Here is a 53,232-nt window from a genome sequence, read left to right as displayed (position 1 = left end):
GGGGCAGCTGATGGCGCATGACTGGCCGGGTAATGTGCGCGAGCTGCGCAATGTGGCCGAGCGGTACGCGCTGGGTCTGCCGGCGTTCAAGAGTGGTGGCGAGGTGGCTGCCAGTCCGAGCCTTGCCGAGTGTGTCGAGGCCTATGAAAAGAGCCTGATCGTCGAGGCTTTGCGTCGACATGGCGGCAATCTGAGCCAGGCCAGTCAGGCGTTAGCCATGCCGAAGACGACGCTGTTCGACAAGGTGAAGAAGTACGGCCTGCAGGGCTGAATTTTCACCAGGTGCAGATAAAAAATGCGGCCAAGCTTGGCCGCATTTTTTTCTTGCTTACAGATCGTCTTCGCTGTCGAAGTCGTCGGCAAAGTCGTCATCGTTCAGCGGGTCGCCAAGGCCGGCGGCAACCAGATCCTCGCGCGTCAGCAGGAAGACGAAACCGTCGCCGCTTTGCGTCTCCATCCACATGAATGGCAGGCTGGGGTAGGCGGCCTCCAGTACGTCGCGGTTGTGGCCGATTTCCACCAGCAGCACGCCGCGCGGGTTCAGCAGGCGGGCGGCATTCTGCAGGATCACGTGGGTGGCATCGAGGCCGTCTTCACCAGAGCCCAGCGCCAGTTCCGGTTCGTGCAGGTATTCTTCCGGCAGCGCGGCCACCGATTCGGCATCGACATACGGCGGGTTGGAGATGATCAGGTCGTAGGGCTCTTCGAGGCCTTCCACCAGATCGCTGTGAATCAGCTGGATGCGCTCTTCGAGGCCGTAGTTCTGCACATTGATGCTGGCCACTTCGAGGGCGTCCAGCGAGATGTCGACCGCGTCGACTTCGGCATCCGGATAGTGGTGCGCGAGCTGGATGGCCAGGCAGCCGGAACCGGTGCACAGATCCAGCGCGCGGTTGACCAGCTCGGGATGCTCGATCCACGGTGTCAGTGGCTCGCCCAGCAGTTCGTAGATGAAGCTGCGCGGCACGATCACGCGCTCGTCGACATAGAAGCGGAAGTCGCCCTGCCAGGCTTCGTTGGTCAGGTAGGCAACCGGCACGCGCTCTTCGCTGCGGCGGCGGATGTTTTCCAGCGTGCCGGCGATTTCTTCCGGCAGCAGGCGGGCATCAAGATAGGGCTCGAGCTGCTGGATAGGCAGATTCAGGCTGGAGAGCACCAGATAGGCAGCCTCGTCATAGGCATTGCCGGTGCCGTGGCCGTAGTTGATTTCGGCTTCGTTAAAGCGCGACACGGCAAAGCGCAAGAGGTCGCGCACGGTTTGCAGCGTGTTGGCGGCAGTGTCGTACATGATTGTCCTTTCGGCGGCGGGGCCGCGCGGTAAAAGCGAAAGGTTGGCCGCGGCCAACCTTGTCGGGGGCGGCCTTGCTCAGGCCGCCGAGGTGCGCATTATCGCTCAGAATGGCAGCGCTGCGGCAGTTTCCTTGGCCAGTACCTGGCGGAAATCGGCCTTGATGCGCTCCAGCGCGGCTTCGTTATCTGCCTCGAAACGCAGCACGATCACCGGCGTGGTGTTGGATGCACGCGCGAGGCCGAAACCATCGGCGTATTCCACGCGCAAGCCGTCGATGGTCACGATATTCTCGGCACCGGCAAAGCTGGCGGTTGCCTGCAGACGTTCGATGATGGCGTGGTTTTCGCCTTCGGCGGTCTTCAGGTTGAGCTCCGGGGTGGACAGCGCGTTCGGCAGAGCATTCAGCACGGCAGAAGGGTCCGCTACCTTGGACAGGATTTCCAGCAGGCGCGCGCCGGAATACAGGCCGTCGTCAAAGCCGTACCAGCGCTCCTTGAAGAACACATGGCCCGACATTTCACCGGCCATGCCGGCATCCGGATGTTCTTTCAGCGCGGCTTTCATGAAGCTGTGGCCGGTACGGTTGATCAGCGGCATGCCGCCTGCCTCGCGAATGGCCGGGGCCAAGAGGCGCGTGCATTTCACGTCGTAGATGATTTTGGCGCCAGGCTGGCGGCTGAGCACATCTTGCGCAAACAGGATCAGCTGGCGATCCGGCCAGATGATGTTGCCATCCTTGGTGACCACGCCAAGACGATCGCCATCGCCGTCGAAAGCGAGACCCAGCTCGGCATCGCCTTCACGCAGGGCGCGAATCACATCCTGCAGGTTTTCCGGCTTGGCAGGGTCCGGATGATGGTTGGGGAAGTTGCCGTCTACTTCGCAGAACAGCTCTTCGACTTCGCAGCCCAAATCGCGGAACAGACGCGGCGCGAAATCGCCGGGTACGCCATTGCCGCAATCGACCACAATTTTCATCGGGCGGGCAAGCTTGATGTCACCAACAATGCGCTGGTGATAAGCCTCGGCGATGTCGTGGGTGTGGTATTCACCCTGACCTTCGGCAAAGTCATTATTGATGATGCGCTGATACAGGGTCTGGATCCAGTCACCAGCCAGTGTGTCGCCGTCTAGCATCATCTTGAAGCCGTTGTAGTCAGGCGGGTTGTGGCTGCCGGTCACCATCACGCCGGAGTAGGTTTCCAGCTGGTAGGCGGCGAAATACAGCATCGGCGTGGCTACGCGGCCAACGTCAATCACGTTGACACCGCTGGCGCGGATGCCATCGGACAGGCGGCCAGCCAGTGCCGGGCCGGACAGGCGGCCGTCACGGCCGATGCAGATGGCCTTTACATTGCGCAGGCGCGCTTCGGAGCCGATGGCGCGGCCGATCAGGTAGGCGGCGTCTTCGGTCAGGGTGTTGTCGACGATGCCACGGATGTCGTAAGCCTTGAAAATGGATTGGGCGATTGTCATGTCGTGTTGATGTCTCAGGATTGAATGAAGGTCTGGCTCAGTTTGACGAGTGCATCCAGCTTGGCGCGAGCCTTGCCGCTGTCGATGGCTTCGCGGGCGAGGGTGATGCCTTCGGCGAGGCTGGTGGCCTTGCCGCCGGTGTAGATCGCGGCACCGGCATTCAGTATCACGATGTCACGGGCAGGGCCGGCTTGGCCATTCAGCACGGACAGCAGGATATCGCGCGATTGTTCGGCGGTGTCGGCACGCAGGGCAGCCAGCGGGGCGTAGGCTATGCCGAAGTTGGCCGGGTCGATGCGGTATTCGCAAATCTCGCCGTCTTTCAGTTCGGCCACCAGGGTTTCGCCGGACAGGGTGATTTCGTCGAGGCCATCTTCGCCGTGCACGATCATCACATGGCGACTGCCCAGCATTTTCAGTACCCGCGCCTGAATGCCGACGAGGTCGGGATGGAATACGCCCATTACCTGATTGGGTGCTGCGGCCGGATTGGTCAGCGGGCCAAGAATGTTGAAAATGGTGCGTACCGCCAGTTCGCGGCGAATCGGCGCAACATGCTTCATGGCGCTGTGATGATTGGGCGCAAACATGAAGCCGACACCGATTTCGTCGATACAGCGGCCAACCTGTTCTGCACTCAGGTTCAGGTTGACGCCGAGTGCCTCGAGTACATCGGCGCTGCCGGAGCTGGATGACACCGAGCGGCCGCCGTGCTTGGCGACCTTCACGCCGGCTGCGGCGGAAACAAAGGCTGCAGTGGTCGAGATGTTGAAGGTGTGACTCTTGTCGCCGCCAGTGCCGCAGGTGTCTACCAGGCTGCTGGTGTCACCCGAGACGGGGACGGCGGTGGCAAATTCGCGCATCACGGTGGCGGCGGCGGCGATCTCCGACACGCTTTCGGTTTTGACGCGCAGGCCGACCAAAATGGCCGAGATCAGCGGTGGCGACACTTCGCCACGCATGATCTGGCGCATCAGATCCAGCATTTCGTCGTAAAACAATTCGTTATTGTCGATCAGGCGATTCAGGGCGGCCTGTGGTGTGATCATGCATTTCTCCGTAACGGGGAAGGGCGGTTAATCAGGCAAATTCCTTGAGGAAGTTTTCCAGCATGCGATGGCCGTGTTCGGTCAGGATGGATTCCGGGTGGAACTGTACGCCTTCGATTGGCAGGGTCTTGTGACGCACGCCCATGATTTCACCATCTTCGGTCCACGCGGTGATTTCGAGGCAGTCAGGCAGGGTTTCGCGCTCGATCACCAGCGAGTGGTAGCGGGTGCAAGTGACCGGGTTTGGCAGGTCGCGGAACATGCCGATGTTGTGATGTGATACTGGCGATACCTTGCCATGCATCAGCTGTTTGGCATGGATGATCTTGCCGCCAAACGCCTGTCCGATGCTTTGATGCCCCAAGCAAACACCCATGATGGGTAGCTTGCCGGCGAAGTGATGAATGGCAGGTACCGAGATGCCAGCTTCGTTTGGTGTGCAGGGGCCGGGGGAAAGCACAAGATACTTGGGAGCCAGTGCCTCGATTTCAGCCAGGCTGATTTCGTCATTACGGAATACCTTTACCTCTTGGCCAAGCTCGCCAAAATATTGGACGAGATTGTAGGTAAAAGAGTCGTAATTATCGATCATTAATAGCATTTTTTGCGTAATCCTTTGATTTTAAAGGGTATCTTTTGCAAAATCCTGTATTGATACCCCCTAATATACCCCCTTTTTTCTTTGCTGGAGGTGGGTACTAGGACAATGCGCAGATGACTATAGATAATGAGTGACATAATAACCGATTCATCAGGCTCCAGAGGAGTGCATGTGCATGTGCATCGCAATCGAATTCGCTGGCCAACGCATCTCTTGGTCAAATGATGAAGTTCGCCTGCCGGTACTTCGCAGGGATGGGGGTATCGAGTGGATACCCTGGGGCTTGCCATACCCCCAAAAGCACGAGGCAAAAATTCCGGCTGGTGGATGGGCTCGACTTGAGTCGATCCAGGCGGGTAAGTGGAAGAAGTACGGTGTACATCCCGTCAAAATCCCGGCAGAGCGTTTTGCCGAGAGAGACTCTTCAGGTAACGAGCATTGGTTTCAAATGGGGGAGGGCGTCTTTATTCAAGGCGCGCTGATCAGATTGGCAAACCAGCATCAGATCGCAGAGCGTGGAGCGTGGCGATTCCACGTTTATGTCGTTACCCAGCCACCGACACCTGATATAGCTGTAGTCCACGACAGAATGCCAAGAATAGTTGTGGAAAAAAATATCGGATGAATACGTAATGATGACAGAGGGGTAGGGAGGAATGACCAAGGCTGAACGTTTAAGTGTCGAGTCTGAGGCAAGATCTGCTGTATCAGCAGTATTCCAGTGCTCGCCAACCTCGGAGAGGGTCAGATTCCCTAACATGGGTCCGACTCATGAGTTTGACATTTATGCTCCTGGCCGTCTTATTGGTGGCGTGAGTACCAGTCCCCTTAAGACTTCGGGTGGGAGCAACAACACTGGTGGTTTTGATCGAGCCTGTTCGGAATTATTGTGGTTGTCCCTATGGCCAGGCACTGAGCAGCGGATTCATGTTTTAGCTGATAAGCCAATGGCCGAGAAGCTGGTCTCGCGTTATAAGGGTGCAATCTTTCCTCACCGGATTGACATCTATCATTTCGATACCAATCAAAAGTCCCTGAAACATATTGGGGCTCTTCATAGCGAAGAGCAGTCTACCTAACTCCACCAAGGCCACGGTAGTCCGATCATCTCGACGCCCAGCAAGGTCTCCTCCGGGTCAAACTGAAAAACCAGCAGCAACAACCAGGGCATCAATAAGGCCGCTGCTGGTTTTCTTCCCTTGGGTCGCCATGCCAGGGCAATCGTCACCAAAGGCCACAACATCAAGCCGGCCAGTACCCACCAGGGTGCGACACGATAAGCATCAAACATCACATCTGGCAGCCACAACAGTAACTCACCTGCGTCATTCATATTGCATTACCTGCGCGTTTATCTAATATGAATATATATGACCGTCGCACGCTTTCAAGATCGCCACGCATATATGCATGACAACTACCCCGGAACGCCATTCCACAACAATTTGTTATATTGCCCCCAGTCAGGCGCCGCGCGCGCCAGGCAAAAAGATTCAGCCCCGCACCGGCAACGGTAGCGGGGCTTCTCGACGCTAAAGCACAAATTTATAGGCACAGGTGCAATATGCAGGTAAGCAAGGCTATACCAGTGAACCGCCGGCCACCTTGAACGCGGCCAATAGATGATCGAGGCTATGCTCATTCTGTCCATAACCTGCACCTGGTAACGATGCCCAACGGCTACGGCATTTGTGAATCGCGACAGTGATATCGCCTTGCCGTATATCGCCTAAGGCTCGGCATTCTCGAATGAGTTGCAGGGCGATGCGATCCTGATTTGCGGGACTGAAGCTTGAGAGACCCAGCTCCCGTCGGTAGTGGTCGTAGTATCGTGCGAGAATTTGATAACGACCGGCAGCAGTACTTTTGATACCGAGATTGGGTAGATTGATAACGCGTCGCGGATGATCCGTATAGCAGTCAAACAGAATGGGCTTGAAAGCAGTGCTACCAACAATGACGTTGTAGCCGTTGTCGCTTGAAGACAGCAATGGAGTGCCCAGCTCGGAGATTGCGATCATGTCCAGAAACGCCAGCACGTTTTTGCCGCCAGCTTCTTGTTCGGAAATGCGTGGCATGTTAACTCCCTCCTATGTTTTGCGCCCGGCGCTTGAGCCATGCCTCAATGAACTGCGCACCTAGAATGCCCAATGCACTCCCCATTCCTACCAGTGCGGGCAGGGGGAGGTTAGGGAACTGGGCCAGCGCTACGCCTGCGATCATGCTGGTACCACTTCCCAAGATCGCTCGGCCGATGATCAGTCGCGGTGTCAGGACCTCCGAACTGGTTAGCAGTTTGCCAATACCGATTACCGCACCAATGACCAGCAAATACAGCAAGCCTTTCTCATGCTCTTGCATGTTTCCCTCTCTGAAATGAAATGCCGCTTAGCGGCGTGAAAGATCACCGGCAAATGCTGGCGGTCCGAAGCGGTTTACAGCACAGGTATACAGACGCCACCATCGCCAGCCATCTGCTTGCAGCAATTCGGCAAATATCGCCACGCTGGCGGCTTTGCTGATCGGGATTTCTGCGCGAAACTGACAAAGTGAGTCATGCACGAGGCTCGCTCGACCGGTTTGCGGCCAACCATCTGCCAGCGTCGGTCCATCAGGCGTGCCCAGCCAGGTTCCAATAACAGGTAGGCGTACTGCGGGGCTGCAGCCATCCCAGGCATATCCCGCCTGAATCGTGATCAGCCCGTGCTCAATACGCACCCAGTCGTTATAAAAAGTAATCCCCGCAAGAAGCGGGGATCGGTAGGTAAAGTCGGCAGTGAGCCGATAGCGCCATGGCGGCGTGGCCGCAGCGATCATGCTGGTACCTCCGGCCAACCTTCAGCGGCGTTGATTGTGTGCAGCTGGTCGCTGGTCGCTGCCGAGATCTGATCTTCGAGAGCTTGCCGGCGGCCGATAATTGCACCTGATAATTGCGCATAGGCGTGAGCCTTTTCCAGCACGCGGCCAGCTAGTAGCAACAGCGGTACATCGCGAGCCGAGGCAATGGCTGTCAGTAGTGGCGAAGTAGCGTGGGGGTCACGTTGCAATCGCTCGGCCTCCACGACTTGTGCTGGCCAGCTCTGAATCTCGCCTTGAGGGTACTGTGCCGAAAGTGACTGAAGGAGTGTGGAAGCTCGGGCATTAGTCAGTGTCAGCAACTGATGGCGATATGCGGCACTATCGGGTACCGGTGCAAACCACTCATCGCCGGTACATTGCCAGCCAATACTGACATGAAGTGGCGCAAGAATGAAACCATCTTCAGGGTACGGCTGCTGTTGCACCACAATATTGTTTGCCAGCAGTACCCATTTCTCTTGCTGCAACTCAGTAAAAATCGGATCGCTCATGATAACTTCCTGATGGTGATGTTGGCGTAAACCTCGTTGGTAGAGGGAATTGAGTAGGGCAGCCCACCATTACCATAGCCGCCCCCCGCATAATGCTCGAGACGGATTACGCTGTTAGCTGTGAGAGTGAATACTCCTACCATCGTCGAAATTTGCACATTCATCCAAGGCAGCATTACCCCATTGCATAACACGGCGGCAGCGGTCTGGTTGAAAAGCCGTGTTAGCCACTTCGTACTACCAGATCCACTACTCTCCAAAGCATATGAGGCGGATATTTCGTAAGTCCCTGCCGGTAGCGTAATCAGTCCAGCGGACAATGAGGCACCGGCAATTCTGTTGAGTTTCACTGTGTTGATGGGGCGGGTTTTCCAGGTGTCACTGGTGAACGCCGTGCCGTTTGTACCACTTGCATACTCTTCAGTGAGGTACATAACGGGCACACCCACCAGCAGAATGCTTTGTAATGCAGCCCCGGCGCTATAGATCAGTCGTGTCTCACCGCCATACAGTGACAGGGTTGCCCCGCCATCGATTGTTTCCGTGCTTGCCGGATCCAGCGCGATGGTTCCAGCCCCCGTATTGCGTACATAGCACCACCATCCGGCCCCCAGCGTGGCCACGGCAGAAAAGCTGAGGGTGAATGTACCGGTGGTGATGTCGATCAGGCGGCCACAATCGGCTGCGGCCAAGGTTGCCGCGGCTGATCGAGGTGAATAGACAATACGGCTCGGGATCGCAGCAATCGCTTGAGCAACGCGGTCCGGAGTCATGATGGCATCGACGACCGTCCCGGCTTCTGCCTCTGCTTGTGTCGCTTCGCGCAGTGATGCCGGTGCCAGTGATACTGTCCAAGCAGCAAATGTACCGGTGCCGATCGAGAGGGATACTGATACTGTCAGTGAGCCGTTTGTGGTGTTGTATGCCGTGACTTGACCGACCATGTACGTTGTCGGTGTAGCTGTGACCGCAATGACAACAAACTGGCCGACTACTAGCGCCTTGCCGGTCTGAATGGTCAGTGTTTTGCTACCGGAGCCCATTGCCAGGCTGGTTGCTGAGGTGGCGTTGGTTCCCGGTGCATTAACTGCAGAAAGGGCGCTCGCTGCGGCCGCATCGCGATGAGTTAGAGCTTGAGATACCGCAGTCGCAATTGCAGATTGTCTGGCTCCGATGTCTGTCATTGTGTCGGACAGCATGGGCAGCAGCCAACGAGTGTGGCCATAGTTATCGCTGCCGCAAAGGTCACGCCCGGTTGGCGATCCGGTATCCGAGTATGTATTGCCGTTAAGAACGACACTTGTCATCAGGCAATCCTTTCTATGATGGTGAATTGTTTGCCATACCGATCTGTGCCGGCGTGGTTGATCTCTGTGGTCTGTTCGAGCCTGCCAAGGAAGCTGCGGCGGATACGATGCAAGATGTCATCGGTATCCGTTATGTAGTAGAGGTCACCGGATATGCCGAGCGTGCCATCCAGATCAAAAGCACGGCTCATCGCTTCGTCCGTCGTCAAGTGCGAGAGTCGGAAGCTGGCACGTCTGCGCCGAGCCTTTTGCCCAAAGAACTCCAGTCCGGCTTCCGTTTCTTCTACTGCCGTCTTGTCTTGCCACAGCAGCGAGCCCCCCAGATCGACATTGACAACGGGTTGCCAGGCATCCGCTACGAAGAGCATCCCGATCTCGACATAGCCGGCAGCATTGGCGGCATCATCAATCTCGACGCGCATGTAACGGGTGAGCAATAACGATGGCAGCTGCAAGGTAAAGTCACTGGGGTATTGCTGGCGCTCTTCATCCGTCAATTTGCCGTTCCACCAGTTTTCCGAGCGCCATGATTGCATCTGGATATTCCGGACCGGTGGCCAGGCGTCGAGCCAGCCACTGTTGTAGAGATCAGCGCCTCCGGCCGTGCTGCCCATTGTGATGCGTACGCGAGCAGCGATTGAAAAGGAATGGTTCACCAGTGCGATGAACGACACTGCCCGCAATCGTTGCAAGTCAATATCAAAACGGGTGGCGGCAAGTGACAGACTGGCTGATCTGGCTACTTCGCCCAGCGGCCGCGTCAACAGGCAAGTTACGGGTGTTTGCCAGCTGCCACCGGAAACTACGGCGGTTGCGGCGCGATTCGGGTACGCGATACTGATCGTGCCCATTTTTACCCCCAAAGTCGTAAGGTGATTTCGCTATTGCCGTCGTTGCGGGTGATGCCGATGACGCGTAGTAACTTGCCGGCAGCTAGCCCCCATCGTGGCCAGGTCAATTGCACCGTTTGGTTAAGATCGATTGAGGTTGTTTCCGGCATGGCGTCAAGGCGGACTTCGTACAGCTGGCGGCCGGCATACAGAGCCAAGCGCCTTGCTGCTTCAGCTTCGGCGTCGGCTTTCATCTGCAGTGCAGTTGTCACGACATGCTCGGGCGCATCCGGCCACGCGGTCTTACGGCTAGTGTTTTCGCTTACGACCTGCCGATACTCCTGCGTGGTGAACGTTGCCCGGGTGGCACTGCCGGACGCCAGATCTGATGCTGTCTGAATCGTCCAGCAGCGTGCATAGCCCAGTTGCACGCGCCACACCGGCAACCCGCCGTCCTCGTCCTCCGTCGCCTGCAGTGTCACGGACTTGATCTGCCACGATTGCAGCACCACGTCTGGAACGGCTGCAGGGGCCAACAGCTGGGCAAAGCACAGGGTGCCGGTTGCATTAAAAGCTGCGCTGGCACCGATGCTGCCCAGTAAGTCGGCAATCACCTGCAGTGCGGTTTCCTCATCCGTTACATATACGCCGACCGGTGCTGTAATTGTGGTCACGCTAGACGACACGGTGATCCCCATCGCGCTGGCTACTGCTGCTGCCAGCACCCCGGCTTTTGTTTCGGCAGTAGATGAATCGACTGTCAATTCACGAGCGGGGCTGCTGCCAGTGCGAACATAGGTGCCATCGGCTGCGCTGTACACGCGATATTGGCCTGCGCCAGGGGCGGTCGCTTGCAAATCGGACAGCGTGCTGTAAACCGCACCAGCCGTCAGCGCGGCACCACCGTCGTAAACCGCTGTGACAGCGGCGGCCTGATCGCTTACCTGATAGATGAGCTTTGAGGTATTGACCAGCACGGGCCTTATGTTGAGCACCGCTCCGATGACTCGAGGCTTACGCTGGCCCTTGAGGTCATCCAGACCTTCGAGTCCATTAGGCAAAGCGTTATTGCCTGAGTACTGAGCTGGTAGTAGTGGCTTTTGCAGTGCGGCCAACCTGTCAGCCAGTTGCAGCTGAATGGTCTTGTCGTCTGCGGTGATGCGGGTAACTTGCGCTGCGCCTACTTGCATCCACGCCGATGGGTATGGCGTTCCGGGCTCCCCACTGTACAAGCGAACAGTTCGCGGCGCGTAGCCAAGCAGTTCATCAAGTACACCATCCACATTGCTCAAGGTGATGACGCCTCGCCCTGGTGCGACAATTCCGAAAGTGGTTGCCCGGTCGAATAAATCACGACGAAAAACCTGTAGACCCGCGGCCAAACGGCCATCAACAAAAACATTGCCAGGGTTGTCAGTCGGTTTTGTCGTGAAGGGCAGGCCGGATGTATAACGGCGGGTTACCAGCGGCCCCGTCGGCAGCTGATACAGATCAATTTCCGCGACCAGAACAGGCATAAAAAATCCCCGCCACATTGCTGTGACGGGGCCAGTGGGGTTGATTAAATACGCTCAGCGACCGCGCGATCCAGCGATGTCGACAGCTTGCTGCTCTGCGTCAGCTGTACTCGTGCCACGGCCTCCGCTTGCAAGCGACTGGCTGCCGCATCTGCCGCATTTTCGGTGCGCAAGGCAGCCACCTCCGCACGCAATGCTTTTACTTCGGCCACTAGCGCGGCATTGTCTACTCGGCCAAATGCACGCCAGTCGATGGACTGGATCGTGCGGTTTTGCTCTGCAGTCAGTACGCCTTCACCGTAATGCAGCTCAGCGATGTAACCATCCTTGCCAACCTTTTTCAGGCCATCACGGTGACTACCGTCGATCAGCTGACGTTTCAGCCAGGTTTCCGCTGCGGTCTTGTCCGCGCCCGATGCGCCACCGATGAAGTCCTTGATAAAGCGGTCTGTATCGATGTCACCGACACCATACTTGCCGGACTTGATCTGCTGTTCCCAGTAATCTGCACCGGCAACGTCACCTGCAGTGCTACGGCCCAGAATTTGCTCGAACGCCTGATAAACGAGATTGGCTGGCGCTTCATAACCCAGCTTGCCAAACCCAGCCCCGTTGACGGTGCCTGCACTTGGATCGTACTGCAGTCCACCGGAGGTGCTTCCACCGGTAACGGGTGCACCAGTTCCACCGGCCGAACCGCTCTTGGCTGCGTAGTAGGCCTTGACCGCGTCGGCCAGACTTTCAACCTCATCCTTGAGATCGACAATACCGTCAACCATACGCTGCATGGCCGTCAGGGATTGTTGCTCAAGACTGATCTGTGCACGGGCAGATGACTCCGCAGTCAGCAGTGCTGCCTGTACGGTTGCAAAGTCTTCGGCATACGCCGCCGCACTGGCGTTGTAAGCACGAGAGGCTTCGAGATACTGCTGTGCGATACCACTGAGCTTGTCTTGCGCTGACTGGTCACCGGCAAGTGCCTGACTGCGAGTCTCATCAAACAGGCGTTTAGCCTGCTGATATTTTTGCTCGGGTGACAGCGTCGACAATTCCCCCAGCTGCAGGCTGTGGCGCATATCACGCAGACTGTCTGCATAGCTTGCGAGCCGATCGATCAGCGCCGCTTTTGCCGAGGACTCGCGGTCGTAGGCCTGCTCGACGCGACTGCTGTAGTCAGACAAGCCCCTGGCTTGCTCTGTTACGCTGGCAAATGCACCGGCCACGCCCATGAGTTTTGCGAAAGCTTCTGTGCCGGCCTGACCAGTTGCCTGCAAACTGGTTGCGAGTTGTCTGAATTCATCTCGTGAGGCAGGTAATTGCAGATTCACCTTGGACAACTCGGCAGCAATCTCCGACATCACAGCTGCCCGGCGTTCCTCTTCGGGCACGAATGCCGAATAGTAAGCACCCAAGTTGGACGTGAGGTTGTCGACACCACCTGACAGCTCTGCCATCCGTTCCTTTGCCTCCAGCGTCAGTCCCGAAAGGGTTGGGAAGACTGTTGCTAGTTGGCGGAATGCAGTCTCGATCTTGCCGATTGTCTGGACACGATCAAGCGCAGCCTGCAGGCTTTCTTCGCTGGCAGTGGCGACATCGATACTCGATAGAACCTTGGCCAGTGCGATTGGCAGGTCGGACTGCTGCAACGCGGCGACGAGTAGTCGGGATGCTTCTACCTTGACACCTTCTTGTGCTGACGTAACGCCACGATCAAGGACGCTGTAGATCGAGCGGCCATCGGCACCGTATAGCGCGGACTTGACGCGGTCGCCGGCGCTGCCTTGTGGGTCAGAGTCGAACCCCAAGCCGAACTGCAGCCCCTTGGCGCTGCCGCCCAGCGACACGGCCATGCCGATATACTGAGCCTGCAGCTGGCGCACAGTATCGCGCAGCTGGCGGTCTGACTCACCCGGCGTGTAAAACTCATCGCGCTGGCTACCCGTCCAGCCCTCGCCACCGGTTTTCGGTCCACCCTTGCCGCCGAACATATCGTCAACCATGCCGCCGATCTGGCCCCCGATGGCAGCGCCCATCGGCCCGCCAAACCACGCGCCAATAGCCGTGCCGGCGGCGCTACCCCAGCGGCCTTGCTCGACGGCCTTGATGCCGTTGTAGGCTGCCATCACATAGCCAGCGGCCTGCGCATATTGGCCAACGGTGCTGGCTGCTGATTGGCCAGATTGTAGCTGCCCGGCAATATCATTCATGCCAGCTGAACGGTAGGCCTCGGCAGCTGTTGCAACCTCACTAGCACTTAGACCATAGCCGGCACCATAGGCCGACAAACCAGCGCTCCCTGATAGGTTGCCGAACTGGTTGAGTAGACTGCCGATGCCGCCGGCAACATTGCCGCCGAAGCCACTGCCTGACCAGATGGATTGTCCGCCAGTAACTGACTGACCATTGAATGCCTGGTTGATCGCGTTGCTTACCGGCTTGGTTACAAACTCGACAACCGGACGCAATACCATCGTCTTGAAAGAGGCTTCAAGCATATCGGCAAAGTTATCGGCGAAGTCTTTGCCGTTATCAAAGCCGCGCATCAAGCCATCGGTCAGGGATTGACTGATCTGGTCAGAAGTTTTCTGCCAGTTCTCAGTGGCTTTCTGCACTGCCTCGGCAGCTGCATCACGCATATCCTTGCCGCGCTGCAGGTCAGCCAGCTTGCGGCGCTCAGCAATTTCTCGCTCGATCTGCTCGATGACGCCCTGGCGGGCCTCGCCGGACTTTTCAAGCGCCAGGCGCTCTTCAGCTTTTGCCAGCAGATAGTCTTGCACGCCCGCCGCCGACAGGCCGTAGGTGTCAGCCTCTTGCTGCAGGGCTTTGACTTGGTCTGCGACACGCTGGTACGCCTGGTAAGCAGCATCAGTCGCTTCTTGCTGGCGGCGAGTATCTGCTGCTGCAAGCTCTTTGGCGGAGGCGGCCATGTCCGCAAACAGCTTTTGCTGCACCTTGAATGCATCAACTTCTTTGGCCAAGCCAATGAGGGTGGATTTCTGACCCTCAGACAGCCGCTTGTAGCGCTTGTCGGTCAGATCCATGCGGACCTTCTCGGCAACCGTCAGCTCTTGCTCTGTCATCAGCTGCTTGCGCAGGCTGCGTTCCATGTCGCCATAAGCATCGACAGCTTGTTCTGCCAGGCGGACGCCACGGTTATTTTGTTTTTCAGCAAAACGTTTGCGGATGTCAGTCAGGATTTTATCCTGATTAGCAGCGCTGACTGGATTGCCGGCCGCCGCCGCTGCGGCGAAGTCGCGGCCAGCTTTGGCCAGCGCCTTTTGCATCTTTTCGCTTTTGCTGGCGGCGCTATCCAGTGCTTTTTCTATAGCGATGGCAGCCGCCACACCGTCCTTGCGCACCTGCTCACGCTCGGCTTTACGCGCTTCATCTGTCGCGAGGCGGCGCTGATCGGAAGCGAGCGCTTCGCGTTGCACCTTGAGCGCCTCGATTTGCGAGCGATAGACCACGGCGCGGGATGGCGACTCGCCCAGACTGGCAATCTGGGCATCCAGCTTGGCGATCTGCTGGCCTATCGTCTGCTGGCGGCCAATACTCAGCATCGCGTCCAGCGCTTCCTTGGTCGCGCCGGCGATGGCATTCCAGCCACGCTCGATGGTGCCGAGATTGCCGGCCATTTCGGCAGTGCGCTTGGCCAGCAGGTCTGCATACGACTGCTGGGCCAGCTCTGCCGCTGCCGTCTTGTTGCCTTGCTCTTCCAGCGCGTTGATCTGCTCGTACAGGCCGGCAGTCAAAAAGCGCATTTCTTTATCAAGCCGCACGACGGCATCAGTCGGGTCTTCCGCCAATGCGGCGAAGTTCTTGGCCAGATCTTCGATGGCGACGCCACTGACTTTGCTGTAACCCACTACGGACAGCGCGAACGACTCAAGATTCTGGCCGGCCACAGCACCGGTGCTGGCCAGCGCGGCCAAGGTTTCGGCGGCCTTGGACTGGGTGCCGCTGACCTCGTCCATGCGCGCCGCCATATCGGCCATGGCATCCCCGGTGACGCCGGCCGCGCCATTGGTCGTAATCAGCGCCTCGTTATAGGCGCGCATTTCGCGGGCACCGGCTTCATGCGCCAGCACCAGCGCCCCGACCGCAGCGGCTGTCAGGGTAAACGGATTGATCAGCCCCAGCACATACTGGCCCATGGCGCGGGCAGCGGGGCCGATACCGCCGAACTGGTCTTTCAGCTGGCCACCCTGCTGGATCAGCACAAGCATCGGGTCTTGCCCCGAGGCCAGACTGGTGGCGATGTCAGTAAACTGCGCCGGCAGGGTGCGCATAGCCGCAGCCATTTCACCGGACGTCTGCCCGACTTGCTGCTGCCGGGCACTGACGGACTCGAGCTGGTCGAGATAGGGCTTGATCCGCGCCGGATCAATGCCGCGCTGCTGTGCCAGTGCCTCGTAATAACTGCTGGTTGCCTTGCCGCCAGCCTCCAGCATGGCAATCTGTCGCTGGATCGAGGTGACAATGCTGCGTGTGGCGGCATCAATCTTGCGGCCGGCCCCCTCGGCATCCGAGCCCAGCTTGGGCAGCGTGTTGCCAGTGCCAGCCTGGCGGCCTGCATCGCCCAGATCCTCGACACTACGCTTGGCGCGGCCGGTCGAGGACACGACTCGCGCCGATGCCGACTCGGCACCGGCACCGATCTGGCTGATACCGGCCGACGCTTCGGCACCAGCCTGGCGGCCAGCCGTGCCCAGCTCGGTCAGCGCGCCTTCGACCTTGGCAATCGTGGCATCAACGCCATCGGCGCGAGCATCAATCTCGATGACACCCTTGGCAATTGCACCGCCTGCAGTCGACTCGGACATAGCTCACCTCATGGCAAAAAAATACCCCGCGCAAGGCGGGGCATGTGTAAACGGAATTCGCGACGATCAGGGCTTGACGCCGTGCACCTCTTCGTAACGGCGCTCCATGGCTTCGCACGCCTCAGCGACAAAAGCACCCGTCGCGGCGCTATTGGACTTGCGCGACTGCTCTTGCCAGCACAGATCGATAGCGGCGCGATCTTGCGAGCGCTTTTGCGCGGTAGGATCGCCCGACACTTTGAATGTGAACAACAGGAAGCCACCGGCCAAAGCCAGCGACAACCAAAGCAAGGGCCGCTTTTTCTTGGGCGGCGGGCGACGCCAGCCGCACTTCGGGCAGCAGGCGGCCGAACTGGACACCGGGCCGGCGCACTCGGGGCAGTCAAACAAAGCCATAACGATTTGGTCCCTGGTAATTAAATACGCCAGCATACAGCATGACAAATCACTCGCGCGACTCCGCCATGACCTCAAGCGCTTCGCGCTCCATGATCTGGATATCGCCTTCCAGCTGGTCGTACTCAGCCGGCGACAGCGGCAGGCGGTCCATCATGCGGTACAGTACGTTGTAATCCAGACCGGTGGCACCCCCCATGGCAATGCGCCACTGGGTGGACAGCCGCAAAAAGAGCTGCACGGCCGGCCAAACATCCGGCCAGACTTCGACATACTCGTCATCGTAATCGGCCGCCGTCAGACCGAAGGCGGCCAGCTGCGCGGCATCCGGCGAGCGCTCGTAAAGGGCGCGCGCCGCCGCCATCAGTTTTTTGTGCGATGGCCCGCCAGGCTGGTCAGATAGCACTGCCAGATCGCAATGGCAGCATGATGGTAGTTTTGCGTCAGCGTCTTGATGTGCTTGGTCTCGAACGGCTCGTCCAGATCCCAGCCGATTGCCACGGCCTGCACCAGCGCGACATCATCCATATCCTTGACTTCGTCACGCACCAGCGATTCCTTTTCATCGCGGGTGCGATGCTTGAAGGTCACCTCGATCTGGGCAACCTCACCACCCGGCACCGGAATCTCAACGGTTTCGGTAAATGTCGGGTCTACTGCCAGTTTGAGCTTGGCCATGCTTTATCCTTCCGATGGGAGCAGCCCCGCGCAGGGCGGGGCTTCAGGTTGATCAGTAACGAGTTGGGTCGCCAGCGATGGCTACATCCAGCTTGTTGGCCATCACGTTTCCCTTTTCCACCGTGGGAATGCCGGAGAAGCTCACATAGCCAAAGAAGTAGATTTTTGCGCCACTTTTCAGCACGAGGCGGAACGGTAGCTGGCCACCTTTCAATGCTGCTGCTTTCAGCTGAGCGTAATGCGGCAGACTGTTGTCATCAGCGATGCTGACCGAGGCGGCCAGTGCACTGTAGCCGGATGGCAGCTGGAGTTTGCGTGAGGCATCCAGCAAGTCGACCTCAGTGTTTTCGCTTTCACCGCCGGTAAGCGAGAACGCCAGAACGTTAGGCACGCGCGCCCAAGCGGTTACTGGGGTAGCTGTACCTGCGCCCTGGCCGGCCGGAAACAGTACTGTGTCGGTCGTATTCGTCGCGGCCAGCTTGAAATTGTCAGCGGCGGGGGCGGTGCCGACCTCATAGATGGAACCATCGATCAGATCCCAACCACTAGACATGATGACGGCACTGCCGGCGGTAAAGCCGTGGGCGAGGGCGTTGACTACGCCTTCTGTGGCGTTCGAGATAGCCGTTACCGTTTTGGCCGCCCCCAGCGTGCCCAGCTCAAAGCGTGCGCCATCTGGCAATTTGATAGCCATTGTTTTTTCCTTTCAGAAATGAAGAAAGCCGCTCGAAGGCGGCTTGTCAGGCGATGACCGGCAGGTCATCCAGTAATAAGGTCAGCTTGTGATCGGCAATGCTGCCGGGTGACCAGCCACCATCACTCATCTGAGGTATCAGTGCGGTGAAGTATCTTCGACTGCCATCCGGCTCCTCGAGGCAATAGGCGCGAGCAGGCTGCAGCCAGCCCGTGCGCAACACCGCCTGTCCGGCATCCTGCGTGCGCACCAGCTCGAGCTGGATTTCGCTGGCCTGCATTTCGCCATAGCGCACAATCGGATAACTGCGGCCGGCTACCGGCGCGACGAGTGGCTGGCACTGCCAGGGCATGTCTCCGACAGTGCGAATGCCGGCCACGCGCAGCCAGTCCAATGCAGCAAATGTGGCAGGTGTGCGATCGGATGGCGTCTGGGTGCTGATATAAAGCCGTGTTCTACGTGTCGATTTCACTCGCGTACTCCCAGATAGATATCTTGCTGGCAGCCATAAAGCGGCGTTACCGGCTCATGCATGGCTACCATGCCACCAGCCAATTCGGCACCGAGTGCATCCGTAGCGGCTCTGATCAGTTGCCTGTGTTTGGCATTGGCTTCCAGCCTGCTCGCGGCCCAAGTAATGATCTGTATGCGAGGGCATTCAGTACTGCCGGCGCCTTCAAGCGTGGCAATTGCTCGGCCGCCGACTTGTTGCCATGTGGCATAAGGTAAGCTGGCGTCAGCAGGGGCAGTGTCGGGATAAAGTTGTTCTGCAATCAGCGGAGAGAGTACTGCGACCATGTCTGCTTCACTCATTAGTCCTCCCCCCGTACTCTGGCGGCTATCCGTTTCAAACCAGCCTGTAGTGCGTCATCGATTTTTGCTTCATAGGCAGGGCGAAGATAAGGCTTGGCTGGTACCCAGACTGGCTTGGCAAGTGCACCTGGCTGATCGTAGATAGCCGGGTCAATCACGCCGGGTATTTTGTTCTTTGCATGGGGTTTGGATTTGGCTTTCATGGGACGGCCGTTGACGATTTTGTTGTAACGCCAGTGGCCGAATTCGATGTGATGCCAGTGTTTTGCCGTCTTTTTGTTCACACCAACGTGGTACACCTGACTGCCAACTGAGGACGCACGATCCCAATAGCGGTAGATGGATTGCTTGAGGCGCCCTGACTGCTCGGGTACACGCTGGATGATTTCATCCTGAAGCACTCGGGCCGCGGCCGCGGCTCCAGAGCGTAGATAGTCGCTTTGCAGTTCAGCAGCGAAATCGTGCAACGCCCCACGGAGTGCAGCGGTATCCAGTTGGATTGAAAGATGGTTGGCCATCCTTACTCCTTCGCTTCGGTTACGGCCAGATCGATAAACTCGCCACCGCTGACAGGCAGTATTGCCTTGATGTTGTAGGTCGATCCCTGGAATCGCACACGCATGGCAGTGGTTACTGTTCGCGCACGGATACGGATACTGCCAGTAGCCTCCGACGTTTCCTTGTCTGCCCGCACAAACTCGCGACCGCTGATGAAGCGCACATCTGCCCAGACGGTCGCATGGTCGATCCAGGTCTTAATGGGCTGGCCCATGCCATCACGGCCGTTGGGCGTGTAGGCTTGCAGATTGATCTGTTTGTTCAGTGTCATCGCTATCCCCACGTGCGCAATGGATCAAGCAACCGATCCAGAAATGGCGACACCGTCAGCGCGCGCTCGTTGGCCGCCTCGGGGTGGTTAATCCAGTAGCTGGTCTGGGCGACGATCCACTGTTTCACAGACTTGGGTAGGACTGTGCCGTAGCCAGCGCGATAGATCACCCTTACGCGCGTGCCGGCCTTGGCCGCCAGCGCGGGCGCTGGTTCGTTCGTTCGCGCCAGCACGACCTTACCGTCCATGCTTAACAGCGGTTCGTAAATGTTGGCCGCAGCCGGTACCCAGCCGGCTCCGTCGTGGTATTCGATGCTGGTCAGTTCAATGAACGGCGAGGCTTTCAGAGTGACCTCCCGATCCCAGTCATCGAGCTCGGCACGCCACATCTGTGGCATCAGGCAGCGTTCGGTTTCGTGCTCAGCCTGTTCGCGCGCGGCAGTGATGTACATCGGGATCAGGAGGTCAAAAGCAGTGATGTCCGCATCGATGCGGGCGCTGACCTTCACTTCGGCCAGCGTCACCGGTTCGGCAGTCGGCGCCGTCAGCAGAGTGTCGGTCAGCTTCATGTTCAACCCTCGTATTGCCTGGTCTTACCGCCGTTTTCCCGTGCCAACTCGATAGCCGCGGGGTGCAGATCCAAAGCGCTGGCATGGCTGTTGGCCAACGCTTCCGGAAGCTCGACAATGATGTCGTCCGGCCGGTAACGGGTTTCCCCGATGGTGATAGCTGCCAATACCCGTGCCGTTACCAATGCGAACTGCTCAGTGGAGGTTGTTTCGGATTTGATGGACTGTACTTCCGGATCGCCGGTGCCTGCTGGCCCTTCGGTAGCTGTCGGATTGGTCTCGGCAGGTACAGACTGCGCTTCGTCTGCTGGCGTCTCGTTGATCTTGTTTGTTTTCGGGGGCATGGTGTGCTCCATGAAAATGCCCGGCCAGTGCCGGGCTACGGGGTTGTCACCTTAAGTGGCACTGTTCTGATAGGCCTTTACTGCGCCGCCAACGTCCAGCAGATTGCCACCGGAGCGCATGAAGGCCACAAACCCTACCTGACCTTTGAGGGTGTATTTGGAGTCGGTCATGCGGTACAGAGTGAGGTCCATCACATCGCGGATCAGATACTTGCTGAAGTCACCGAACAGGATCGACTTCTTGCCAGCCCCCATCGGGTCCATGTTCTGGTTGATGTTGATGGTGCGGCCAAGCAAGCGATCCGGTGCGCCACCGGGATTGCCTTGCTCATAACCAGGCACGAAGATCGGGCGGCCTTTGTCGTCCTTGATCTTGCGAACCACTTTCAGGGTATCGTCGTGCATCATCAGGCCGCAGCCAGGACGATAGATCGGGTCGACGCTATGTTCCAGATCGACCAGATCGTCATAGCTAACCGTGGTGGTTTGGCCTGTCGCAGCGGCTTTGCCCACGCCTGCTGCGGTCACCAGACCACGAGGTTGGCTCACACCGGTACCCAGCGTCTGGTGACGGTTCTGAATGCGCCACAGGCGCAGTTTCAGCAGGTTCTGGATGTAGGCTTCGATATCGATCATCGAGTCCTGCAGCAACTGGAACGGCAGGGCAATCGATTTGGACGAATACATGTACACACTCATGTTCGCCTGTCCGAAACTGGTGTCCTGCTCGGATGTTTCAGTGTTCTCGTTGATGATTTCACCTTCTTCCTGCGTCGCATCAGCAGTTGGGAACAACATCTGTGCACCGGTGCCGGTGCGGATGTAACTGGCGACTGCGCGGACACCACCCATCTGGTGCATGGCCTCAAGCAGCGTGCGAGAGAACTCAGTTGCTACGGTAAAGCCACCTTCAGTGCTGGTCGTTGTGGACATGGCTTGGCGCATTTCCGGCGTCTGACGCGCAGCAGACGCTTGCAGCTGCGAGGGTGTCAGTGCCGACATGCCGCCAGTCAGCATGGCGCGCAGTGCTGCCGATTCGTCTGATTGACCGCCGTGGCGAGTGGCTTGGTTCAGCGCATGCTCGTGCTCGGCCTGCTCGTCGCCAGCGATCTGGTTCAGACGGTTTTCACGGGCGATATCGTTGTCGATGGCCTCGATCTCGACAAGGATGGCATCGAGTTTTTCGCCCTCTGCGGCCGGCATGCGCTGATCTGCCGGGTACTTGTTGTTCAGGTCTTGCGCCTCGCGGGCTTTCGCGTCACGGCGCGCGCGCAGTTGAGCCAGTTTGCTCATGGGGTTTCCTTTCGTGGCATAAAAAAAGCCACCCGGGCAGGGTGGCTGTGTACTGGGCGCGAGGCGCGCGTCAGAGTCGGGAGTGCAGGGCGAGGCGTTGCAGTTGCCGCGCCCTGTGTGCTTCTGGCAGATAGATGGTTTGTTCTGTCGGCTCAGCCGGTTCCTGCGGTGCCGGATTGGTGCCGGCAGCTGCTGCTGGGGCATTACGGTAAGCGCTCAGCACCCAGTCGCGGCCAGCCTTGGCTGAAGCCTTCACTGCCGGCAGCACTTCGTCGATAAAACCAGCGGCAAGCGCATCGTCAGCGTTGAACCAGGTCTCCTGATTACACCACTCGATGATCTGATCGCGCGGCTGGCCGGTGCGGCCAACATAGCGGTCGTACATCGAGTTATCGCAGTTGCGCAGCAGCGCGACGACCTTCTCCAGATCGTCGGCGTTGCCAATTGCCAGTGTCCAGGTGTTGTGGATCATGTACTTGGATCCGGCCGTGGCCACCACGCGATCGCAGGCGCAGGCCAGGCTGGTGGCGGCGCTGGCTGCATAGCCTTCGATCTGCATGGTGATCTGCGCTGGATGCTCGCGAAAAGCTTGGCTGATGGCTTCTGCCGCGAAGACGTCACCGCCGGGGCAGTTGGTGTACACCGTGATTTCATCTGCCTTCAGGGCACGCAGCGCTGGTACCAGGTCTTGCGGGCAGACACCGCCCCACCATTCTGCCGTGACACGGTCGCCCACAATAGGGTCATACAGGTAGAGAGCGGCTTGGCCATCTTCCTGCGTGATCTTGCTCTGTATCGGTTCGAACGGTTTACGGTTCTGTGCCAGTAGCTGCAGTAGTCGGTTGCGCATCGGCACCTCCATTGGTTATCAGGTTGTCGTTCTCGGGCATGTTCTCGCGCTGCCGGATCTCGTTGGCATCCATGAATGGCTGTTCGCCGGCGCGGCCCAAGGCGATGCGATAGGCTTCGAAGCGGGTTTTCAGGTCGGCACGTTCCAGTGCGGCCACGATGTGCTCCACAAAGTAGCGCTCACGCATTGGCCACAGCTTGCGGTTCAGCTCTTGCGCAATGGGGGTCAGGTGTCGTTGCAGGGTGTAGCGAACAAAACCAATGCCTTGGCTTTCGATGCCGGCACCCCAGCTGGTGGTTTTTTCAGTATGGCCAACCATGCTAGGTGGCACCCCCAGAATCCGGCAGACTTCCTCTACCGTGAACAGTCGGGTGGCAAGAATTTCCGCATCCTTACTGTTAACCGATAGCTGCGCTGGCGTCAGGCCGCCATCCAGAATCAACGGTCCGCGGCCACCGTTCTGCAGGCGGCTAATCAGGCTGGCCTTGAGCAGGTCGAGCTGGTCCTTTTTCAGTTTCTGCTCGGTCTTCAGTGCATAGTCGAACTGCGCACCCTCGGAGAAGAAGCGGCCAGTGAAGCGTTGGCCTGCTAGCGCAGTACCGACGGCTTCACGCGCAGCATAGGTAATAGGGCTGGGGCTGAGCAGACCGTCAAATCCCATGCTGGGCAGGTGGATGATGTCCGAACTGTCCAGCGTCTGTATTTGCTCACCAGGCGGGGCTACGCGGTACAGCACGCGGCCGTTGTGCTTGAAAGGCTGCACGCTGTGCGGGTGCAGAGGCTCCCAGCCTATAACCCGGCTGCTGGCCGGATTGGGCCTGATCAGCCGAGCAAAGCCGTCGCCGTAGAACAGCTTGGCGCTGATCATGTATTCCCAGGCAGCGTACGAAGTCCAGTTCTCGCAGGCCTGTTCATTGAACATGTACCAGTAGGGATGGTCTGCCTTGTCTGGTCCGCGGTCACCGCGCTCGTAAATGCCTAGGGGCAGGGAAGCAATGGCCCCAGCGATCAGCGATACGCAGCCGTAGACAGCAGACACGCGCATCGCGGTCTCTTTGGTTACCGACTCGCCGGCGCTGCTACGGGCGCTGGCACCCAGCAGGTTAGCCAGCTCGCCAAAGCCCAAGCTTGAGGATTCGACCGTGTTTTCGCCCAGCGCCACCAGGCCGGCGCGTTCTGCCGCACCCTCGCGGGAAGCGATCCAGTCCGCCAGCACGCGAGAGCCGTACTCGCCGGTGCTTACTGTGATGGTTGCTGTATTCATAGTGTGTAGATACTTGGTCCATTACGTGCTTCAGGATTGAGTGCCATCAGCTGCACCGCGTTGAAGAGAGCCATCAGTGGGTCAATCTTGGCTGTTCCACTTGCCTGCTTGGTGATCAGGATGGCGTTGCCTTTCGGTTCTACCCGGGCGTTGCCGACACACCATGACATCATCGGGCTGGCATCGTGCACCAGCACTCCTTCGGCCAGCTTACGTTCGGTGGTTTTGATGGCACCGCCCAGCTTCCAGCCTTGGCTGATGCCAATGACTTTCTCTTGTGGCACTTCGGCACCGACCAAGGCATCGAGGATGGTGCCGACGCCGACCGGATCGAGCCCTGCCTTATCAAGCAGGTCGTACTGTTCAATCTGAGCTATGTAGCCGGCCAGCTCTTCCACGTCCTCACCGATGCGATTTACCAGCGTGAGATGACCATCGCGGGCGAAGTCGCGCAGTGCGGGGGCAATTTCCTTGCGGCGCTCCAGTACGGATGGATGCGCCCATGCGTGCATCCATCCGAGCCATTCGCCGCTTTCCGCATCGCGGCCAACAACGGCCAGACCCAGCAAGTCATCCAGACCGCCTCCGTCGATGCCGGCAGTGATGACCTCGCTGCGCTTGATGATCTGCTCCAGCGTCAGACCTCGTCGGCCTTGTTGTAGCCAGAAGTCGGCACCGGCCCAGCGGTCAATCCGCAAGGCGAGTCCGATTTCTACGTTGAGGTGCTTGGCCAGAATCTGCTGAAATGTGCCATCAGTCTTGTGTTGATTCTTGCGCAGCTGATCGGACAGCCATTCACTGCTAACCGATCGGCCCAGGTTAGGGTTGGTGATGTGGAAGTTCTCGGGCAGTAGGTAGCCCTTGTCCTTCAGGATCTGTTCGGGGAACTCATAAAGCACACCGAGCGATCGCGGGTCATGAATTTTGCCGTCCCGCACGTCGCGGAAGTAATGCAGCTTGTCGCGGAATACACCGGCAGGCGGCTCGTCGCTTTGCGTGGTGAGGTAAATCACCCAGCCTTCTTCGCGGGAGATCTGGCCACCCAAGGCCTCGATAAACATGGCTTCGGCGCCGGACTTCTTGCCAAACAGCCAGTGCTCGTCCACCAAGATACGACCGGACTTTTTGCCTGAAACCGTATCAGTGTCAGCCGCCACAACTTTCATGCTTGCTCGTGTCACCCTGTGGGTAATGGTGCGCAGATGATCCTGAACATGGAAGAGGGCGGAGAGCTCTTCGTCCGCTCGAACCATGCCAGCTGCCGGCTTGAAGCTGTTGTCGGCAACCTCCTTGGTCGGTGCCAGGATCAGGTGCTCTTCGTCAGTGCGCCAACACAGGATGACCGCTGTCAGCATGATGCCGGCGGCGATGGTGGATTTGGTGTTCTTCTTGCTAATCAGCAAATAAAACTCACGGATTAGCTGCTTGCCAGTTTCGGTGTCGTACGCGCCAAAGATCGCTGCCACAAAGTCGAATACCCACTCATCGCTGCACTCGCCAAATGTCGGCTGGCCTGGCAAGTCAACGACCTTCAGTGCCTTGAAAATCTCTAGTGCGTAGGCGGCCGAGTCTGTATAGATGGGCGGCGGGATAATGGACTGACGTTTGATCAACCGGTCTGCCCAGTCAGGGCAGGCAGTTGTCCATTCGGGTGCACCCATTACTTACCTCCCACGACTTTCAATGGTGGTGGCGGAGCAGAGAAGCGACCGCTGACTTTGCCTGCCGCCTCCTTGCGCTCATCCTTCTTGCCGCCGTCGCCTTTCTTGACATGGGTGTACTGAACGGCAGCGATAGCCGCTCGGACTTGGATATTGCTAGCGGGGATTTGACCCAGCGCGATTTGCTGCAACAGGGTCAGCATATCGGTATCGCTTGCTACTGGATGTGCTTGGCCATTTGCTGATTTCTTTTCGGCTTTGGGTTTTCTGCCTGCACCGGCGCGAGCCCCGCCAGCATTGGCGCGCGGGCCGCCACTCCTGCCTTTTGCGCCTGCCATTTGCTGATTTCCTAATTGAAAAAGGGAAAAAAATCTGCGCGTGAGAATACGTGCGGTCTAGAGGGGTGGGGTACCCAGACTTTTGATACCCCCCCTCACTCATCAGGTCTGTTGAGCCATGGCAGGAATGCCCCGTGCCAGCCCATGGGGGACCGTTACAGGACGACCTCAACGACTGCTGACGTTCTCCTCGCGTTGCTTCTCGCCGCTATGGCAGGGCACGCATAGCGCCTGCCAGTTGTGCCTGTCCCAGAACAGCCGTTTGTCACCTCGATGAGCAATGACGTGATCGACCACATTGGCCGCAACCACCAGGCCGTGAGCCTCGCAGCGCACGCACAGCGGATGTTCGGACAGATACTGTTTTCGGGCCTTTTGCCAATCGTAGTCATAGCCACGCTGACGAGCAGTCATGCCCTTGGTCCGCCAGCTACCTGCCTGCATGGTAGGTACGCGCTCATCTCGCACCACTTGCAGATTGGGCTTCAGCGTCTTGAGTCGGGGCATGAACCTCAGTCCGTAAAAGTTGGGCGGAAAACGCACAATTTCGCAAATTCTCATGGCATTGCCATATCATATTGGCGGGGGCATGAGGGAGCGATAAAGCATGAGCCAGACCAAGGTTCTAAGATTTGAAGATAACGATGAGGCCTACCAAGCATGGTGCGCGGCAAATCCGAGTGGTTATGTTGTAAACACTAGAAGACGGCCTAGTGATGCTTACAAGGTGCTACACCGAGCAGGCTGTAACACGATCAGGAATGCAACAAATTTCACTACCGGGGATTACATCAAGTTCTGCTCGCTATCTGAAGCTGCGCTATTTCTTGAAATGGGTAAGAGTGAATACGGTCAACCAGGCTTCAGCAAACGTTGTGCATTCTGCTGTAAAGAGAGGGAGTCCGAATTCGATCGTTACAGGCAACAGCTGGACAAACAGGTTCAGCTGTCACGGCATGACTCAGATCAGTCCCGTCTTGATCGTTTGGCGAAAGCTAAAAAAAAGCCAGAACGCAGACTGGTTCTGACTTATGTCTATGATCGTAACCCTGATGTGGTTGCTCAAGTGCTTTATCGTGCAAATGGACATTGTGAGCATTGCAAGCAATCCGCACCGTTCAGGAGAGGATCTGACAACACTCCATATCTGGAAGTGCATCATAAGAAGCCACTATCACAAGGTGGGGACGATACTGTCGACAATGCCGAAGCGTTGTGCCCTAACTGCCATCGGATGAAGCACTTTTCCTGAGTAGGCATAGCTCAACCACCACGCCGTCAATATAACTTACCCTTGGATTTATTGGGTTTGAAGCTGGCTGATTTCATATATGCCGAAAGTGACAGGTATGGTTGTGAATCGATTTGTGTTAGGCCCTCTGCTAGCGACATCCTCATCCAATGCTTGAGCCACGCGCTCAGTCGACGAGCCAGAGCTGAGGGAAGAAAACACCCGCCAGGAGCTCGCCAGCGGCCTGACGCTAAATGAAGCAAACAAGGCCAGTCTGAAGGTCTACATGGAGACCTAGGCACCCGGATCGAAGAATACGACAAGGTGCTGAGAACCTGCTGCCCGGCGCAGGCGCACCGAGCAACTACGGACAGGACAATGCAGGGGTGTTTATGGGAGGGTAGAGTTTGCTTTATCCGGCATGGCAATGCGCTTTAGCACGGCTCTAATTGCTTAATGGCATTTCTGCATTCAGTCTCTAGTAGGCGATAGTAATAGCTGCTCAACTTGCCGTCTCGATTTTTTGCCTCTAGGTTTAATCGCATAGAAACTGTTTCCAGCCAGTCTATCTCGCCTTTGAGTTTGGTATTAAACTCTAGGTGACAGTATCTTGATTTGAATGTATTGGCCATTTTTATGATGTCTTTGTTTTGCAATTTAGACAGGTTGGTTATAAATTCATTAACATCAATGAATTTTAATATTGGAGTGGAGTAGTATTCATTGTTGCTTGAATTGGATAGTTTAATTTTCTCGCTAAAAATTTCTAAATCAGTGGTCATGAGATTGACTAAGTTCAGTGCTTTTTCTGCTAAGTATTTTTCTGCATTTTTTTCTTGAGCTTGTTTAATGTAAGTAACGAGTGAAGCGAACTCTGTAGTTTCATTGCAGCTGTATGCCATGGTGTATGAGCTATTCCCAATTCTCCCAATATTCTCTGCAAGAATGTTATTCTCTGCTAAATGATCTACATATTTTTTGGCATCTTCAACAATGGTTTTCTTGTCAATACTAATTAGCCCTGCATCGGAAAGTAGCAGTTGCATTCCAAAAACGTGCAATACAATACGCACGTCTTGATAACTATGGTTTTGATATAGTTGCATTACCTCTTTAAGCACTGTTTCGAATTCGGTATCGCTCAACTCGGATAGGTGCCACAGGAGCTGCCAGCTTGGAGTGTTATGTTTTTTAAAATATTTACTGCCTTCGATTGCCTTAATTGCACAATCCTCATCAACAATGCCTTTATCAAAAAATAAGTGCCAAAACTCTTCAGATGGAAATAGGTCGATATTGATTTTGTCCTTGTACTTTTCAATTGCATTGTCAATTTCTATATCATTGCTTGTTCTTGTGTCTGTGTTCCCAATGGTTCTGGACATAAATCTAGCCATACTTTGTGATGATATCCCTATGATGTCACTGTGTTTCAATTTCCCCGCTCTTGTCTCAAGGGATAGAAAAAGGTGAGATTCTAGAATGTGGTCAATTATTATTTCATCAAGCTTTTTGCTTTCATTGAGACGCTTGTGTACTCTTTCGAAGTCAAGTAATGACTGCTTCAGGTGCCTAAAGTTATTGTATCCAGCAGATTGATATATTTCCTTTATTTTCTCGAACTTTCTGCAAAGATAATAATGCGATGTGTTGCATGTATTTCTGTCTGTAAAATCAGCTATCGCAGAATCAAAATCGGAAGCAAAGCCAAAGCGCTTGCCAATGACTTTATCTTTTATCTCATTGTATGGTTTATTGTATGTTGATTTTGTGTTTTTTAATTCTTCCTCATTGGCCATGAGAATGCACTTCATGCCTTCGTGCTCAACAAAGTGATTAATATATCCAAGCAGTTTGTCAGCGCTAATTTCACTTCTCTCTAGGTCATCAAATATAAAGATATGCTTGTCGACATCATTGAGATAGTCAGGTAGTTTGATATCAGGGATGCCTACACTGGCTGTGCCATCATCTTTTCCATCACCATCCAGGTCAAATTTGAATGTAGCCTTGAATGATCCTTTAATTATCCTTGCGCCGAGTTGTGTTACTTTATGGGATAATACTGGATGAATGGCTTGAAAAATGGCTTCGTCAATTTCTTTAGTTGATGCTGTCCCGTAAAGTGAAATATAAATTGCTTTAATTTTTCTTTCATGTAATTTTTCATGATACTTTTTTATGAACCATGTTTTTCCTGCTCCCCACGAACCATCAATCATAACGCCGTATTCTGGCGATTTTTCTAGGGCGCAGTAGTAGTCTAGAAACTCTTCTATATGTTTATTTTTTTGTGAAATCATATATTTATATCTCTCTTTTAAGTATTTTGGCCAGAAAACTGGGAAGCAGAAAACGGTGGCAGATCACACAGCCCCGTTTTCGCCTAAATCAAAAGCCGCCCTTGGGCGGCTTTTGATCATCCATATAGTTACGACACTTTTTCGTTAAACATCCGACGATGGTGCGCCAGAAACGCAGCCTGTTCCGGGCTGAACTTGCCGACATTCAGCGCCGTCGGGATCGCCCACTTCTTCAATACTTCACGGTCCAGCCGTGGCGATACCAGTAAATCTCCATCATCAGTAAACGAAATCAGATGCTTGTCAAAGAGATGGTCCACATGCGGGGCAAGCATCAGTCCGTTAAAGTCACTCAACTTTTCCTCATCACTGCTAAACCGCCAAGCCTTGATATGGCTCGCACACAGGTGTGTCGGGTCGTCAATGCCGGTTATACGACAGCGCTTTTCAATACGCAGTACTCCCCGCCGGAAAATACCCTGGCCTCGCCTGGCCTGAATCAGATCAGTAATTTGCGTCGGGCCAATATCCTTGCGTGCTCCGATCTTTTCTTCGGTCTTCTCATCATCTATATAACCCTGATCAATCTCAGGTGCTGACTCATCATCCTTAGTCCAGATGGCAAGTGCCGTACTGCCAGATGGAGTAGGGCCTTGCAAAAATCGCGTGATGTCTTCAACAATTGGGGCCAGTTGATGAAACGCCTGCACTTCAATCTCGACGCCGCCCGAAGGGCGAGAAACAAGCTTGGTGATAACACCGCCAAATAATTCCCGTGGGTAACCATGCTGCACCACTTGATTCGGCAGCAACAAGAAAATCGCATCCCCGATACTGATACGATCTTTCGCAACCTTCCAGTATCCGGTCTTTCTCTGCGCAAGAAGCCTGCGATTCTGCTTATCCAGGTCAGCATTATTTCGCATTCCCGTTACCAAAAAGGCATTTGGGCAATCCGTAAATCTTAGGTCACTTCGGTATGCTTGAATATTCATCCGTACATTTCTCGGGTGCAAAGGTCGTTCATCTGCGCGTGACTGGGTAGTCACCACGGGTGTTCATCAATGAATTGAACCAGCAATAATGTTGTTAAGCAGCCTGCCCAAACCACCCCGAGGCCTCCCGCTTGAACAGCAACACCAGGATATAAATCTGAATGGGTATCAGAACAATCGATACTGCCACATCCGCAGCCGGCATTTCTGTAGCCATACCGCCAAGCATCAGCAATAGCGATATACCCGTCACTACGGTATACACCCAACGTGTCGGGTTACTGCCTTTGGCAAGCTTGTATGGAAACATGCAAAAGAGGGCGTAAATCAGGATGTTGAGTACAAACTCGCCCATCGAAACAGCGCCAATCCACTTGTTCACCAGCGCGGCCAGTACAGACAGTGCAATGGTGATCCAGATCCACAGAATCGCCTGAGAAACAGCCTTGGGCATTGCGTGTCCTTTATCTCGATAGTCAGTAACAAACACAAGGCGGCCATGAAGGCAGTGCCTATACGACCGGCAATGCTATTTCAGTATGCAAATCTCATCAATGCATGCCTGGTCTTTCATTGTGCTCAGTCAATCTCAGACAAGCAAAAGCCCCGATGACTAAAGTCACCGGGGCTGTTCCAGATTCAACGCCCCCGTTTTCTCTGAACAAATTCATACTAGATAATATGCAATAAAGATGTTGGGCATTTTATGAAAATTTAATTTCTTTGTGTTAACTGCAAGTTCAAGGGTACTAACGCATACCCTTTGGCCACTCTTCGCCCCGGGCCCTCTCGCTCGCGCAAGCTGCTTCCCACCTTGCCCTGCGCCTGCATTTTGACCAGAACACTCATGATCTCGGCTTTCTCGTAATGAAAGTCGAGTGCAGCCTCCAGTTCGCCCAGGAACATCGGGCGAGAGGCATCGGCCAGTATCTCGCCGAGCTTTGCGGCCAACCCGTTGCCTCTGGGTCGTTTCATGCAGCCTCCCGGTGATGGCGGCGCCAAAGCTTGCCAAAGCTCACGGTTGCCGCGCAGAGCACGGTATCAAACGAAGCAGGGCGCATTCCCAGACGGCGAGCGATGTTTTCATCAGACAGGTGCGGCCAATGTACATGCCGTGCTCGCAAGACCAGCTTTTCCTGATCAACCAGGGTATTGACCAGTCGTTCTGCAGTCTCGCCGGCTTTCTGGTCGTACCTGAAGCGGAAGCGTTTCTCTGCATCATCAGCGTGTACAAAGCGGCTTGGATCCTCAGCCCATCGCTTCTCGATGCCAGCGCATGTGCGGCGCCAATTGCCCGTATCCACGGCCCAGGCGCCCCAGTGTTTCAAAGCTGCTGCAGGTTCAATCATACTTCCTCGGCAAAAAGTGATTTCATGCGGCCAACAATGGATAAGACAGCGGCTCCAGTCCGTCATCCATCCCCGTATCAACCAGCCAATGCACCGACGCCGCCACAGGCTGAATCCGAACATGCACCCCCGGCACCGCGGCATAGCGCTTCACCATCAACAAGCCGCACACCTGCACGTCGTCGTGCCAGACAACCCCGTTGATCCCGTCAAAAATCGCCTTCACCACGTTATCCGCGTCCGGCTTCTTCGTCGGCAGCAACACCCCGCGCAAAGCCTCTGCCTGTTTCTTCTTTGACCAGCTGGCCGGTACCGGCAGCAGAATCGCCATTACGACCTCAACCGGCCCGTCAAAGAGTGGCATGCCGGCCATGGCCTGTCGGGCAGCCAGTGCAACCAGGCTCTCATAGCTGGCCGTTTTCTCGGGCGTATACATCCGGGCAAACTTGCCACCACGGGTAGACACCTTCGGTCGACCTTTGCCCACCGGTGCCCCGGGCACCGTAAAACGAACAATCCTGTTCATGCGGCCAACCTTTCAGCCTGATCTTTTTCCCACTCGGCCAACACCCGACGCTTCAGCGCCTCGACATCCTCGCCACGCGCCAGCGCCTTGGCGTAGGCCGTCTGCCGGTCACGCTTGAACAAGCGTGCCAGCAAGCGCGCCTCGCAACACTCGCAGCCCTTGATGTACAGCCCCTTGCTACGCTGGGCGCAACCTTCGCATTGCAGACTCATGCGGCCTCCTGATCTTCGTCATTGGCCGGTGCCGGCAGATAGTTCGCCAACATGGCCGGAATGGACTGGCGAGCATTTAGCAATGCCTCGGCGGCCAACTTTGCGCCATAGCTCGATTGCGGCAAGCCGCGCTCGATCCTCCGCGCAATCTCCAGTGCCCAATCCAGCCGCTGGCCATGGTTAGTGCTCCGCACAACCTTGCGAACCGTTCCTGTCACTGTCTGCAAATGCTGGGCAGCCCGTTCGCGGTCCAGCTCGGTAATGCGGGCAGGAGGCAAGGCAGTAAACTGGTTGCTGGGCATGGCGCCGTAATCGCGCGTGCAGGCGGCAGTAATGAACTCATCGGCAGAGGGCGGAAACTTGAACCGGCAGCGCAAACCATGCTCGATGTCCTGTTGCGACAGGTCTCGTAACTCGTGCGCCCAGACATCCATCGCTTCCAGCAAGCCTAGATCCTTGCCGGCATTCGGCTGGTTCTCTGGCACATAGCGGCCGGTACGAAACTTGTCCACGAAAGCATTGCCAAAACGGCCGCGCAGACTGCGGAAAATCATTGCCACCACCTCGTAGGGCAAGGGTGGGCGGGAATCAGCTCTCGATTGCATGGTTATCTCCAAGGCCGCTCAGGGCCGAAGCAGGTGGGTTCAGATACTGGCTGCCGACGCCCAGCGTATCGGCAGCACTGGCAATGGCATCCAGACGCGACAGTCGTGCTTGCGCCGGCTGCTGGTCGCGGCCATTGCCGAAGTTACGGCTACGGCGCAACCACATCTCGAACTCGGCATTCCAGTCAGCAGACAGCTTGCCCTTGCTGCGGGCATTGGCCAGGAACATTCCCAGTTCGTTTCGCAGATCCAGATTCATGTTCAGTGCAAGGGCACGGTGCGAGGGTGAAGGGGACAGATCTTCCGGTGCGCTGGTTTTCTCGACACCTGTCCCCGTGTCCCCGTTGTGCGCGTCCCTCTCTAACGAACGTAGTGAGTTAGATATATCCCTGTCCCTATCCCTGTCCCTTGGATCGGGTTTCCCGAGGGACAAATCAGGGACAGCATCATCATGTCCCTTGTCGGAAATGGCCTTCTCCTCGGGGACACCCTCAATCTGTCTCGGGGACATCGCTGCCATGTCCCTAGGGACAAAACCGGCTTGTCCTCGGGACAGCCACTCTTCAAACGCAGGCGGGTTGTAGGGACACTTCTTCCGCTGGCACTCCTTCTTCAATCGCGCACACTCGGTTTTCCAGCGCTGCAGCAACTTCGATTGCCAGGCATCTGCAGCTTTCTCGGCAATCACCGGGTGATACAGGCGGCCATCGCTGCACTTCACCCAGCCATGCAAAGCCTCCTCGCGGATCTTCTGCCACTCCTTCACTACGCGGCCAAAGCCGGCAAGGCGGGCCAGCACTACATCATCATCAGGCAGGCTGGCGGCCGGCACCTGATGCCAGCTCGCGCACCACAGCAACAAGCCGGCTCGAAAAGCCTCGGCATCAGAAATCGCCGCAAAATCACTGTCACGCAAACGCACGACATCCAGCGGCATGAAGGCGAAGTCGCGCAGATCGCACCCTTCAGGCGTCAGGGGCAGGGGATTCATCTTCACCCCCTCGCCGCGGCACGCACGGCAATCAATAGCGGAATCAGATCATCCAGCTCGCTCGCAATCGCCTGGCGCTCTTGCGCATCCAGTCGCTGATCCGTCAAACCTTTGGCCGTGGTGTGTATCGTCACCCCGAACTTGGCCAGCATCAGCTGGGCATGTTCCACCAGTTCGCGCGAGCTAACCTCCAGCACCCGCTGCTCAACGGCAATGCGGCCAACCTTCAGTGCAATCGCGTTCACGGCGTAGTCCAGCCCCAGCAGTTCGATCACATCAAGCAGCTCGATCGCTGTTGGCTGGTGATCGCCATTGTTCGGGTTGAACTTGGTGGCAAACGTGCGCTCGTCTTTACCCAGCTGACGCGCGACATCGGACAAACCGCCTTTCTCACGAGATTGCATCTGGATCAAACCGAGTACTTCTCGGTGGCGTGCTTTGCCATCCAGGATGTTGGGGTTTGACATGTAAGTGTCCTTTCAGTGTTGCGTGGAGGTCAGGCGGCCTTGCAGCTAGGCTTGGTAATGGCGCGGGTGACGAGTTGGCTTGGGTTATTGGCATTGATTACGCGGCTGATCAGGCTGCCTGCAATTCAGGCCAGCACTCAAGCCAGTCAGGGCGCAACTCTTGCCGGGTGACCTGCTTGTCAGACTCGCGCTCGATTGATACGCACAGCGGATGCCCAAGAAGTTGTTTGGTGCTGATGGCTTTGCGAAGGTATCCGACGGTTGTGCCGCATCGGATTGCAAATGCAGCTTGATCGTGAGGTGACAAGCCGTTCAGGTATGTGCGCAGGTCCATTTCAGCCTTTCAGGCAAGTAGAAATGCACAAACATTACCAAACAGTAATGTTAATTTCAATACCTTTTGGTGTTTTACCTTCTGGTATATATTTGGGAAACTTGCCGGATGGATACAGTACAGAACAGAAGAGCACGCCTGCGCGCTTGGATCGAGGAGCGTTGTGATGGCAGCCAAGCCCAATTTGTTGGAGCTACTGGCATTAATCAGGGCGAACTCTCCGGACTTTTACGAGCCAAATCTTTTGGCGAGAAGAAAGCGCGCAGTCTGGAGATTGCGGCAGGCATGCCCACAGGATGGCTGGATCTTGCTTCTGATGATCAGCTGTCTGCTGCGCTTGGCCCGGCAGTCCAGACACCATTGCGTCCAGTTGTTGTCGTCGAGACAAGTGAGCAGGTGCCAGAAGGCATGATCGCCGTGCCGCGCTACACCGTAAAAGCCTCGGCTGGCCATGGCGAGCCAGTGCTGGAAATCGATACCGAAGGCCAGCCAAATTACTGCCGCTCCGGTTGGGCGCTGCGAAATGGCTACAAGCCTGAAGGGCTGTTTTCGATTGTTGCGGCCGGCGACAGTATGGAACCGACCATTCCGAATGGCGCGAGCCTCATCGTTCACCGCCAGCAAGAGATCGTTAGCGGCAAAGTGCATGTCATTTGCCGTGGTAACGAGTGCTATGTGAAGCGCTTGTATAAGCAGATGGATGGTTCGGTGCTGGTCAGATCAGACAATCAGCAGACCTACAAGGATGCGATTGTCCAGGCTGAAGATCCGGATGTGCTGCATGTTGTGGGGCTGGTGGTGTCGGTGAGCTTTAATTTATAACAGGAAGCCCATGCTTCAGATCGTCGAAGTACAGTATCAGTCTGACCAAGGCATGTCTGGCCCGTATGTTTGCAAGGCAGAAGATGGTCATCGCTACTTTGTAAAAGGGCGGCACTCTGGACGTGAAAGCCAAGTGTGTGAGCTGCTTGGTTGGCACTTGGCGACTGCATTTGGCTTGCCAGTGCCGCCAGGGAGCATGCTTGAAATGAGTGAAGATCTCTTTGACGAACTTCCGCGGGAATTGCGCGGCATTGGCCAAGGGATATTTTTTGGATCGCAAGAAGCTCCCTCTGCCAGGTGGTTCGAGTTGGCTGATACGGGTTGGGCAAAGCGAGATTTTCGCCGGGATTTATTGGTTTTTGATTACTGGGTCTGTAACGAAGATCGCGGGAGTCACAATCCAAATCTGCTTTTTATGGACGATGAGAAAAAGATAATTGTCATCGATCATAATCGAATTTTTGCCAAGGGCATTGCAGATTCCGAGTTGGTGTCAGATCATATTTTTGCGGATGAATGGCCCTCTATTGTGGGTGATCTCGCCAGTCAGGCGGAGTACGCCGATCGCCTTGCGGGGGCATTGCTAGCCTGGCCGGAAGCCTGTAATAATATCCCTCCTGCTTGGTCATGGGAGAATGACGAGCAGGATATACCGGTGGACTTCAATATCCAGCAAGCACATCAAAAACTGTGCAGATTCAATAACCTTAAATTCTGGGAGGCACTATGACTAAGTTGGCATGCCGTTACGCCATCGTCCAGTTTATGCCATATCCGGAAACAGGTGAATTTGCCAATGCCGGCATCGTACTTGCTTGCCCTAAGACCGGATTCTTTTCCTATCGTTTGGAGAGGAAGAAGTACGCTAGGATCACTGGCTTTTTTGAAGAGCTCCATGCCAGCGTGTACAAAGATGCACTTGGCCATTTTGAAGCTGAACTGGCTCGCGTCGCGCATTTGCTCTCCACGAACTATGCTTCACCAGACATCGTTCGAAATCTGTTTGACCATTTGGTTCTTCCTCGTGAAGCGATTGTACGTTTTGGTGGCACAAGAGCCATTATGGTCGAATCTCCGGCTCTGGCCGTTGATCAGCTGTTTGAGCACTATGTAAGCCGTAAGTTTGCTAGTAAAGAGTATCAAGAAACCAATCTTGCCAAGCGAGTAGCTGGGCTGGTCAATTCGCTGGATCTGACGATGCCATTTCGAGAAGAACGACTTGGTACAGAGGATTACGCGGTGACGTTCCCGCTGGTTCAGAGCACAAAAGACGGAGAGGCTTTGAAGTTGATTAAGCCACTGTTTCTTGGGCAGGAAGAGCCCAATAAGATCTACCAGCATGGAGATGGGTGGCTCGCCAAGGTCCGTCGACTGCGTTCTCTGAAAGCACTTCCAGAATTGGTCTTGTTTGCGATCAAGCAACCAGATGATGCGTATCCAAGGCGAGTGGAGGCGGCCTACAACATCCAGAAAGAATTGCTGACATTGGGTGTTCAGGTAATCGACACTTCGGAGCAAGATAAACTATTGAGTTTTGCCGCCTCTTAAAAAAACCCGCTCCGGCGGGTTTTTTATTACCTCGCCTCGAAAAGTCATTGTGCATATAATGGCGGCTTCATTTTTGCGATAAACATAAAGTATGAAGCTGCTTACATCCACTCTTTTGCTACTTGCGGCAAACGTTGCTTTCGCCGCTGATGACATTGCATGCCGGGTTGTTGGGGTTAGTGACGGAGACACGCTCACATGCCTCTCGGCCGAGAAGCGTCAGATTAAAGTCCGCTTGGCTCAGATTGATGCGCCTGAGAAAGACCAAGCATTCGGGCAAAAGTCGAAGCAGGCTCTGTCTGATCTGGTTTATGGCAAGCAAGTTATCCTGAAACCAGAAACCACTGACAAATACGGCCGCACGGTTGCCAAGGTGATGGTTGGCGAAAATGATGCCAACCTTGCGCAAGTTAAAGCGGGTATGGCATGGGTTTATGCCCAGTATGCTAGTGATCAGGCTTACTTTAACCAGGAAAAACAGGCGCGTAGTAGTCGAGCAGGGTTATGGTCAGATTCGAACCCTATCGAGCCTAGCAAGTGGCGGCGTGGTGAACGTGGCAATGCCAGCCGCGGCAATGATGTTGATCCAATCCAGCACGCGGCAAGCAAAAGACAGAGCAGCAAGTTTTCATGTGGAGGCAAAACGGTTTGCGGCCAAATGAATAGCTGCGAAGAGGCAAGGTTTTATCTTAACCAGTGCGGCCTAGGGCGCTTGGATAGAGATAAGGACGGAGTGCCATGTGAATCAATCTGTCGATAGTAAGAGCCCGCTTCGGCGGGTTTTTTTGCGGCTGTGCAACGGATGTTCAGTGTTGTCACGTTAGAAAAGTACCAAGTGGTGATGTAAATCAGTTGCAGCAAGCAAACGAAAATTACCATTTAGTATTGACATAAAAATACCAAACAGTAATACTTCAGCCATCAGCACCCCACACGGTGCATGGCTCTTAAACAATTCACGATAACGGCCCCCGACCGGCGCAGTGCTGCAGGCAAGCAGACTGCAAATCGGGGCAGCCGTCAGCACACTATTCGGATATGGCCAGCGGGACTGCGCGATGAAGCGGAGGCAGTCAGCGGGGAGGCTCAGGGAGCCAAGACGTAGAGGAGGGGTAGGGATAAAGTGCTGACGGTAGCTTGTCGCTCAAGCGAGCGACAACATGAATGGCGGTTGTCCGGATTGGGACTCGATAGCCGCCATCCATGTTGGCCACCAGCAGCGCCCGAGCACCGCTGCATGCAACCATCAGGCTCACGCCTGACAGTCACGGAGCAATAAATCCACACCCTGCTTCAAGGGAGTGGTGGCCGACTACTAGTAACAAGAAGTCTAGAGCAGCCTCACAGCAGCGGCCTAATCGACTAAGGCGACTGATTAATTATGGTGCTTTCTTCGGATGATTTCCTGCAAACCAAGAAAGTGCTGCTTGAAGCGTGGTCATGCGATTCCATTGTGCATCATCAATCGGGCGATCCAGCTGTAAGGAAGTAGCCAGCCAGGCAGGATGGGTAAGAGAGCCAACAACCTCGGTGTCGTTGGTCGCTATGGAGTTGATTTCGTCTTGTATCTGTTCTGGTTCTAGATTTGTCGAGCGTTTACGTATTTCCAAGTAACGAGAAAGCTGACGCTTTGCCTCAGCAGATTTTGCACCTGGCTGGTAGGTAATTTGAATTGCTGCCAGGAAGGCCACGAACAAGCCATTGGCTGTAGGGGTGCCGACGTTAGTTGCAACGGCCGTACCCAGAAATAGCTGAGCAAAAGTACAAAACCGATCCAGTCTTCCAAATAGGACGCTGTGCATCTGTTCAATAAGAATGGAGTAAGTCAGGTTGAATTCCGCTTCATCGCGTTCCATCGGCAATCCTATTTCTTGGTTGGTGGCGGTGGTGGTGTTCTGGGGGCATGGTTGTTGATTCGATCATGACTGGCCGGCCCGGCGGGACGAGGGGCTGGAGCAGGGGTGCGAGGAGCGTGTCCAGTAGGTTTTCTGTCAAAAGGCATTTCTCTCTCCGTGGTTGATGACGTCTGCAAATTGATTCTGCCACGGCGACTGGTCCACGTCACGGGCCACCCGATTTTTCGTATTTGTTTCTCCTCGTTGATCCTTGCCCCGCCTCGTGCGGGGTTCTTTTTTTCAGAGGTACCGCCATGAATAACATCCTGCTTTTTCCCCTCTGCGCCAGCAGCCCGAGCGATATCGAAGCCCGCGAACAGGAAACCGGTCGCGTGGCGGTACGTCAGCGTGGCAGCAAAAACATCATCCGCCTGATTCCGCAGTATCAGCTGCGTATCCGCGAGGTTGGCCGCAAGGTCGCCGTTTCTTTCGAATCAGATTGTCCGGGGGCAGCATGATCCTCGCCAAGAAGGCAGCCCAGCGCGCCAAAGAAGTCCAGATAGCCCGAGCCATCGCACTCGGGCTTTTTAACGACCGCCAGCCAAGCAAGGCAGAGATTGCCCGACACAAAGCCCGAAATGCGATCGAGGCGCGGCGCTGGCAACAGGAGGCAAAGCAATGAACGCCAAGGAAGCCCTCGCCGGCCTTTGCGCTCTGGCGCTGTTCTACGGCCTGATGGCCATCATTCAACTGTTGGAGCAACTATGAGCGACCCTGTTATGACCGACCTGAGCAGTCACGTGAAAGCCCAGGGTGAAGCCGAGCTGGCGCAACTCGCCCTGGAGCAAGAAGCCGCCCTCCAGCTGGCTGACCCGCAGCGCCGCCTGCAACTGGGCGAGTCATTCCTCGAATGCCTGGCAACGGGCACTGGCGACAAAGAGCAAGCCGCCTGGCGAGAGTGTCATCGCTGGCTGGGTGATCGTTGCGGCATATGGCTCTCCACCCATGCCCATTGGGCATTCAGCATCAGCAGCACCTTCACCGGCGCGGCCATCGCCCGCGGGCTGATCGAGGCCGTCTACGAGTCTCAAGAGCCTGCGGTACAAGATCAGCTGCACGAGCTGGTGGCCAGCCTGCTGCAGTTGATCGCAGAGGGTGATGCCATTATCAGACGTCAGTACCCCGTACTGTTCGCACAGGCCCAGGCATGGCTGGCTTTGATTGCCGAAGCACAAATGATGAAGCAGGCAGCCTGATCGCCCCCCAGACACACCCGCCGCTGGCGGGTTTTTTCATGGAGTAAAGCATGAGCACAGCATTAAGCACTCTGACCCGTCAGCTGGCCGGTCGTCTCAATCTGGTCGATGGCGGCGAGCTGATGGATACGCTCAAGGCCACTGCCTTTCGCGGCAATGTCACCGATGCGCAAATGACTGCGCTGTTGATCGTGGCCAATCAGTTCGGCCTCAATCCGTGGACCAAAGAAATCTACGCCTTCCCTGACCCCAAAGGCGGCGGCATTGTGCCGGTGGTTGGCGTAGATGGTTGGGCGCGCATCATCAATGAACACCCGCAATTCGACGGTATGGACTTCGAAAGCGATGAAGAAGGGTGCACCTGCATCATTTACCGCAAAGACCGCACTCGGCCGATCCGGATAACCGAGTACATGGCCGAGTGCAAAAAGCAGGGGGGCGGTCCGTGGCAATCCCACCCGCGCCGCATGCTGCGTCACAAGGCCATGATCCAGTGCGCCCGTTTGGCTTTCGGCTTTGGCGGCATCCACGACGAAGAGGATGCTGCACGCATCGTCGAAAAAGACATCACGCCACAAGCCGAAGTTATCGCCAAGCCGCTCGTGCTTGAACCCTACCCGGCAGACAAGTTCGAAGCCAATTTCGAACAGTGGCGGGGTGTGGTCGAGAGCGGCAAATACTCGGCTGACAGCATCATCGCCAAGATCAAAACCCGCAACACGCTTACCGACGAACAAGAAACCCGTCTGCGTGCATGTGGCGGCGAGCAGGGAGCAACCTATGAAAACGCTTGATCTGATCCAGGGCTCGCCAGAATGGCTGGCCATTCGTGCCAAGCACTTCACCGCCAGCGAGGCTGCCGCCATGCTGGGCCTGTGCGACAAGGTGAAGCGCACCGAGCTGCTGCACATGAAAGCCACCGGCACCGCCAAAGAATTCTCCGAGTGGGTGCAAAAGAACCTGCTGGATAAGGGGCACGAGGTGGAAGCGGCGACCCGCCCGATCATCGAGGCTCGGCTAGGCGAAGACCTGTACCCGACCACGGGCGAGGCTTACGTCGAAGGGCTGCCACTGCTGGCCAGCTTCGACGGTATCACCATGCTGGAAGACACCTGCTGGGAAAACAAGATGTGGAACACCTGGCTGGTGGCATACATCGAGGCCAATCAGGATGTGCCAGACACGCACTGGCCGCAACTCGAGCAGCAACTACTGGTGAGTCGTGCCAACAGTGTGCTGTTCACGGTATCGGATGGCACAGAGGATAACCTGGTCGAGTTGTGTTACCAGTCCAGGCCCGAGCGTCGCGCGCTGCTGATTGGTGGCTGGCAACAGTTCGCCGCCGATTTGGCGGCATACAAGCCCGACGTCGAGCAAGCGGCCAACCTGACCGGCAAAGTCCCCGACACCTTGCCCGCGCTGCGTATTGAAGTCACCGGCATGGTAACGGCCTCAAATCTGGCCGACTTCAAGGAAACCGCGCTGGCGGCCATTCGCAGCGTGAATCGCACGCTGGAATCCGACCAGGACTTTGCCGATGCCGAGCAGTCGGTGAAGTGGTGCGGTGAGGTTGAAGCAAGGTTGGCCGCTGCCAAGGAACACGCCCTGAGCCAGACCAGCAGTATCGACCAGCTGTTCAAGGCGATCGACGACATCAGTGCCGAGGCGCGCAAGGTGCGGCTGGATCTGGAAAAACTGGTCAAGCAGCGCAAAGACGCCATTCGCGACAGCATCATCCTGGATGCCAGGCAGCAACTGACAGCCCATCTGGCCCAACTGAATGCCGACATCGGCAAAGCATACATGCCGGCACTGGCGGGTGATTTTGCCGCTGCCATCAAAGGCAAGCGCACGCTGGCCAGTCTGCGCGATGCCGCCAGCACCGAGCTGGCGCGGGTGAAGGTCGAAGCCAATGCCATTGCCGACAAGCTGACGGCCAACCTCAAGACCCTGCAAACCTTGGCCGCAGACCACCTTTTCCTGTTCGCAGACGAGAGCGTCATCGTGCACAAGTCACCGGATGACCTGGCCTTGCTGATCAAATCGCGTCTTGATGCTCACCAACAGGCCGAGCGTGAGCGGGTAGAGCGAGAGTGTCAGCAGCGAGAGGCAGAGCAGCGGCGCCAGGACGAAGCCGCAGTGAAGGCTGCTCCTGAGGCAGAGGCGGCCAACAAGGCCATAGTGCCTGCCGTGAAAGAAGCAGCGGCGGCTGATCTGTTTGCGATGTCAGCTATAGCGGCCAATCAGGCGTCAGCGGCACCGCCAGGCGAGCCAACACTGCGCTTGGGCATGATCAACGACCGGTTGGGCTTCGACGTGTCGGTCAAGCTGCTGGCGTCACTGGGCTTCACGGCAACCCAAGAAGGTGCAGCCCGGCTGTATCACGAAGCCGACTTCATCCCGATCTGCCGCGCATTGATGGGGCATATCCGTGCGGTGGCCACGGGCGAGCAGCGCGAGGCGGCCTGATCCATGGTTGTCACTTCATTCAGTAAGCCGGCCAGCCAGCACTACACAGAAGCAAAGCTGAAGCAGTTGCTGGCCGATGCCGAACTCAATGCATCCCGTGACTGGGATAGCAATTTCATCTCCGACATGCTGAGCCGATTCAAGACGTACGGCATGGGCATGCACATCAGTACGCTGCAGAAACACCATCTGGAGCGGATAGCCAATCTCGACACCGAAAGGACTCGTAATGGAACCCACAATTAGCCAGGAAGAAATGATCCAACTGGAAGAGCAGATGCATGCCCGGCACATTGCCGAGACATTCCTGATGGGTGATCTCATCAAGGCCGCGACTCGCCAGCTGAAAGAACTGGTCATGCCCTTCGGCAAGATGGATCAGGATATGCAGGCTGAAGTACTTGGGCGTGTGCATGAAGACATCGCCAAAGCTGTTCAGGAAGCAGTGAGTGTCATTGTGACCGGTAATCGCATCCACTTCCGCACAGCAGTGAAGTCAGTCCAGTTTGTCGAAAACGAGGTAAAAGTTCAGTTGACCTGCATGAACAGTATCGAGGCACATCACTTGGCCAATAAGGCGGGTGGCATTGTCATGGTCGTGCTTGAGGATGGCAAACGCTACCTTGATGTGGGCGATGCGCTGCAAGGGGAGCCAGATCAACCGGCGCTTTTCGATGCCAGCACGGAAGGCACTGGCTGGCAGGGGCGTGAGGCGGCTTAGTGCGCCTCTCACTCTGGCTTTGATTTGCCCTCAATCAGCGATCTGATTTGCTCGTCAAATGAGTATGTCAGATCCACTGGGCTGCCAGGCTTTGTATCGGCGCTTTGCGGATTGATGAAGCTGAATTTCGGTTCAAAGTTGATGTTCACGCTGTAATCAACTGGGCTTGAGGATTTGTCCGGACGAGGCACCTGCCAAGCCAGTGAGTGGTAGTCGCTGGCGCTGGCAGGGGGTCTTTGGAAGATGGCAAAGTTGTCCAGTTGCTGGCTATCGTTCTTCAGTGAGAATTTCATGGCAAATCCCTGTCGCGGCATGCAATAGCAATGATTATAGATGCATAACAGGTAAGAAATTGATTGTCACGCATTCACATGGGCCGCTATCTGCGGCCTTTATCTTTTTGAGTGAGGTTCCGAGATGGGTAGCAATGTTTCCTTTGTACTTTTAACCGCGGCTCAGCTGGCTGAAATGACGATGGTCATGCAGCTGCTTCGCAAACGCGCAGCCGGCTATGACCGACTGCGCATCGCGCACGAACAGCTGCGTGCTGCGCACGCCACAGAGCTGCGCAAGGCGGAGGGTGATGCTCGCTACATCAATGAGCTTTATCAGCGACTGCAGGAGCTTGGCCGCAGGAATACCGCGCTGGCGGCCGAGGTCGAGCGAGCGGAGTTGGCAGAGCAGCAGTTGGCAGCTGCCGATCGGCGGATTGCCGAACTCAGGGTTGCGTTACAGCTGGCCAAGCTGCCAGAAGAGAGTCGGGAGGCGGTATGGAGGGAGGCAGCATGAATCAAATCAATGATCGTTACCTGCGAATCAAGGACGTTTGCGAGAAAACGGGCCTGGGTATGACCACTATTTATCGTCGGATGCACGCAGGGCAGTTCCCCAGGCAGATCAAGCTTGGGGATCGCGTTGCAGTCTGGAGAGAAAGTGCAATCAATGAGTGGATGGCCGATCAGGAAAGGGCCGCGTGAGGCATTGCCTTCGTCTCAATGCCATCAATAAAGTCGGCCCACCATTGCAGCATCTGGCGGCGTTCATCCATGTACTCGGCATGGTTGTACGCCGCTTTTACTTTGTTCTTTTCGGCATGTGCAAGTTGGCGCTCAATCGCCAATGCGCTAAATCCATTCTCATGCAGCAGGGTCGAGGCTGTGGCGCGGAAGTCGTGCCCGGTTACCGATCCTGAGCTGTATCCCATGTGCTCAAGTGCCCGATTGATCGTTGTGGCACTCATGCTCTCACTTGGCCTTCTCTGATTCGGGAAAAGCAGTTTCCCGCCGCCGGTGATGCCATGTAGCTCTTTCAGCAAAGCAATGGATTGTCTGGATAGTGGTACTACGTGCAGGCGGTTCATCTTCATGCGCCCAGCGGGAATACGCCACTCTCCGCGTGCCAGATCAAACTCATCCCAAGTTGCCAACCTGACTTCGGCAGTCCTGGTGAAGCAGTACATCAGCAGCTGGATGGCAATAATGGTTGTACGGTTGCCTTTATAGGCAGCCAGTCTGGCTTTCAGGTCCGCAAGATCGTCAGTAGACAGGGCGCGGCTGTGGTTGACTGGCGGGCGGTGTAGCGCGCCTTTCAATGCATATGCGGGGTCAAAGTCTGCCCGCAATGTGGCGACGCCATAGCAAAAGACTGCCGAGCACCATTGGCGCACCAGAATGGCCAGTGTCACAGCCCCGCGTTTTTCCATTTTTTGCAGCATGGCCAGCAAGGTTGCAGCTGATATGTCGCGTAAAGGCAAGGAGCCAAATGCAGGGAAGGCATTCTTTTCGAGGGCGTTGCTCGCCTGCAGGTAAGTGTGAGGCTTCCAGCTGGCCCGTTTCTTTTCAAGCCATTCGCGCGCCACGGCTTCAAACGTATTGGCGCTGCTGCTGAGTTGTGCTGCTTTCTCGGTTTGCCGGACGTGAGAAGGGTGCTTGCCGACCTTGATTAGCTCTTTGGCCTTGTCTCGTTCTGTTCGGGCCTCTGATAGCGACAGGGATGGGTATTCACCTATTGCATAAACGTTTTCCCGAACGACTCCTTCGGCATCGCGCATCCGGTATTTATACCGCCAGAGCTTTGAGCCATTTGGCTTGATCAGCAGGTACAGGCCATTGCTATCCGAGAGCTTGATCTGCTTTTCGCCGGGCTTTGTCTGCCGGATTTTGACGTCGGTGAGTGCCATGAGGGGGTACCTTATTTCTGGTACCCCCAAAAATACCCCCTTTTTTCTGGGCTGTCATGGGGGTATCTGGAAGGATGTGGAAAGGTACATCCTTTTAAAATAAGGCTTTGGGATGCTTGGCGGGAGGATGTGGAAGGGCTTGGAAAGCTAGTGCTGATAATCGATCATCAATAGCATAGCGCTGTTAATCCTTTGATTTTGTATAAGATTGTTTGCACGATCTGGCTTTGATGGGCTTTGCTCTTTCGGCAATGTAGCGCATGGCAAAGGCAAGCCTGGATCTGCTGCAGCATGCTGCGGATATTGGCTTACATCATAACCGATTCGGTGGTGATTCGAGATGGGGAAGTGCTTGGCAATCGAGTGTGATCGTACTGATTTTATCGGCTGCAGTGGATGGGTTAATTGGTAATGCGTGCTACTTGATCGTTAAGAATAGAAAAAAGCCGCAGCAAGGCTGCGGCTTTTCTTGGGGCTGTACGGAATCAGGCTTCTGCGGTATCGGCATCGCCTTGAGCTTCATAGCGTGCGCGAACGGCTTTGCGCAGGCTCTTGTACAGGTCCGGGTGGGTTTCCTTCAGGTATTCGACGATTTCGAAATCTTCGCGACGAACCTTGGTCAGGTCGATTTGCTCAACATGAACCAGACGCAGCAGTTCGCGAACAGGCTTTGGCATGTTGCGACCGCTTTCGTAGCGGGAGCCGCCAGACTGGGTAACGCCGATGCGGCTCCAGAATTCTTGCTGGTTCAGACCCAGTTTGCGACGGATTTCACGTGGATTGGCAATTTTATCAAACAGTTTCATGGCGTTCCTCGGTATCTTGAGAGTGTTATATGGACGGTTGTCCGTATGTGACTGTAATGCAATGTAAAACCATATCAGCGAGGGTCTTTGCCCGCGCTTTATTTGACTTGCATTGAGATGATAGCAGAGGTGACCAGAAAAGGACAGTGTAATTTATGCATTACAACCATGCCCGTCGGTTATGACGGGCATGGTTAAGAATTGGGGTGGCGAGCCAAACCCCCGGCACTTGAGTTAAGTAACTGTGGCTGCTTCCTTCCGGACCTGACCAGGTTCATTACCACCCAATGCGGGGAGACCCGCCGTAGAGTTGAAAGCGCAGATTAAAGCATCTGTTAATATCTGGCAAGAACTATTTGCGAATGCAATCTCAATGCGGTCGGCATTCTGGGTTTTCAATGCCAATAATTGGAAGTTTGCTGAGATTGTTTGCTAATTTATTGTCAGTTTTGCTTGTGTTGTCATGATCGATCGGCAGATCGCGTTGTTTCGCGCGAGGCTTCCCGGTCATCCCGTGCCGGATTTCTATCGCTGGTAGGGCGATGGGGCGTGCGAATGACGGGAGCTGGGTTTGCCGTTGATAGTGGCTGACCATTGACGGAAAGACTTGCTTTGATTTTGGCAAAGGATTGTTGTTCGATGCCATCAATTTCAAGCAAGTCAGCAGGGGTGTTGAATGGCCCTGCTTCTTTGCGCACGCTGATAATTTGTTGCGCGTGGACGGGCGGAATGCCAATCCTGATGAGTGCTTCAAGACTGGCGGTATTGATTTCAACACCGGGGGTGGGCATGAGCAGCATGGATAGCCAGAGTAGCAGCTGTTGCATGATCTTTCTCCCGAAAGAGCCTGCTATCAGTATAGAAGCTGCTGTCTGGCTTGCTGTGTTGACCTTTGTACTATGTCAGCACTCGACGATGTTGACTGGCACTTCGATCACATTGATCGCGAGGCCGCCACGAGCGGTTTCCTTGTATTTGGTGCTCATGTCACGGCCTGTGTCGCGCATGGTCTTGATGACGCGATCCAGCGAAACAAAGTGATGACCGTCGCCGCGCAGTGCCATGCGTGCGGCGTTGATTGCCTTGATGGCCGCCATGGCATTGCGTTCGATGCAAGGCACTTGTACCAGTCCGCCAACCGGGTCGCAGGTCAGGCCAAGATTGTGCTCCATACCGATTTCGGCGGCATTTTCGACTTGTTCTGGTGTGCCGCCCAAAACTTCGGCCAAGGCGCCTGCAGCCATAGAACAGGCGGAGCCGACCTCACCCTGGCAGCCAACTTCAGCGCCAGAGATGGAAGCATTAAGTTTGAACAGAATGCCGATGGCGCCAGCAGTCAGCAGAAAGCGGATCGCACCTTCGTCATTGGCATTCGGTACAAATCGGGCGTAATAGTGCAAGACGGCAGGAATAATGCCTGCTGCACCATTGGTCGGTGCGGTCACTACGCGGCCGCCGGCAGCATTTTCTTCATTGACTGCGAGTGCATACAGGTTGACCCAGTCGAGTACAGTCAGTGGGTCACGCAGCGCAGCTTCTGGTGAGGCCAGCAGCTTGCGATACATGTCAGATGCGCGACGTTTGACTTTCATGCCGCCTGGCAGGATGCCTTCGCGCTCGCAGCCGCGCTTCACGCAAGCTTGCATGACCTGCCAGATTTGCAGCAGGCCACTGCGGATTTCATCTTCTGTGCGCCAGGCCAGTTCGTTTTCCAGCATGATCTGGCTGATGGACTTGCCATGGCGCTGACACAGTGCCAGCAGTTCGGCACCACTTTTGAATGGATGACGCAGCTCGGTGACACCTGGCGGGGTGAAGCCGGCATCGATGGCCGCTTCATCCACAACAAAGCCGCCGCCTACTGAGTAATAGGCACGCTTGGAGAGGCTGTTGCCCGAAGCATCAAATGCCTCGAATATCATACCGTTGGGGTGGTAGGGCAGCGCCTTGCGCTTGTAGAGAATCAGGTCTTCTGACTCGTTGAAATTGATGGTGTGCTTGCCCAGCAGGTTGATCGAGCGGGCTTCGCGAATGGCATGCAGCATGGTGTCGACCTGATCAGTGTCGACCAGATCCGGCAGCTCACCCTGCAGGCCAAGCAGCACGGCGGTATCGGTGCCGTGGCCTTTGCCGGTGGCACCGAGCGAGCCGAACATCTCTGACTTCACCCGACAGGTAATGCCAAGCAGGCCATCCTTGTCGAGCCGTGCGATAAATTGGCGGGCTGCGCGCATCGGGCCGACGGTGTGCGAGCTGGATGGGCCGATACCGATTTTAAACAGGTCAAAAACACTAATTGCCATGCTGCTTCTCTTATTTTTGCTCGGGTGGCCTTGCGGCCAACCCAGGTTTGACGGGTGTGTGTGGCGGCTACGTTGGCCGCAGCCGCCGGATTGTACTTAACGATAGACGGGGAAGTCAGCGCAAAGCGCCAGAACCTGGCGTTTTACCCGATTGGCAACCTCGGTGTTGTCAATATCATCCAGAATGTCGCAAACCAGATTGGCAATCAGGGTGGCTTCTGCTTCTTTGAAGCCGCGGCTGGTGATGGCTGGTGTGCCGATGCGGATGCCACTGGTGACAAACGGACTTTGCGGGTCGTTGGGCACGGCATTCTTGTTGACCGTGATGTTGGCCGCACCCAGTGCGGCATCTGCCGCTTTGCCGGTAATGCCTTTGTCGATGAGATCCAGCAAGAACAGGTGATCATCGGTTTTGCCCGAGACAATCTTGTAGCCGCGGTGCTGGAAGGTGCTGACCATTGAGCGTGCATTGGCAAGCACTTGCTGCTGGTAAGTAATGAACTCGGGTTGCTGTGCCTCAAGGAAGGCAACCGCCTTGGCAGCGATGACATGCATCAGTGGGCCGCCCTGAATGCCGGGGAAAACCAGTGATTGCAGCTTTTTGACCAGCTCTTCCGGCGGGTTGGCCGCAAGGATCAGGCCGCCGCGTGGGCCGCGCAGGGTCTTGTGGGTGGTGGTGGTGACCACATGGGCGTGTGGCAGCGGGTTGGGATAAAGGCCGGCGGCAACCAGTCCGGCGACATGGGCCATGTCCACGAATAACCATGCCCCGATGCTGTCGGCAATTTCGCGCATGCGTGCCCAGTCTACGATCAGCGAATAGGCGGAGAAGCCGGCAACAATCATCTCGGGGCGGTGCTCTGCGGCCAACCTTGCCACCTCGTCGTAATCGATTTCGCCGCTCTGGCTGTCAATGCCGTACTGGATGGCATTGTAGATTTTGCCGGAGAAATTGACTTTGGCACCGTGGGTGAGATGACCGCCATGGGCCAGGCTCATGCCAAGAATGGTGTCGCCCGGTTGCAGCAGCGACATGTATACCGCTGCGTTGGCCTGACTGCCGGAGTGTGGCTGCACATTGGCGTAATCAGCGCCAAATAGCTGCTTTGCACGGTCGATAGCCAGTTGCTCAACCACATCAACATGTTCGCAGCCGCCGTAATAGCGCTTGCCCGGGTAGCCTTCGGCGTATTTATTGGTTAGTTGACTGCCCTGTGCCTGCATGACGCGCGGGCTGGCATAGTTTTCCGAGGCAATCAGCTCGATGTGTTGTTCCTGACGCAGTGTTTCGGCCTGCATGGCCGCCCATAGCGCATCATCAAATCCGGCAATTTCCATCTCTCTGTGAAACATCGCGCAACTCCTGTTATGTGCCGCAAGACAACGGGTCTTGTGATCGGCTGGTAGTGGCGAGTGTGTAGGGGTAGGGCTGGAATGAAAAAAGGAGCCCCGTCCGGTATCACCCGACGTTGCCCCCTCTGTCCCTTTGCCTGAGAGATTCTGGCTACCAGATTGCGGTAGCCGTGCTGCCTTCGGCGAGGTGCTGCTTTGCAGACCTGCTCTCCAGAGTGCCTGGTTCACACAGTTCTTTTGCCTGAGAGTTTCTGGGGCGATTCCCCTTCGGCGCTGTCGCAGTCGTTCCGGACAGTCTCTCCTGTGTATCCCGTGGAATGTTTGACATTCCTGCGGCTCAGGCAAATCTAGAGAAAGTTGATGTCCAAGTCAAATGCCGGCAAGGAAAGTGATTGGCATATACGATTGTCAGAAATATTGCTGTTTGGCATTGCTGGCTAAAATTTGAGAGGTAGTTTTGATGCGGGGATTTAATGAAATGCTCAGTTAGGCTTGATATATAACATCGAATAGGCTGAAATGCGCGAGTTCGGGACGTACTTGCTGGTTGACTCGTTTGTCTTTTGTCATCGTGTGGTTTGGTGTCAACTGACTGAGTTGACTATATTTTGGCAAGTTCGTGTCTCAAGGCTTATATGAATAATAGGCCATTCAATAAATAAAAACGCAAGCAAGGGGAGCGCGCATGACAATCCGAACCCGATTGATGATGTTCGTGTTGTTGGTGATGACTGCATCAACAGCAGTATTCTGTGGCATCGTGTATTTCAAGATGAGCCAAGCGCTCGAAGAGGAGATCTCCCGCGAGATCAATCTCGCCGCTGACAACAAGGCCAGCTTTGTGACCGAATGGGTACAAAGCCGCCAGCAGATTGTCAGCTCGATTCTTGGCCGTTTCGGCAAGGGTGATTTGCAGCCGATTCTGGATCAGGCTCAACATGCCGGTGGTTTTGATTCGGCTTATGTTGGCCAGCCAGACAAGACCATGACCATGGATGCCAAATCGCCTGCATTGCCAGCTGGCTACGATCCGACTGGCCGGCCTTGGTACAAGGCCGCAGCAGCCGTTGATGGCCCGACCACTTCGCCTCCTTATCTTGATGCCGCAACCAAGCGCCCGATCATCACTTTTGCCGAGTCGCAAAAGTCGGGCGGTACGTTGACGGCAGTTGCTGGCGGTGACGTTACGCTGGCGCGGGTGGTTGACGAGATCGTCTCTTCCAAATTGCCGGGCGGTGGCTATGCCTTCTTGGTAACGGCTGAGGGTGAGGTGATTGCCCACCCGCAGAAGGACTCGGTACTGAAGAAAATCGGCGAAGTAGTGCCTGGCATCGACCTTGGTTCGCTGGCCAAAGATGGCAGCATTCAGGATATCGACCTGGGTGGCGAAGTGAATATGGTTTCGCTGATGTCTGTGCCAAAAACAGGCTGGCTGCTTGGTATCGTGGTGCCAAAAGCCGAGGCCATGTCGCCGGTGCGCGAGTTGCTGACAGTGTTGATCATTCTGGCGATTGTTGGCTTGTCGATTGCGTCGGTACTGACTTATGCCGGTGTTGCCAAAATGCTTTCGGGGCTGGGTTCCTTGCGCAAGGCCATGCTGGAGGTTGCCAGTGGTCAGGGTGATCTGACCAAGACCATTCCGGTGGGTAATCGTGACGAGGTCGGCCAGATTGCCGAGTCGTTCAACCAGTTTGTGGCCAAGTTGCGTGAGATGTTCCTGACGGTACGTGGCGAATCTGATGCCTTGGCGATGGATGCGGTGGGTCTTAATCGTGTTGCGGACAAGATTGCCCAGGATTCACGCGTGCAGTCATCCGAATTGTCGGCAACGGCGGCAACGATCGAGGAGATTACAGTCAGCATTAACCACATTGCAGATCATGTCGGTGAGACTGAGCAGCTGGTGTCCCGCTCTCGTGACAATGCTTTTGACTCTCACAAGGCGATGGCTGAAGTTGCCCGCGAAGTCGAGTCCATCGTTACTGCGGTGGGTTCATTGCAGGATGTGATGTCCAGCCTGTCGGGCCAGTCCGAGCAAATCAAAGGCATCGTGGCCGTGATCCGTGATATCGCGGATCAGACTAATATGCTGGCGCTGAATGCAGCTATCGAAGCGGCACGGGCCGGCGAGCAGGGGCGTGGTTTTGCCGTGGTGGCGGATGAAGTGCGCAAGCTGGCCGAGCGTACAGCAACGGCTACCGTCCAGATTGCCGAGCTGATTGATACCGTTATCGCCAAAACGGGTGAGGCGATTACACATGCTGACGAGACTAATGCCAAGGTGGCCAGTGGTGTAGCGCTGTCGCGTCAGGCAGCTGACAAGGTAGACATGATCAAGGGTCACGCTGAGGAGATTTCTTCTCGCATGGGCGAGATTACGTCTTCAACCGCCGAGCAGGGCGTGGCAACCAATGAAATGGCGCGTAGTGCCGAGCGCGTAAACGTGATGGCGCAGCAGACTGATGCAAGTTTGCAGGATGCGCTGGCTACGATTCAGTTGCTGGCCAGTCGTGGTGATCAGCTCAAGTCACTGGTGTCGCAATTCAAGCTGTGAGTGCGGATGTATTGAGATAAAAAAGAGGCGCAGATGCGCCTCTTTTTTATTTGGCGTTCTCGAAAAGCGGTTGGGTACTGACAGAAATGATTTCACACACCTCGCCAGAGTTGTTGTGTATCGCGTGTCTTTCTTTCGGGTTGAAATGCAGCGAATCGCCACTGACCAGATCATATTTGTTGTTGCCGACGATATAGCGCACCTTGCCATTCAGCACGTAGACAAACTCGTCCCCCTCGTGGCTGACCTCTTCCGAGCGGTAGTCAATTGGTAGGATCAGTTTGACTGCATTGAGTACGCTGCCGTCAAAGGAGGTGCTCAGGCGCTCATAGCGCTGCATCATGCCGGTGAGGGCATAGCTTTGGCGGGTGTTTTGGTGAGAGTCGGGTGCCTCCTGGCG

Annotated in this window: 65 protein-coding genes, 1 other RNA gene and 2 riboswitches (2 of these 68 running past the window's edge); of the genes, 17 read left to right on the top strand and 49 right to left on the bottom strand. The window is 55.9% G+C overall.

The annotated features are described in order from the left end of the window. Nucleotides 1-271, top strand: the 3' end of a protein-coding gene (gene aauR, locus ACZ9W6_RS13885) for a two-component response regulator AauR (RefSeq protein ID WP_465191759.1). 1,052 nt of this gene lie to the left of the window's left edge; 271 of the gene's 1,323 nt are visible here — the last part of the coding sequence; its start codon lies off the left edge, out of view; it ends in the stop codon at nt 269-271. Between the two features lie 57 nt (nt 272-328). Here the strand turns inward: aauR and prmB are convergent, their stop codons facing one another. The 4 genes from prmB to ACZ9W6_RS13865 all read right to left on the bottom strand — a co-directional run bounded on the left by prmB (nt 329) and on the right by ACZ9W6_RS13865 (nt 4,417). Beyond that, on the bottom strand, nt 329-1,288 hold the full coding sequence (gene prmB / locus ACZ9W6_RS13880; protein WP_465191758.1) for a 50S ribosomal protein L3 N(5)-glutamine methyltransferase: 960 nt from the start codon (nt 1,286-1,288) through the stop codon (nt 329-331). A gap of 105 nt (nt 1,289-1,393) precedes the next feature. Next, nucleotides 1,394-2,767, bottom strand: coding sequence for a phosphomannomutase/phosphoglucomutase (locus tag ACZ9W6_RS13875; RefSeq protein ID WP_465191757.1), 1,374 nt, complete (start codon nt 2,765-2,767; stop codon nt 1,394-1,396). 14 nt (nt 2,768-2,781) lie between these two features. Then, complete coding sequence (gene trpD / locus ACZ9W6_RS13870) at nt 2,782-3,816, bottom strand: anthranilate phosphoribosyltransferase (RefSeq protein ID WP_465191756.1); 1,035 nt, start codon at nt 3,814-3,816, stop codon at nt 2,782-2,784. 31 nt (nt 3,817-3,847) lie between these two features. Then, nucleotides 3,848-4,417, bottom strand: a complete 570-nt coding sequence (locus ACZ9W6_RS13865) for an aminodeoxychorismate/anthranilate synthase component II (RefSeq protein ID WP_465191755.1) — start codon at nt 4,415-4,417, stop codon at nt 3,848-3,850. A gap of 175 nt (nt 4,418-4,592) precedes the next feature. On the opposite strand from ACZ9W6_RS13865, the gene ACZ9W6_RS13860 reads away from it, so the two are divergent. Beyond that, nucleotides 4,593-5,042 (top strand): hypothetical protein, encoded by a 450-nt coding sequence (locus ACZ9W6_RS13860; protein WP_465191754.1) that lies wholly within the window; start codon nt 4,593-4,595, stop codon nt 5,040-5,042. 450 nt (nt 5,043-5,492) lie between these two features. Here ACZ9W6_RS13860 and ACZ9W6_RS13855 read toward each other — a convergent pair whose 3' ends face one another. From ACZ9W6_RS13855 to ACZ9W6_RS13735, 25 genes are all read right to left on the bottom strand, one after another. After that, nucleotides 5,493-5,750: a hypothetical protein gene (locus ACZ9W6_RS13855; RefSeq protein WP_465191753.1), complete on the bottom strand. Its 258-nt coding sequence runs from the start codon at nt 5,748-5,750 to the stop codon at nt 5,493-5,495. 247 nt (nt 5,751-5,997) lie between these two features. After that, entirely contained in the window at nt 5,998-6,495 is a 498-nt protein-coding gene (locus ACZ9W6_RS13850; RefSeq protein WP_465191752.1) for a glycoside hydrolase family 24 protein, read from the bottom strand. A 1-nt stretch (nt 6,496) separates the two neighbouring features. Further along, nucleotides 6,497-6,778 carry a phage holin family protein gene (locus ACZ9W6_RS13845; RefSeq protein ID WP_465191751.1) on the bottom strand — a complete coding sequence of 94 codons (282 nt, stop codon included), beginning with the start codon at nt 6,776-6,778 and terminating at the stop codon, nt 6,497-6,499. 27 nt (nt 6,779-6,805) lie between these two features. After that, nucleotides 6,806-7,234, bottom strand: coding sequence for a hypothetical protein (locus tag ACZ9W6_RS13840; protein WP_465191750.1), 429 nt, complete (start codon nt 7,232-7,234; stop codon nt 6,806-6,808). After that, a complete protein-coding gene (locus ACZ9W6_RS13835; RefSeq protein WP_465191749.1) occupies nt 7,231-7,767 on the bottom strand; it encodes a hypothetical protein in 537 nt (178 codons plus the stop codon). The genes ACZ9W6_RS13840 and ACZ9W6_RS13835 overlap by 4 nt, the downstream gene beginning before the upstream one ends. Then, nucleotides 7,764-9,074, bottom strand: a complete 1,311-nt coding sequence (locus tag ACZ9W6_RS13830; RefSeq protein ID WP_465191748.1) for a hypothetical protein — start codon at nt 9,072-9,074, stop codon at nt 7,764-7,766. The genes ACZ9W6_RS13835 and ACZ9W6_RS13830 overlap by 4 nt, the downstream gene beginning before the upstream one ends. Next, the gene (locus ACZ9W6_RS13825; protein WP_465191747.1) at nt 9,074-9,925 is read right to left on the bottom strand and encodes a hypothetical protein; all 852 of its coding nucleotides are present in this window, start codon (nt 9,923-9,925) and stop codon (nt 9,074-9,076) included. The genes ACZ9W6_RS13830 and ACZ9W6_RS13825 overlap by 1 nt, the downstream gene beginning before the upstream one ends. Before the next feature lie 2 nt (nt 9,926-9,927). Further along, nucleotides 9,928-11,421 carry a hypothetical protein gene (locus tag ACZ9W6_RS13820; RefSeq protein WP_465191746.1) on the bottom strand — a complete coding sequence of 498 codons (1,494 nt, stop codon included), beginning with the start codon at nt 11,419-11,421 and terminating at the stop codon, nt 9,928-9,930. A 44-nt stretch (nt 11,422-11,465) separates the two neighbouring features. Further along, nucleotides 11,466-16,244, bottom strand: coding sequence for a phage tail length tape measure family protein (locus tag ACZ9W6_RS13815; protein WP_465191745.1), 4,779 nt, complete (start codon nt 16,242-16,244; stop codon nt 11,466-11,468). A gap of 66 nt (nt 16,245-16,310) precedes the next feature. Beyond that, nucleotides 16,311-16,640, bottom strand: coding sequence for a hypothetical protein (locus ACZ9W6_RS13810; RefSeq protein ID WP_465191744.1), 330 nt, complete (start codon nt 16,638-16,640; stop codon nt 16,311-16,313). A gap of 49 nt (nt 16,641-16,689) precedes the next feature. Next, complete coding sequence (locus ACZ9W6_RS13805; protein ID WP_465191743.1) at nt 16,690-17,004, bottom strand: DUF1799 domain-containing protein; 315 nt, start codon at nt 17,002-17,004, stop codon at nt 16,690-16,692. Continuing rightward, a complete protein-coding gene (locus tag ACZ9W6_RS13800; protein ID WP_465191742.1) occupies nt 17,004-17,318 on the bottom strand; it encodes a phage tail assembly chaperone in 315 nt (104 codons plus the stop codon). The genes ACZ9W6_RS13805 and ACZ9W6_RS13800 overlap by 1 nt, the downstream gene beginning before the upstream one ends. Nucleotides 17,319-17,370: 52 nt before the next feature. Next, nucleotides 17,371-18,012: a phage tail tube protein gene (locus ACZ9W6_RS13795; protein ID WP_465191741.1), complete on the bottom strand. Its 642-nt coding sequence runs from the start codon at nt 18,010-18,012 to the stop codon at nt 17,371-17,373. Nucleotides 18,013-18,058: 46 nt separating this feature from the next. Beyond that, the gene (locus tag ACZ9W6_RS13790; RefSeq protein WP_465191740.1) at nt 18,059-18,484 is read right to left on the bottom strand and encodes a hypothetical protein; all 426 of its coding nucleotides are present in this window, start codon (nt 18,482-18,484) and stop codon (nt 18,059-18,061) included. Next, on the bottom strand, nt 18,481-18,825 hold the full coding sequence (gene gp17 / locus ACZ9W6_RS13785) for a tail completion protein gp17 (protein ID WP_465191739.1): 345 nt from the start codon (nt 18,823-18,825) through the stop codon (nt 18,481-18,483). Before gp17 ends, ACZ9W6_RS13790 begins: the two co-directional genes overlap by 4 nt. Beyond that, nucleotides 18,825-19,343 carry an HK97 gp10 family phage protein gene (locus ACZ9W6_RS13780; RefSeq protein ID WP_465191738.1) on the bottom strand — a complete coding sequence of 173 codons (519 nt, stop codon included), beginning with the start codon at nt 19,341-19,343 and terminating at the stop codon, nt 18,825-18,827. The genes gp17 and ACZ9W6_RS13780 overlap by 1 nt, the downstream gene beginning before the upstream one ends. A 2-nt stretch (nt 19,344-19,345) precedes the next feature. Then, the gene (locus tag ACZ9W6_RS13775) at nt 19,346-19,654 is read right to left on the bottom strand and encodes a phage head closure protein (protein ID WP_465191737.1); all 309 of its coding nucleotides are present in this window, start codon (nt 19,652-19,654) and stop codon (nt 19,346-19,348) included. A 2-nt stretch (nt 19,655-19,656) separates the two neighbouring features. Further along, nucleotides 19,657-20,223 carry a head-tail connector protein gene (locus tag ACZ9W6_RS13770; RefSeq protein ID WP_465191736.1) on the bottom strand — a complete coding sequence of 189 codons (567 nt, stop codon included), beginning with the start codon at nt 20,221-20,223 and terminating at the stop codon, nt 19,657-19,659. A 2-nt stretch (nt 20,224-20,225) separates the two neighbouring features. Further along, complete coding sequence (locus tag ACZ9W6_RS13765; protein ID WP_465191735.1) at nt 20,226-20,567, bottom strand: hypothetical protein; 342 nt, start codon at nt 20,565-20,567, stop codon at nt 20,226-20,228. 51 nt (nt 20,568-20,618) lie between these two features. Next, entirely contained in the window at nt 20,619-21,860 is a 1,242-nt protein-coding gene (locus ACZ9W6_RS13760) for a phage major capsid protein (protein ID WP_465191734.1), read from the bottom strand. Nucleotides 21,861-21,930: 70 nt separating this feature from the next. Beyond that, a complete protein-coding gene (locus tag ACZ9W6_RS13755) occupies nt 21,931-22,710 on the bottom strand; it encodes a head maturation protease, ClpP-related (RefSeq protein ID WP_465191733.1) in 780 nt (259 codons plus the stop codon). After that, nucleotides 22,670-23,974 carry a phage portal protein gene (locus tag ACZ9W6_RS13750; RefSeq protein ID WP_465191732.1) on the bottom strand — a complete coding sequence of 435 codons (1,305 nt, stop codon included), beginning with the start codon at nt 23,972-23,974 and terminating at the stop codon, nt 22,670-22,672. The genes ACZ9W6_RS13755 and ACZ9W6_RS13750 overlap by 41 nt, the downstream gene beginning before the upstream one ends. Next, the gene (locus ACZ9W6_RS13745) at nt 23,971-25,635 is read right to left on the bottom strand and encodes a terminase large subunit (RefSeq protein WP_465191731.1); all 1,665 of its coding nucleotides are present in this window, start codon (nt 25,633-25,635) and stop codon (nt 23,971-23,973) included. Before ACZ9W6_RS13745 ends, ACZ9W6_RS13750 begins: the two co-directional genes overlap by 4 nt. Then, nucleotides 25,635-25,973, bottom strand: a complete 339-nt coding sequence (locus ACZ9W6_RS13740; RefSeq protein ID WP_465191730.1) for a hypothetical protein — start codon at nt 25,971-25,973, stop codon at nt 25,635-25,637. The genes ACZ9W6_RS13745 and ACZ9W6_RS13740 overlap by 1 nt, the downstream gene beginning before the upstream one ends. Before the next feature lie 168 nt (nt 25,974-26,141). Continuing rightward, on the bottom strand, nt 26,142-26,480 hold the full coding sequence (locus tag ACZ9W6_RS13735; protein WP_465191729.1) for an HNH endonuclease: 339 nt from the start codon (nt 26,478-26,480) through the stop codon (nt 26,142-26,144). 100 nt (nt 26,481-26,580) lie between these two features. On the opposite strand from ACZ9W6_RS13735, the gene ACZ9W6_RS13730 reads away from it, so the two are divergent. Then, a complete protein-coding gene (locus ACZ9W6_RS13730; RefSeq protein WP_465191728.1) occupies nt 26,581-27,225 on the top strand; it encodes an HNH endonuclease in 645 nt (214 codons plus the stop codon). Between the two features lie 413 nt (nt 27,226-27,638). On the opposite strand, the gene ACZ9W6_RS13725 is transcribed toward ACZ9W6_RS13730, so the two are convergent. From ACZ9W6_RS13725 to ACZ9W6_RS13675, 11 genes are all read right to left on the bottom strand, one after another. Beyond that, nucleotides 27,639-29,507 (bottom strand): P-loop NTPase fold protein, encoded by a 1,869-nt coding sequence (locus ACZ9W6_RS13725; protein ID WP_465191727.1) that lies wholly within the window; start codon nt 29,505-29,507, stop codon nt 27,639-27,641. A 128-nt stretch (nt 29,508-29,635) separates the two neighbouring features. Continuing rightward, the gene (locus ACZ9W6_RS13720; protein ID WP_465191726.1) at nt 29,636-30,502 is read right to left on the bottom strand and encodes an HNH endonuclease; all 867 of its coding nucleotides are present in this window, start codon (nt 30,500-30,502) and stop codon (nt 29,636-29,638) included. A gap of 94 nt (nt 30,503-30,596) precedes the next feature. Further along, on the bottom strand, nt 30,597-30,956 hold the full coding sequence (locus ACZ9W6_RS13715; RefSeq protein WP_465191725.1) for a hypothetical protein: 360 nt from the start codon (nt 30,954-30,956) through the stop codon (nt 30,597-30,599). A 260-nt stretch (nt 30,957-31,216) separates the two neighbouring features. Then, the gene (locus ACZ9W6_RS13710; protein WP_465191724.1) at nt 31,217-31,477 is read right to left on the bottom strand and encodes a hypothetical protein; all 261 of its coding nucleotides are present in this window, start codon (nt 31,475-31,477) and stop codon (nt 31,217-31,219) included. Next, nucleotides 31,474-31,851 (bottom strand): hypothetical protein, encoded by a 378-nt coding sequence (locus ACZ9W6_RS13705; protein WP_465191723.1) that lies wholly within the window; start codon nt 31,849-31,851, stop codon nt 31,474-31,476. The genes ACZ9W6_RS13710 and ACZ9W6_RS13705 overlap by 4 nt, the downstream gene beginning before the upstream one ends. A 22-nt stretch (nt 31,852-31,873) precedes the next feature. Next, nucleotides 31,874-32,377 carry a RusA family crossover junction endodeoxyribonuclease gene (locus ACZ9W6_RS13700; protein ID WP_465191722.1) on the bottom strand — a complete coding sequence of 168 codons (504 nt, stop codon included), beginning with the start codon at nt 32,375-32,377 and terminating at the stop codon, nt 31,874-31,876. Then, nucleotides 32,374-32,589: a hypothetical protein gene (locus ACZ9W6_RS13695; RefSeq protein WP_465191721.1), complete on the bottom strand. Its 216-nt coding sequence runs from the start codon at nt 32,587-32,589 to the stop codon at nt 32,374-32,376. The genes ACZ9W6_RS13700 and ACZ9W6_RS13695 overlap by 4 nt, the downstream gene beginning before the upstream one ends. Further along, nucleotides 32,586-33,194: a hypothetical protein gene (locus ACZ9W6_RS13690; protein WP_465191720.1), complete on the bottom strand. Its 609-nt coding sequence runs from the start codon at nt 33,192-33,194 to the stop codon at nt 32,586-32,588. The genes ACZ9W6_RS13695 and ACZ9W6_RS13690 overlap by 4 nt, the downstream gene beginning before the upstream one ends. Beyond that, the gene (locus ACZ9W6_RS13685; protein ID WP_465191719.1) at nt 33,178-34,185 is read right to left on the bottom strand and encodes a DUF1376 domain-containing protein; all 1,008 of its coding nucleotides are present in this window, start codon (nt 34,183-34,185) and stop codon (nt 33,178-33,180) included. Before ACZ9W6_RS13685 ends, ACZ9W6_RS13690 begins: the two co-directional genes overlap by 17 nt. Nucleotides 34,186-34,187: 2 nt before the next feature. Further along, on the bottom strand, nt 34,188-34,652 hold the full coding sequence (locus tag ACZ9W6_RS13680) for a phage regulatory CII family protein (protein WP_465191718.1): 465 nt from the start codon (nt 34,650-34,652) through the stop codon (nt 34,188-34,190). A 109-nt stretch (nt 34,653-34,761) separates the two neighbouring features. Further along, nucleotides 34,762-34,986 carry a hypothetical protein gene (locus ACZ9W6_RS13675; protein ID WP_465191717.1) on the bottom strand — a complete coding sequence of 75 codons (225 nt, stop codon included), beginning with the start codon at nt 34,984-34,986 and terminating at the stop codon, nt 34,762-34,764. A gap of 108 nt (nt 34,987-35,094) precedes the next feature. Between ACZ9W6_RS13675 and ACZ9W6_RS13670 the strand changes: the two genes are divergently transcribed. The 4 genes from ACZ9W6_RS13670 to ACZ9W6_RS13655 all read left to right on the top strand — a co-directional run bounded on the left by ACZ9W6_RS13670 (nt 35,095) and on the right by ACZ9W6_RS13655 (nt 38,116). Further along, on the top strand, nt 35,095-35,808 hold the full coding sequence (locus tag ACZ9W6_RS13670) for a S24 family peptidase (RefSeq protein WP_465191716.1): 714 nt from the start codon (nt 35,095-35,097) through the stop codon (nt 35,806-35,808). A gap of 10 nt (nt 35,809-35,818) precedes the next feature. After that, nucleotides 35,819-36,538, top strand: coding sequence for a HipA family kinase (locus ACZ9W6_RS13665; protein ID WP_465191715.1), 720 nt, complete (start codon nt 35,819-35,821; stop codon nt 36,536-36,538). Further along, nucleotides 36,535-37,356, top strand: coding sequence for a DUF3037 domain-containing protein (locus tag ACZ9W6_RS13660; RefSeq protein ID WP_465191714.1), 822 nt, complete (start codon nt 36,535-36,537; stop codon nt 37,354-37,356). Before ACZ9W6_RS13665 ends, ACZ9W6_RS13660 begins: the two co-directional genes overlap by 4 nt. Nucleotides 37,357-37,447: 91 nt before the next feature. Next, complete coding sequence (locus tag ACZ9W6_RS13655; protein ID WP_465191713.1) at nt 37,448-38,116, top strand: thermonuclease family protein; 669 nt, start codon at nt 37,448-37,450, stop codon at nt 38,114-38,116. A gap of 619 nt (nt 38,117-38,735) precedes the next feature. Here ACZ9W6_RS13655 and ACZ9W6_RS13650 read toward each other — a convergent pair. Next, complete coding sequence (locus ACZ9W6_RS13650) at nt 38,736-39,212, bottom strand: hypothetical protein (protein ID WP_465191712.1); 477 nt, start codon at nt 39,210-39,212, stop codon at nt 38,736-38,738. 293 nt (nt 39,213-39,505) lie between these two features. Here ACZ9W6_RS13650 and ACZ9W6_RS13645 point away from each other — a divergent pair, with 293 nt between their 5' ends. From ACZ9W6_RS13645 to ACZ9W6_RS13615, 7 genes are all read left to right on the top strand, one after another. Beyond that, nucleotides 39,506-39,709 carry a hypothetical protein gene (locus ACZ9W6_RS13645; RefSeq protein WP_465191711.1) on the top strand — a complete coding sequence of 68 codons (204 nt, stop codon included), beginning with the start codon at nt 39,506-39,508 and terminating at the stop codon, nt 39,707-39,709. Beyond that, the gene (locus tag ACZ9W6_RS13640) at nt 39,706-39,873 is read left to right on the top strand and encodes a hypothetical protein (protein WP_465191710.1); all 168 of its coding nucleotides are present in this window, start codon (nt 39,706-39,708) and stop codon (nt 39,871-39,873) included. The genes ACZ9W6_RS13645 and ACZ9W6_RS13640 overlap by 4 nt, the downstream gene beginning before the upstream one ends. A gap of 82 nt (nt 39,874-39,955) precedes the next feature. After that, entirely contained in the window at nt 39,956-40,447 is a 492-nt protein-coding gene (locus ACZ9W6_RS13635; protein WP_465191709.1) for a hypothetical protein, read from the top strand. Between the two features lie 50 nt (nt 40,448-40,497). Continuing rightward, entirely contained in the window at nt 40,498-41,241 is a 744-nt protein-coding gene (locus tag ACZ9W6_RS13630; RefSeq protein WP_465191708.1) for a recombinase RecT, read from the top strand. Beyond that, complete coding sequence (locus tag ACZ9W6_RS13625; protein WP_465191707.1) at nt 41,228-42,916, top strand: YqaJ viral recombinase family protein; 1,689 nt, start codon at nt 41,228-41,230, stop codon at nt 42,914-42,916. Before ACZ9W6_RS13630 ends, ACZ9W6_RS13625 begins: the two co-directional genes overlap by 14 nt. A gap of 3 nt (nt 42,917-42,919) precedes the next feature. Next, nucleotides 42,920-43,162: a hypothetical protein gene (locus tag ACZ9W6_RS13620; RefSeq protein ID WP_465191706.1), complete on the top strand. Its 243-nt coding sequence runs from the start codon at nt 42,920-42,922 to the stop codon at nt 43,160-43,162. A gap of 10 nt (nt 43,163-43,172) precedes the next feature. After that, nucleotides 43,173-43,637: a hypothetical protein gene (locus tag ACZ9W6_RS13615; protein ID WP_465191705.1), complete on the top strand. Its 465-nt coding sequence runs from the start codon at nt 43,173-43,175 to the stop codon at nt 43,635-43,637. An 8-nt stretch (nt 43,638-43,645) separates the two neighbouring features. Here the strand turns inward: ACZ9W6_RS13615 and ACZ9W6_RS13610 are convergent, their stop codons facing one another. After that, on the bottom strand, nt 43,646-43,930 hold the full coding sequence (locus ACZ9W6_RS13610; protein ID WP_465191704.1) for a hypothetical protein: 285 nt from the start codon (nt 43,928-43,930) through the stop codon (nt 43,646-43,648). Nucleotides 43,931-44,054: 124 nt separating this feature from the next. Between ACZ9W6_RS13610 and ACZ9W6_RS13605 the strand changes: the two genes are divergently transcribed. After that, nucleotides 44,055-44,426, top strand: a complete 372-nt coding sequence (locus ACZ9W6_RS13605) for a hypothetical protein (protein ID WP_465191702.1) — start codon at nt 44,055-44,057, stop codon at nt 44,424-44,426. Then, nucleotides 44,423-44,614 (top strand): helix-turn-helix transcriptional regulator, encoded by a 192-nt coding sequence (locus tag ACZ9W6_RS13600; protein WP_465191701.1) that lies wholly within the window; start codon nt 44,423-44,425, stop codon nt 44,612-44,614. The genes ACZ9W6_RS13605 and ACZ9W6_RS13600 overlap by 4 nt, the downstream gene beginning before the upstream one ends. Here the strand turns inward: ACZ9W6_RS13600 and ACZ9W6_RS13595 are convergent. From ACZ9W6_RS13595 to glyA, 6 genes are all read right to left on the bottom strand, one after another. Next, entirely contained in the window at nt 44,596-45,816 is a 1,221-nt protein-coding gene (locus tag ACZ9W6_RS13595) for a tyrosine-type recombinase/integrase (RefSeq protein WP_465191700.1), read from the bottom strand. The genes ACZ9W6_RS13600 and ACZ9W6_RS13595 overlap by 19 nt on opposite strands. 485 nt (nt 45,817-46,301) lie before the next feature. Continuing rightward, nucleotides 46,302-46,622, bottom strand: a complete 321-nt coding sequence (locus tag ACZ9W6_RS13590; RefSeq protein ID WP_465191699.1) for a helix-turn-helix domain-containing protein — start codon at nt 46,620-46,622, stop codon at nt 46,302-46,304. Nucleotides 46,623-46,827: 205 nt separating this feature from the next. Then, nucleotides 46,828-46,926, bottom strand: an RNA gene (gene ffs, locus ACZ9W6_RS13585) — signal recognition particle sRNA small type. Nucleotides 46,927-47,083: 157 nt separating this feature from the next. Further along, complete coding sequence (locus ACZ9W6_RS13580; RefSeq protein WP_465191698.1) at nt 47,084-47,449, bottom strand: helix-hairpin-helix domain-containing protein; 366 nt, start codon at nt 47,447-47,449, stop codon at nt 47,084-47,086. Nucleotides 47,450-47,524: 75 nt separating this feature from the next. Then, nucleotides 47,525-48,925: an L-serine ammonia-lyase gene (locus ACZ9W6_RS13575; protein ID WP_465191697.1), complete on the bottom strand. Its 1,401-nt coding sequence runs from the start codon at nt 48,923-48,925 to the stop codon at nt 47,525-47,527. Between the two features lie 96 nt (nt 48,926-49,021). Beyond that, nucleotides 49,022-50,278, bottom strand: coding sequence for a serine hydroxymethyltransferase (glyA, locus tag ACZ9W6_RS13570; protein WP_465191696.1), 1,257 nt, complete (start codon nt 50,276-50,278; stop codon nt 49,022-49,024). A 121-nt stretch (nt 50,279-50,399) separates the two neighbouring features. Next, nucleotides 50,400-50,496: riboswitch (glycine riboswitch) on the bottom strand. Between the two features lies 1 nt (nt 50,497). Continuing rightward, a riboswitch (glycine riboswitch) is annotated at nt 50,498-50,592 on the bottom strand. Between the two features lie 371 nt (nt 50,593-50,963). Between glyA and ACZ9W6_RS13565 the strand changes: the two genes are divergently transcribed. Then, a complete protein-coding gene (locus ACZ9W6_RS13565) occupies nt 50,964-52,832 on the top strand; it encodes a methyl-accepting chemotaxis protein (RefSeq protein WP_465191695.1) in 1,869 nt (622 codons plus the stop codon). A gap of 46 nt (nt 52,833-52,878) precedes the next feature. Here the strand turns inward: ACZ9W6_RS13565 and ACZ9W6_RS13560 are convergent, their stop codons facing one another. Then, nucleotides 52,879-53,232: the 3' portion of a helix-turn-helix domain-containing protein gene (locus ACZ9W6_RS13560; RefSeq protein WP_465191694.1), read on the bottom strand. The gene runs 237 nt beyond the window's last position; 354 of the gene's 591 nt are visible here — the last part of the coding sequence; the start codon falls outside the window, past its right edge — the gene reads right to left on this strand; its stop codon occupies nt 52,879-52,881.

Source organism: Vogesella lacus (genome assembly GCF_979366295.1).
Note: the sequence above shows the minus strand (reverse complement) of the source record. Positions and strands in the feature narration are given on the sequence as shown.

Excerpts from the sequence above, each read along its gene's own strand:
- ACZ9W6_RS13745 (WP_465191731.1), bottom strand. The coding sequence starts at position 25,635 with ATGGGTGCACCCGAATGGACAACTGCCTGCCCTGACTGGGCAGACCGG.
- ACZ9W6_RS13620 (WP_465191706.1), top strand. The coding sequence starts at position 42,920 with ATGGTTGTCACTTCATTCAGTAAGCCGGCCAGCCAGCACTACACAGAA.
- ACZ9W6_RS13800 (WP_465191742.1), bottom strand. The coding sequence starts at position 17,318 with ATGGCCAAGCTCAAACTGGCAGTAGACCCGACATTTACCGAAACCGTT.
- ACZ9W6_RS13565 (WP_465191695.1), top strand. The coding sequence starts at position 50,964 with ATGACAATCCGAACCCGATTGATGATGTTCGTGTTGTTGGTGATGACT.
- ACZ9W6_RS13815 (WP_465191745.1), bottom strand. The coding sequence starts at position 16,244 with ATGTCCGAGTCGACTGCAGGCGGTGCAATTGCCAAGGGTGTCATCGAG.
- ACZ9W6_RS13845 (WP_465191751.1), bottom strand. The coding sequence starts at position 6,778 with ATGCAAGAGCATGAGAAAGGCTTGCTGTATTTGCTGGTCATTGGTGCG.
- ACZ9W6_RS13865 (WP_465191755.1), bottom strand. The coding sequence starts at position 4,417 with ATGCTATTAATGATCGATAATTACGACTCTTTTACCTACAATCTCGTC.
- ACZ9W6_RS13805 (WP_465191743.1), bottom strand. The coding sequence starts at position 17,004 with ATGGCGGCGGCGCGCGCCCTTTACGAGCGCTCGCCGGATGCCGCGCAG.
- ACZ9W6_RS13770 (WP_465191736.1), bottom strand. The coding sequence starts at position 20,223 with ATGAAGCTGACCGACACTCTGCTGACGGCGCCGACTGCCGAACCGGTG.
- prmB (WP_465191758.1), bottom strand. The coding sequence starts at position 1,288 with ATGTACGACACTGCCGCCAACACGCTGCAAACCGTGCGCGACCTCTTG.
- ACZ9W6_RS13775 (WP_465191737.1), bottom strand. The coding sequence starts at position 19,654 with ATGACACTGAACAAACAGATCAATCTGCAAGCCTACACGCCCAACGGC.
- ACZ9W6_RS13600 (WP_465191701.1), top strand. The coding sequence starts at position 44,423 with ATGAATCAAATCAATGATCGTTACCTGCGAATCAAGGACGTTTGCGAG.
- ACZ9W6_RS13850 (WP_465191752.1), bottom strand. The coding sequence starts at position 6,495 with ATGCCACGCATTTCCGAACAAGAAGCTGGCGGCAAAAACGTGCTGGCG.
- ACZ9W6_RS13705 (WP_465191723.1), bottom strand. The coding sequence starts at position 31,851 with ATGATTGAACCTGCAGCAGCTTTGAAACACTGGGGCGCCTGGGCCGTG.
- ACZ9W6_RS13680 (WP_465191718.1), bottom strand. The coding sequence starts at position 34,652 with ATGTCAAACCCCAACATCCTGGATGGCAAAGCACGCCACCGAGAAGTA.
- gp17 (WP_465191739.1), bottom strand. The coding sequence starts at position 18,825 with ATGAGTGAAGCAGACATGGTCGCAGTACTCTCTCCGCTGATTGCAGAA.
- ACZ9W6_RS13835 (WP_465191749.1), bottom strand. The coding sequence starts at position 7,767 with ATGAGCGATCCGATTTTTACTGAGTTGCAGCAAGAGAAATGGGTACTG.
- ACZ9W6_RS13670 (WP_465191716.1), top strand. The coding sequence starts at position 35,095 with ATGGATACAGTACAGAACAGAAGAGCACGCCTGCGCGCTTGGATCGAG.
- ACZ9W6_RS13740 (WP_465191730.1), bottom strand. The coding sequence starts at position 25,973 with ATGGCAGGCGCAAAAGGCAGGAGTGGCGGCCCGCGCGCCAATGCTGGC.
- ACZ9W6_RS13720 (WP_465191726.1), bottom strand. The coding sequence starts at position 30,502 with ATGAATATTCAAGCATACCGAAGTGACCTAAGATTTACGGATTGCCCA.
- ACZ9W6_RS13690 (WP_465191720.1), bottom strand. The coding sequence starts at position 33,194 with ATGCAATCGAGAGCTGATTCCCGCCCACCCTTGCCCTACGAGGTGGTG.
- ACZ9W6_RS13650 (WP_465191712.1), bottom strand. The coding sequence starts at position 39,212 with ATGGAACGCGATGAAGCGGAATTCAACCTGACTTACTCCATTCTTATT.
- ACZ9W6_RS13860 (WP_465191754.1), top strand. The coding sequence starts at position 4,593 with ATGTGCATCGCAATCGAATTCGCTGGCCAACGCATCTCTTGGTCAAAT.
- ACZ9W6_RS13755 (WP_465191733.1), bottom strand. The coding sequence starts at position 22,710 with ATGCGCAACCGACTACTGCAGCTACTGGCACAGAACCGTAAACCGTTC.
- ACZ9W6_RS13730 (WP_465191728.1), top strand. The coding sequence starts at position 26,581 with ATGAGCCAGACCAAGGTTCTAAGATTTGAAGATAACGATGAGGCCTAC.
- ACZ9W6_RS13750 (WP_465191732.1), bottom strand. The coding sequence starts at position 23,974 with ATGAATACAGCAACCATCACAGTAAGCACCGGCGAGTACGGCTCTCGC.
- ACZ9W6_RS13810 (WP_465191744.1), bottom strand. The coding sequence starts at position 16,640 with ATGGCTTTGTTTGACTGCCCCGAGTGCGCCGGCCCGGTGTCCAGTTCG.
- ACZ9W6_RS13640 (WP_465191710.1), top strand. The coding sequence starts at position 39,706 with ATGATCCTCGCCAAGAAGGCAGCCCAGCGCGCCAAAGAAGTCCAGATA.
- ACZ9W6_RS13875 (WP_465191757.1), bottom strand. The coding sequence starts at position 2,767 with ATGACAATCGCCCAATCCATTTTCAAGGCTTACGACATCCGTGGCATC.
- ACZ9W6_RS13825 (WP_465191747.1), bottom strand. The coding sequence starts at position 9,925 with ATGGGCACGATCAGTATCGCGTACCCGAATCGCGCCGCAACCGCCGTA.
- ACZ9W6_RS13695 (WP_465191721.1), bottom strand. The coding sequence starts at position 32,589 with ATGAGTCTGCAATGCGAAGGTTGCGCCCAGCGTAGCAAGGGGCTGTAC.
- ACZ9W6_RS13760 (WP_465191734.1), bottom strand. The coding sequence starts at position 21,860 with ATGAGCAAACTGGCTCAACTGCGCGCGCGCCGTGACGCGAAAGCCCGC.
- glyA (WP_465191696.1), bottom strand. The coding sequence starts at position 50,278 with ATGTTTCACAGAGAGATGGAAATTGCCGGATTTGATGATGCGCTATGG.
- ACZ9W6_RS13605 (WP_465191702.1), top strand. The coding sequence starts at position 44,055 with ATGGGTAGCAATGTTTCCTTTGTACTTTTAACCGCGGCTCAGCTGGCT.
- ACZ9W6_RS13795 (WP_465191741.1), bottom strand. The coding sequence starts at position 18,012 with ATGGCTATCAAATTGCCAGATGGCGCACGCTTTGAGCTGGGCACGCTG.
- ACZ9W6_RS13595 (WP_465191700.1), bottom strand. The coding sequence starts at position 45,816 with ATGGCACTCACCGACGTCAAAATCCGGCAGACAAAGCCCGGCGAAAAG.
- trpD (WP_465191756.1), bottom strand. The coding sequence starts at position 3,816 with ATGATCACACCACAGGCCGCCCTGAATCGCCTGATCGACAATAACGAA.
- ACZ9W6_RS13675 (WP_465191717.1), bottom strand. The coding sequence starts at position 34,986 with ATGGACCTGCGCACATACCTGAACGGCTTGTCACCTCACGATCAAGCT.
- ACZ9W6_RS13655 (WP_465191713.1), top strand. The coding sequence starts at position 37,448 with ATGAAGCTGCTTACATCCACTCTTTTGCTACTTGCGGCAAACGTTGCT.
- ACZ9W6_RS13635 (WP_465191709.1), top strand. The coding sequence starts at position 39,956 with ATGAGCGACCCTGTTATGACCGACCTGAGCAGTCACGTGAAAGCCCAG.
- ACZ9W6_RS13615 (WP_465191705.1), top strand. The coding sequence starts at position 43,173 with ATGATCCAACTGGAAGAGCAGATGCATGCCCGGCACATTGCCGAGACA.
- ACZ9W6_RS13630 (WP_465191708.1), top strand. The coding sequence starts at position 40,498 with ATGAGCACAGCATTAAGCACTCTGACCCGTCAGCTGGCCGGTCGTCTC.
- ACZ9W6_RS13660 (WP_465191714.1), top strand. The coding sequence starts at position 36,535 with ATGACTAAGTTGGCATGCCGTTACGCCATCGTCCAGTTTATGCCATAT.
- ACZ9W6_RS13780 (WP_465191738.1), bottom strand. The coding sequence starts at position 19,343 with ATGGCCAACCATCTTTCAATCCAACTGGATACCGCTGCACTCCGTGGG.
- ACZ9W6_RS13665 (WP_465191715.1), top strand. The coding sequence starts at position 35,819 with ATGCTTCAGATCGTCGAAGTACAGTATCAGTCTGACCAAGGCATGTCT.
- ACZ9W6_RS13710 (WP_465191724.1), bottom strand. The coding sequence starts at position 31,477 with ATGAAACGACCCAGAGGCAACGGGTTGGCCGCAAAGCTCGGCGAGATA.
- ACZ9W6_RS13735 (WP_465191729.1), bottom strand. The coding sequence starts at position 26,480 with ATGCCCCGACTCAAGACGCTGAAGCCCAATCTGCAAGTGGTGCGAGAT.
- ACZ9W6_RS13820 (WP_465191746.1), bottom strand. The coding sequence starts at position 11,421 with ATGCCTGTTCTGGTCGCGGAAATTGATCTGTATCAGCTGCCGACGGGG.
- ACZ9W6_RS13840 (WP_465191750.1), bottom strand. The coding sequence starts at position 7,234 with ATGATCGCTGCGGCCACGCCGCCATGGCGCTATCGGCTCACTGCCGAC.
- ACZ9W6_RS13765 (WP_465191735.1), bottom strand. The coding sequence starts at position 20,567 with ATGCCCCCGAAAACAAACAAGATCAACGAGACGCCAGCAGACGAAGCG.
- ACZ9W6_RS13610 (WP_465191704.1), bottom strand. The coding sequence starts at position 43,930 with ATGAAATTCTCACTGAAGAACGATAGCCAGCAACTGGACAACTTTGCC.
- ACZ9W6_RS13715 (WP_465191725.1), bottom strand. The coding sequence starts at position 30,956 with ATGCCCAAGGCTGTTTCTCAGGCGATTCTGTGGATCTGGATCACCATT.
- ACZ9W6_RS13700 (WP_465191722.1), bottom strand. The coding sequence starts at position 32,377 with ATGAACAGGATTGTTCGTTTTACGGTGCCCGGGGCACCGGTGGGCAAA.
- ACZ9W6_RS13685 (WP_465191719.1), bottom strand. The coding sequence starts at position 34,185 with ATGAATCCCCTGCCCCTGACGCCTGAAGGGTGCGATCTGCGCGACTTC.
- ACZ9W6_RS13580 (WP_465191698.1), bottom strand. The coding sequence starts at position 47,449 with ATGCAACAGCTGCTACTCTGGCTATCCATGCTGCTCATGCCCACCCCC.
- ACZ9W6_RS13645 (WP_465191711.1), top strand. The coding sequence starts at position 39,506 with ATGAATAACATCCTGCTTTTTCCCCTCTGCGCCAGCAGCCCGAGCGAT.
- ACZ9W6_RS13725 (WP_465191727.1), bottom strand. The coding sequence starts at position 29,507 with ATGATTTCACAAAAAAATAAACATATAGAAGAGTTTCTAGACTACTAC.
- ACZ9W6_RS13625 (WP_465191707.1), top strand. The coding sequence starts at position 41,228 with ATGAAAACGCTTGATCTGATCCAGGGCTCGCCAGAATGGCTGGCCATT.
- ACZ9W6_RS13590 (WP_465191699.1), bottom strand. The coding sequence starts at position 46,622 with ATGAAACTGTTTGATAAAATTGCCAATCCACGTGAAATCCGTCGCAAA.
- ACZ9W6_RS13830 (WP_465191748.1), bottom strand. The coding sequence starts at position 9,074 with ATGACAAGTGTCGTTCTTAACGGCAATACATACTCGGATACCGGATCG.
- ACZ9W6_RS13575 (WP_465191697.1), bottom strand. The coding sequence starts at position 48,925 with ATGGCAATTAGTGTTTTTGACCTGTTTAAAATCGGTATCGGCCCATCC.
- ACZ9W6_RS13855 (WP_465191753.1), bottom strand. The coding sequence starts at position 5,750 with ATGAATGACGCAGGTGAGTTACTGTTGTGGCTGCCAGATGTGATGTTT.